Origin of the sequence: Delftia sp. WSY_12 (assembly GCF_043104645.1) — a bacterium.
Taxonomy (GTDB): Bacteria; Pseudomonadota; Gammaproteobacteria; order Burkholderiales; family Burkholderiaceae_C; genus Comamonas; species Comamonas tsuruhatensis.
In genome coordinates this window covers 1-57671 of sequence record NZ_JBICKW010000030.1, presented here as the reverse complement: position 1 = coordinate 57671, position 57671 = coordinate 1, and the positions used below count along the sequence as shown (strand labels likewise).

24 protein-coding genes (1 of these 24 running past the window's edge) are annotated in these 57671 nt (G+C 68.5%); 8 read left to right on the top strand and 16 right to left on the bottom strand.

The features are described from left to right. From ACF8LI_RS18455 to ACF8LI_RS18445, 3 genes are all read right to left on the bottom strand, one after another. Positions 1–436, bottom strand: partial view of a sodium:proton antiporter gene (locus ACF8LI_RS18455; protein ID WP_047218008.1) — the start only. It extends 992 nt beyond the left edge of the window; the window shows 436 of its 1428 coding nt (coding positions 1–436); it begins with the start codon at positions 434–436; its stop codon lies off the left edge, out of view. Positions 437–497: 61 nt separating this feature from the next. After that, on the bottom strand, positions 498–1718 hold the full coding sequence (gene pncB / locus ACF8LI_RS18450; RefSeq protein WP_074921446.1) for a nicotinate phosphoribosyltransferase: 1221 nt from the start codon (positions 1716–1718) through the stop codon (positions 498–500). Positions 1719–1833: 115 nt separating this feature from the next. Beyond that, entirely contained in the window at positions 1834–2295 is a 462-nt protein-coding gene (locus tag ACF8LI_RS18445; protein WP_016450489.1) for a thioesterase family protein, read from the bottom strand. A 323-nt stretch (positions 2296–2618) separates the two neighbouring features. Between ACF8LI_RS18445 and ACF8LI_RS18440 the strand changes: the two genes are divergently transcribed. The 3 genes from ACF8LI_RS18440 (at position 2619) to ACF8LI_RS18430 (ending at position 5405) form a co-directional block, all read left to right on the top strand. After that, positions 2619–3167, top strand: a complete 549-nt coding sequence (locus ACF8LI_RS18440) for a phasin family protein (RefSeq protein ID WP_016450488.1) — start codon at positions 2619–2621, stop codon at positions 3165–3167. A gap of 301 nt (positions 3168–3468) precedes the next feature. Next, positions 3469–4515 carry an extracellular solute-binding protein gene (locus ACF8LI_RS18435; protein ID WP_016450487.1) on the top strand — a complete coding sequence of 349 codons (1047 nt, stop codon included), beginning with the start codon at positions 3469–3471 and terminating at the stop codon, positions 4513–4515. A 131-nt stretch (positions 4516–4646) separates the two neighbouring features. Next, complete coding sequence (locus tag ACF8LI_RS18430) at positions 4647–5405, top strand: 3-hydroxyacyl-CoA dehydrogenase (protein WP_034363673.1); 759 nt, start codon at positions 4647–4649, stop codon at positions 5403–5405. Positions 5406–5558: 153 nt separating this feature from the next. Here ACF8LI_RS18430 and ACF8LI_RS18425 read toward each other — a convergent pair whose 3' ends face one another. Continuing rightward, positions 5559–6413 carry a N(5)-hydroxyornithine transformylase PvdF gene (locus ACF8LI_RS18425; RefSeq protein WP_288899185.1) on the bottom strand — a complete coding sequence of 285 codons (855 nt, stop codon included), beginning with the start codon at positions 6411–6413 and terminating at the stop codon, positions 5559–5561. Positions 6414–6434: 21 nt separating this feature from the next. Then, positions 6435–8150, bottom strand: coding sequence for a cyclic peptide export ABC transporter (locus ACF8LI_RS18420; RefSeq protein WP_392413717.1), 1716 nt, complete (start codon positions 8148–8150; stop codon positions 6435–6437). 245 nt (positions 8151–8395) lie between these two features. On the opposite strand from ACF8LI_RS18420, the gene ACF8LI_RS18415 reads away from it, so the two are divergent. From ACF8LI_RS18415 to ACF8LI_RS18395, 5 genes are all read left to right on the top strand, one after another. Continuing rightward, a complete protein-coding gene (locus tag ACF8LI_RS18415) occupies positions 8396–9361 on the top strand; it encodes an alpha/beta hydrolase (RefSeq protein WP_392413715.1) in 966 nt (321 codons plus the stop codon). A gap of 143 nt (positions 9362–9504) precedes the next feature. Then, entirely contained in the window at positions 9505–10617 is a 1113-nt protein-coding gene (locus ACF8LI_RS18410; RefSeq protein WP_392413713.1) for a GNAT family N-acetyltransferase, read from the top strand. Between the two features lie 11 nt (positions 10618–10628). Continuing rightward, the gene (locus ACF8LI_RS18405; RefSeq protein WP_392413711.1) at positions 10629–11927 is read left to right on the top strand and encodes a lysine N(6)-hydroxylase/L-ornithine N(5)-oxygenase family protein; all 1299 of its coding nucleotides are present in this window, start codon (positions 10629–10631) and stop codon (positions 11925–11927) included. Positions 11928–12141: 214 nt separating this feature from the next. Beyond that, complete coding sequence (locus ACF8LI_RS18400; protein ID WP_392413709.1) at positions 12142–12741, top strand: RNA polymerase sigma factor; 600 nt, start codon at positions 12142–12144, stop codon at positions 12739–12741. Between the two features lie 12 nt (positions 12742–12753). Then, positions 12754–13788 (top strand): FecR family protein, encoded by a 1035-nt coding sequence (locus ACF8LI_RS18395; protein WP_392413707.1) that lies wholly within the window; start codon positions 12754–12756, stop codon positions 13786–13788. Positions 13789–13864: 76 nt separating this feature from the next. Here the strand turns inward: ACF8LI_RS18395 and ACF8LI_RS18390 are convergent, their stop codons facing one another. The 11 genes from ACF8LI_RS18390 to ACF8LI_RS18340 all read right to left on the bottom strand — a co-directional run bounded on the left by ACF8LI_RS18390 (position 13865) and on the right by ACF8LI_RS18340 (position 57014). Continuing rightward, positions 13865–16270 carry a TonB-dependent siderophore receptor gene (locus ACF8LI_RS18390; protein WP_047217996.1) on the bottom strand — a complete coding sequence of 802 codons (2406 nt, stop codon included), beginning with the start codon at positions 16268–16270 and terminating at the stop codon, positions 13865–13867. 206 nt (positions 16271–16476) lie between these two features. Then, the gene (locus tag ACF8LI_RS18385) at positions 16477–26994 is read right to left on the bottom strand and encodes an amino acid adenylation domain-containing protein (RefSeq protein ID WP_392413705.1); all 10518 of its coding nucleotides are present in this window, start codon (positions 26992–26994) and stop codon (positions 16477–16479) included. After that, complete coding sequence (locus ACF8LI_RS18380; RefSeq protein ID WP_392413703.1) at positions 26991–33626, bottom strand: amino acid adenylation domain-containing protein; 6636 nt, start codon at positions 33624–33626, stop codon at positions 26991–26993. Before ACF8LI_RS18380 ends, ACF8LI_RS18385 begins: the two co-directional genes overlap by 4 nt. Then, a complete protein-coding gene (locus ACF8LI_RS18375) occupies positions 33626–43585 on the bottom strand; it encodes an amino acid adenylation domain-containing protein (protein WP_392413701.1) in 9960 nt (3319 codons plus the stop codon). The genes ACF8LI_RS18380 and ACF8LI_RS18375 overlap by 1 nt, the downstream gene beginning before the upstream one ends. A 10-nt stretch (positions 43586–43595) precedes the next feature. Next, the gene (locus ACF8LI_RS18370) at positions 43596–48290 is read right to left on the bottom strand and encodes an SDR family NAD(P)-dependent oxidoreductase (RefSeq protein WP_392413699.1); all 4695 of its coding nucleotides are present in this window, start codon (positions 48288–48290) and stop codon (positions 43596–43598) included. Further along, on the bottom strand, positions 48290–53635 hold the full coding sequence (locus tag ACF8LI_RS18365; protein ID WP_392413697.1) for an amino acid adenylation domain-containing protein: 5346 nt from the start codon (positions 53633–53635) through the stop codon (positions 48290–48292). The genes ACF8LI_RS18370 and ACF8LI_RS18365 overlap by 1 nt, the downstream gene beginning before the upstream one ends. Positions 53636–53655: 20 nt before the next feature. After that, a complete protein-coding gene (locus tag ACF8LI_RS18360; protein ID WP_374007423.1) occupies positions 53656–54645 on the bottom strand; it encodes a TauD/TfdA family dioxygenase in 990 nt (329 codons plus the stop codon). Further along, complete coding sequence (locus ACF8LI_RS18355; protein ID WP_016450665.1) at positions 54642–55331, bottom strand: 4'-phosphopantetheinyl transferase superfamily protein; 690 nt, start codon at positions 55329–55331, stop codon at positions 54642–54644. The genes ACF8LI_RS18360 and ACF8LI_RS18355 overlap by 4 nt, the downstream gene beginning before the upstream one ends. Further along, positions 55309–56052 (bottom strand): thioesterase II family protein, encoded by a 744-nt coding sequence (locus ACF8LI_RS18350; RefSeq protein WP_277848750.1) that lies wholly within the window; start codon positions 56050–56052, stop codon positions 55309–55311. The genes ACF8LI_RS18355 and ACF8LI_RS18350 overlap by 23 nt, the downstream gene beginning before the upstream one ends. Before the next feature lie 5 nt (positions 56053–56057). Then, complete coding sequence (locus ACF8LI_RS18345) at positions 56058–56339, bottom strand: MbtH family protein (RefSeq protein WP_392413694.1); 282 nt, start codon at positions 56337–56339, stop codon at positions 56058–56060. Positions 56340–56489: 150 nt separating this feature from the next. Next, complete coding sequence (locus ACF8LI_RS18340) at positions 56490–57014, bottom strand: sigma-70 family RNA polymerase sigma factor (protein WP_016450662.1); 525 nt, start codon at positions 57012–57014, stop codon at positions 56490–56492. Positions 57015–57671: the final 657 nt, after the last annotated feature.

Below are 57671 nucleotides of genomic sequence, written 5' to 3'. Positions count from 1 at the left end.
TCGAGGCGCCCGTGGTCCCCATGAAGCTGGCCAGCACGGCGCCGATCGCCAGAATGGCCGTGTTCAGCCCCGGCGATCCCTTGAGATTGCCGCGCACATAGATGCCGCCCGACACCGTGTACAGCGCCGTCAGCAGGATCACGAACGGCAGGTATTCGGCCAGCAGGGCATGCACCAGGTTGGCCATGGCCGCGCCCACGCCGAACACCGCCGCGAAGGGCAGCAGAAAGACCAGCGCCCAGGCGGCCGTCACCTTGCCGAAATGCCGGTGCCAGAAATGGGGCGCCGCCAGCGGCATCAGGGCGATGGACAACAGCATGCCCGCAAACGGCACGCCCCAAAGTACCGAAAGCTGGCCGCCGTCGATATCGGCGGCCAGGGCCCAGGATGGCGCGCAGGTGGCCAGCAGCGCCAGCAATCCGCGCAATGCCTTCATGGTCCCGTCTCCTCTTTGTTCTCTATTCACTGTCCCCTCCTGGCGGCAGGTGGTGCCGCAATCAAGCCTGCGCCGCAGGCGGCGCAATCTCGAACACCTGGCGCAGGTAGGCCAGGTACTTCTCGTCATCGCACATGCTTTTGCCCGGCGTGTCCGAGAGCTTGGCCACGGGCTGGCCGTTGCAGCGGGTCATCTTGATGACGATCTGCAGCGGCACATGGTCGGGCGCGTCGCCCAGGTCGTTGGTCAGGTTGGTGCCTATGCCGAAGGCCAGCTGGCAGCGGCCATGGAAGCGCTGGAACAGCTCGATGGTGCGCGGCACCGTCAGGCCGTCGCTGAAGATCAGCGTCTTGGTCAGCGGATCGATGCGGTTGGCACGGTAGTGGGCCAGCAGCCGCTCGCCCCACTCGAACGGGTCACCGCTGTCGTGGCGCGCACCGTCGAAGAGCTTGCAGAAGTACAGGTCGAAATCGCGCAGGAAGGCCGACATGCCGTAGACGTCCGACAGCGCAATGCCCAGGTCGCCCCGGTATTCGCGCGCCCAGGATTCGAAGCCGAAGATCTGGCTGTCGCGCAGGCGCGGGCCCAGGGACTGGCAGGCCTGCAGGTATTCATGCGCCAGCGTGCCCAGGGGCCGGACGCCCAGCTTCATGGCGTACAGCACATTGCTGGTGCCGGCGAACTGGCCTTCGGTCTCCGCGGATGTGCCGGGCCGGCCCAGGCGTGCGCACAGCACGCGCAGCACCTCTTCATGCCAGGCCCGCGAAAAGCGGCGGCGCGTGCCGTAGTCGGCAATCTTGAGCTGCTCCAGGCCGGGCTGCTGCAGCAGCGCGATCTTGGCATCCAGCCGGCGCCGGCCTTCCGGAAAATCGGGCACCGGCTGGGTGTTGCGGAAGTACACCTCGTTGACGATGGCCAGCACGGGAATCTCGAACAGGATGGTGTGCAGCCAGGGCCCGCGGATGGTGATGTCGATCTCGCCATTGGGCAGCGCCTGCACCGTGATGCATTTCTCGTTGAGGTGGAACAGGCCCAGGAAATCGACGAAGTCGCTCTTGATGAAGCGCAGCGAGCTCAGGTAGGCCAACTCCGCATCCTGGAAACGCAGGCTGCACAGCGAGCGGATCTCGGAGCGGATCTCGTTCACATAGGGTGCGAGCTGCACGCCGGGGTTGCGGCACTTGAAGCGGTACTCGACCTGTGCTCCGGGAAACTGGTGCAGCACCACCTGCATCATCGTGAATTTGTACAGGTCGGTATCGAGCAGGCTGGTGATGATCATGGACAGAGCCGGGCGGTAAGCGCCCCAGCGGTCAGATGGCAGACAGCTTTCGAGTGTAGGCCATCCACACGCTGCCGCGCTGCGAGCGCACGCCTTGCATGCGCCCCGGACGCCATCAGCGGCGCAGCAGCGGCTCCAGCACCTGTCGCAGCGCCTGCGGAATCTGGGCAGGCCGGCGCGTATGCCGGTCCACATAGACATGCACGAAATGCCCGGCTGCCGCCGTCAATGGCTCGCCCTGCGCGAACAGCCCCACCTCGTAGCGCACGCTGGAGCCACCGATGCGGGCCACCCGGATACCGGCCTCCACCTCCTGCGGGAAGGCCAGCGGCGCAAAGTAATTGCATTGCGTCTCTATGACCAGGCCTATCGTCTCGCCCGCGTGGATATCCAGCGCGCCCTGCTCGATCAGATGGGCATTCACCGCCGTATCGAACCAGCTGTAATACACGACGTTGTTGACGTGCCCGTAGACATCGTTGTCCGACCAGCGCGTGCTGATGCGTCGGAATGCCGCATAGGCCGAACGGGGCTGCGGCGCGGGGCGGCTCGGGGGCGATTCATTCATGGCGGCCATTGTGCCGCCGGCCGAATGCGCCCTGTCCCCAGCCCCTGTCGCCATCACGACGCGCACTGCTGCCAATCACTCGCCAAGCGAGTAAGCATGCCAACTGAAAAATGTCGTCAAACCGACATAAAACCAATTCAAAATCAAAGACTTACAAAAAACCCACAGCTTTGCCGATTTTTTTGCTGCACCGCAGCATCAGTTACTTGATTCCTTTTTTGCAATCCCTACAATAAGACCCATGCTGCACTGCAACATGACACTCAGTCAGGTCAGCGCAGGCAATTCCCCGTAACCCGAGACCCCTGTGGTCCGTTTTTCTGGAGACTGACATGAGCTTGACCCCTGACCAAATCCTGAGCGCACAAAAGGCCAACCTGGAAACCCTGTTCGGCCTGACGAGCAAGGCCTTCGAAGGCGTTGAAAAGCTGGTGGAACTGAATGTGACCGCCTCGCGCGCCGCACTGAACGAAGCCGCCCAGCACACCCAGGCCGTCCTGAGCGTGAAGGATGCGCAGGAGCTGCTGTCGCTGCAGGCCAACCTGTTCCAGCCCCTGGCTGAAAAGACCGCTGCCTACAGCCGCCACCTGTACGACATCGCCAGCGGCACCGGTGCCGAGCTGGCCAAGGCCTTCGAAAGCCAGGCGTCCGATCTGCAGAAGAACTTCAGCGCCCTGGTGGACACCACCGCCAAGAACGCACCCGCAGGTTCCGAAACCGCCGTGGCCGTGATGAAGAGCGCCGTGTCGGCTGCCAACAATGCCTTCGAGTCGGTGCAAAAGGCCGTCAAGCAGGCTTCGGACCTGGCGGAAGCCAACTTCACGGCCGTGACCAACACCGCCAGCGAAGCCGTCCAGTCGGCCCAGACCCGCAAGCGTTGATCACGCTGTCTTACAACAGGGCTGCGTGCAAGAATCAGTGATTACCCGCATAATTGCACGCATCCCGGGTCGAAAGACCTGACCAGTTGTCTCCTTGGATCCTCTTGAAACCCCCGTTTCTGGATCCTTTCAAACCCAGTCTTTGGACTGGGTTTTTTTTCGTGCGCTTTTTCGCGCGCCATGGCTCGCGGCCCACCAGGGACCACCGCGCACAAGCCCTTAGACGGGCCCCACCCTTTATTAAGAACAATTCGCGTTTGACCTATCATCGCGCTTTGCCAACAAAGAGAGGCCTGTCTTCATGTCGAAATCCCTGAAAGCCCTGTTTGCCGCTTGCGCCCTGGTGGCTGCCGGCACAGCCATTGCCGACTCCCAGGTCGTCAACCTCTACTCCGCGCGCCACTACTCCACGGACGAGGAGCTGTACAACGGCTTCACCAAGGCCACCGGCATCAAGATCAACCGCGTGGACGGCGACGACGCCGGCATCATTGCGCGCCTGAAGGCCGAGGGCCAGGCCTCGCCGGCCGACGTGATCCTGCTGGTCGATGCCGCGCGCCTGTACCGCGGCGAGGTGGATGGCCTGTTCCAGCCCATCCACTCCAAGCTGCTGGAAGACGCCATTCCCTCCAACCTGCGCGCCCAGCCCACGGCCGATGGCATCAGCTGGTTCGGCCTGTCCACACGTGCCCGCGTCATCGTCTACAACAAGGCCAAGGTCCAGCCTGCCGACGTGCAGAACTACGAATCGCTGGCCGACCCCAAGTTCAAGGGCCAGCTGTGCATCCGCTCGGGCTCGCACCCCTACAACCTGAGCCTGTTCGGCACCGTGGTCGAACACATGGGCGAGCAAAAGGCAGAGGGCTGGATCCAGGGCATGAAGGCCAACCTGGCCCGCCCGCCCAAGGGTGGCGACACCGACCAGATCAAGGCCGTGGCCTCGGGCGAATGCACCATCGGCGTCACCAACAGCTACTACCTGGCGCGCATGATGCGCTCGGGCAAGCCCGAGGACCAGGCCGTGGTCGGCAAGATCGGCGTGGTCTTCCCCAACCAGTCCAGCTGGGGCACGCACCTGAACATCGCGGGCGGCGCCGTGGCACGCCATGCCAAGAACAAGGACAACGCCGTCAAGTTCCTGGAGTACCTGGCCAGCCCCGCCGCCCAGAACTACTTTGCCAACGGCAACAACGAGTGGCCAGCAGCCAAGGGCGTGGAACTGGACAACCCTGCCCTCAAGGAAATGACCGGCGGCAAGCCCTTCAAGAGCGAGACCATCCCGATCACGGCCGTGGGCAAGAACATGACCAAGGTCCAGCAAATGCTGGACCGTGCCGGGTTCCAGTAATCCCCATCGCGCCCATCACCAGCCCGGCACTGCCGGGCTTTTTCTTGGGCGCGACATGGCTGCGGCCGGGGCTGCATGCATAATTTGAGAGTTACGTTTACGTCAACGTCAGATAACCAAGGAGACATTCCATGCAGATCAAGGACCGGGTATTCATCGTCACGGGCGGCGCCTCCGGGCTGGGCGAAGGCACGGCGCGCATGCTGGCGGCCGAGGGCGGCAAGGTGGTGATCGCCGACATGCAGGCGGACAAGGGCGAGGCCGTGGCGCGCGAGATCGGCGGCGTCTTCGTCAAATGCGACGTGAGCCAGGAGGCCGATGGCCAGGCTGTGGTGGACAAGGCCGTGAGCCTGGGCAAGCTGGCAGGCCTGGTCAACTGCGCAGGCATTGCGCCCGCCGAGAAGACCGTGGGCAAGAACGGCGCGCACAACCTGGCGCTGTTTTCCAAGACCATCACGGTCAACCTGATCGGCAGCTTCAACATGATCCGCCTGGCCGCCGCCGCCATGTCGGCCAACGAGCCCGAGAGCACGGGCGAGCGCGGCGTGCTGATCTCCACGGCCAGCGTGGCCGCCTACGACGGCCAGATCGGCCAGGCGGCCTATGCGGCGTCCAAGGGCGGCGTGGTCGGCATGACGCTGCCCATTGCGCGCGACCTGGCGCGCAACGGCATCCGCAACATGACGATTGCCCCCGGCATCTTCGGCACGCCCATGCTGTTCGGCATGCCGCAGGAAGTGCAGGACGCACTGGCCGCCGGCGTGCCCTTCCCCAGCCGCCTGGGCACGCCCCAGGACTATGCCAAGCTGGTGCGCCACATCCTGGACAACGACATGCTCAATGGCGAGGTGATCCGGCTGGACGGGGCCATTCGTCTGGCGCCGAAGTAAGCACCCCCTGAGCGGCTGCGCCGCTTCCCCCTCTCTTTCTCGCTTCGCGAGGGAGGGGGACGACACCCTCGCGGCGGGGCGGCGCGGCCGGCATAGGCCCTTGCTCGGTGTCCCTGGCTTTGGGCCGTGCCGGTTTTTGAGATGCGCGCGTTGTCACACCGTGGTGTCTGCAGGCGTGTCTGCAGGCGCTCTGGCCATCATCTCCAGCCCCTTGCGCAATGCAGGGAACAGGCTGTGCTGGAAGTTGTTCCAGCGCAGCTCAAGAATCGTGTCTTGGGGATCGATGTCGGTGCCCAGCACGTCGGCGATGACTTCGCCGGAGTCGATGCCGTTGTCCACGTAGTGAAAGGATGCGCCGGTCTTGAACAGGGGCGGGACCGGGCGCTGTTCCATGGTCTTCCAGTCCACGATCTTGTAGCCTTGTGCGCCATGCAGCGCGTCCAGCGTGGCGCAGGCGCCCCGGCGTTCATAGGGTGACTCCAGGCGCGTGATGCCGGGGTGGATGTTGGCGATCCTGCGGTGGAACAGGGCACCGGGCCGCACGAGCCGGTCCAGGATGACGAGCAGGCCATCCAGCACCACCCGCTCGGCACCCAGCTGTACCAGCCTGTCCTGCAACTGCGCCTCGAACATCTGCTTGCCCGCGGCGCGCTGCGGATCGTTCAGCGGCAGGCGCCGGTAGGAAGACGGCACGGCCATGAGCAGGTCATTGACCCTGCGCCCCTGGATGCGCAGGTCCGGCGGATAGAACCAGCGGCCGCCCGGCCGGTAGCTGAAGCCGTAGTCGCCGATCTTTTCGCGGTCGCGGGGCGAGGCCTCGTCGTCGTCGTGGATCACGGCCTCCAGGCTGTAGATATCGCCCAGCGGGCTGGTGTCCAGCAACTCGCCCAGGTATTCGAGCGGCGATTTCATGTAGCGCGTTGCGCCCTTGTAGGCGATGTGCTGGCCGGCCTGGTCGGCGGCGGCGTTTCTCAGGGACCAGATGTAGACGAGTTTTGTCTTTGCCATGTTCGTGGATTCAGCAGGAATTCAGATGTCGGCCAGCACGCCTTGACTGGCGGGACTGGCCGATGCAGCCGCCACCGGCTGCGCCCCGTCTTGCGGCAGGACCATGCGGCCGGCCTCCATGCGCACGATGCGGTCGGCCAGGTGGAAGTAGCGATCGTCATGGGAGATGACCACCAGCAGGTGGCCCCTGGCGCGCAGCTCGGGCAGCAGCTCGGTGTAGAACAGGTGGCGGAAGCTCGGGTCCTGGTCGGCCGCCCATTCGTCGAAGACCAGCACGGGCCGGCCCTCCAGATAGGCGTGGACCAGGGCCAGGCGCTTGCGCTGGCCGGTAGACAGGTCGATGGTGCTGAAGCTGCCGTTGCGCACACTGACCTTGTGGGCGATCTCCAGCCGCTGCAGGTAGGGCAGCGCGGCCTCAGGCAGCGCGGCGGCCTGGCCCTCTTCGCCGCCGGCCACCAGGTCCTCGAACAGGAAGAAGTCCGAGAACACCGTGGTGAACAGCTGGCGGTAGTCGTCGCGCGCCAGGGCCGTGACCGGCTGGCCGTCATGCAGGATCTCGCCCTGCTGGGGCGCATACAGGCCCAGCAGCAGCTTGATCAGCGTGGTCTTGCCCGAGCCGTTGTCACCCACCACAAAGACCAGTTCGCCCTTGCCCAGCTTCAGGTCGATGGGGCCGATCTCGAAGGCCTTGCCGCCTTCGGGCGCATCGAAGGCATAGCGCACGCCCCGCAGCTCCAGGCCGTGGTCCAAGCGGACCTCGCCGGGCGGGCTGTCCAGGTGCAGGTGCGGCTCGGGGCTGGCAAAGCGCGCCGACAGGTCGGCAATGCGCTGCAGCGCCACCTTGGCACGGCCCAGGTTGGGCAGCGCGCCTGCGATCTGGTCCATGGGGCCCTTGAGGAACAGCAGCACCAGCACGAAGCCGCTGAGAACCACGGGCTCGGTAGTGCGCAGCGCGGCCCAGCCCAGGATGAGGGCAATCAACAGAAAGAACAGCGCCGAACCGAAGGCCGTGGCCAGTACATAGGTGTTGATGGCGCGGCTGTTGATGCGGCGGATGGCATCCACGGTGGAGCCAATCTGCCCGTCGAAGATGCGGCCCCGGCGCGCGCGGTGCATGCGCAGCTCCTTGGCGCCTTCGCTGATGGCGCGGTAGGCCTTGTGCAGCACTTCCTCGTGATCGCGCGCCTTCCAGAATCCCGCCACGCCGCGTGACTGCGCCAGCGCCTGCAGGCTCACGCCCAGCACCAGCGCCACCACCAGCATGGCAAACAGCGGCGGCGACAGCAGGGCCAGATAGGCCAGGCAGCCCAGCGCAATGGCCAGGGCGATCACGTTGGAGGCCAGCACGAAGGCCACGTCGCTGATCATGTCCACGTCCTGCGTGAGCACGGGCATGAGGCGGTGCGTGCGGTAGCGCTCCAGCGCATCGATGGGCGCGGCCAGGATCTTGCCGGCCAGTTCCTTGCGCAGCTGCGCCACCAGGCGCTGCCCCACGAAATTGCCCGACATGTCGGACGTGGCCCGGCACACCAGCACGGTGGCGCACAGGGCGATGAAGGTCAGCAGCAGCCCGCCCGCCAGCCCACCGGGACGGTTGAGCACCTGGTTGATGGTCGCCAGCAGCGCCACCGTGGCCCCACCCGCGCAAATGCCCGTGACCACGGACAGCGCCATCCACGGCAGGAAGGGCCTGAGCAGGCGCAGTACCTCGGAGGGCGGTCGGCTGGCGTTTTCCATAAGGGATTCCTCTGGCGCCCGTGGGCGCATGACCTTGCAATGCCGGCGCGGCCCGGCGTTTCCTGGAGCGCGGCGCACGGCGAGCGCTCCCTACTCCCTGCAAGACGTGCGTGCGCCAAAAATGTTCACCGCCCAGGCGATGAACAAATTCCGCCGCCCTGCGTCATCACGAAGAAGGGGCAGCGCGGGCGCCCTGCCCTGCACCGGCCCGCTTTGCTTTGTCTGCCGCACACCCGAAGGACGCCATGGCTCTCCACCCCGACCTGCAAGCATTTCTTGAACTCGCCAACGCCCAGGCATCCAGCCGCCAGCGCATGAGCCAGATGACGGCAGCGCAGGCGCGCGCCGCCTACGACAACGCCACGCTGGCGCTGGACCTGCCGGGCGACGATCTGCCCACCGAGGACCTGGATCTGCCCACGCGCGACGGCGCGCGCATCCGTGCCCGGCTCTACCGCGCAGCCCCTGAACACACAGCCGCGCCCTGCCTGCTGTTCCTTCACGGCGGCGGCTACGTGCTGGGCGGGCTCGACTCGCATGACAGCCTGTGCCGCAGCCTGGCGCTGGGCACGCCCTGCAATGTGCTGGCCATCGACTACCGGCTGGCGCCAGAGCACCGCTTTCCCACAGCCTTCCTCGACGCAGAGGACGCCCTGGCCTGGCTGCTGGAGCACGGCGGCCGCCATGGCCTGGACGCGCAGCGCCTGGCCATTGGCGGCGACAGCGTCGGGGGCACGCTGGCCACGGCCCTGTGCATCGCCGCGCGCGACGCGGGCATGCCCCAGCCCTTGCTGCAGTTGCTGCTCTACCCCTGCACGGCAGCGCAGCAGGACAGTGACTCGCATGCGCGCCTGGCCACCGGCCATCTGCTGGAAGGTGACACCCTGGCCTGGATGTTCCGCCAATACCTGCGCAGCGATGCGGACCGGCAGGACTGGCGCTTTGCCCCCCTGCAGGCATCCGACCTGGGCCGGCTGGCCCCCACGCTGATGGTGCTGGCCGAGTACGACCCGCTGATCGACGAAGGAAAGCGCTATGCCGAGCGGCTGCAGGCCGCCGGCGTGGCCGTGGACCTGCAGATCTACGCCGGCATGGTCCATGACTTTGCGCGGCTGGGCGCCCTCACCGAAGAGACCGAGGTGCTGCGCGGCCGGATCTGCAAGGCACTGGCCCATTCCTTCCAGGCGGCCCGGATCCCGGCCCTGGCATGAACGGCCCTGGCATGAACATTTGCCGCGCCTGCACGTCATCCCGGTCATGAGGCTGCCTTGTGTCCCCTGCGTCCCCTGCGTCCCTTGTGCCCTTGCCCCCATCCGTGTCCCGCACGCGGGGCACTCCACCTGAAAGAGTCCACGTGCGTCCAGCCGAAGCCACCGCTACACCGTCACCGGACGCCTCCGGCGCCAGCTACCTCGCCCATGCCGGCGCCGAGACGATCAGCGTCTTCGGCGACGGACAGCGGCTGCGCCTGGAACGTTCGGGGTCCGTGGATGCCGGCAGGCCCGGCAAGCCCAGTCTCTGGAACCTGTCGCCCAGGACTGCGCCAGGCCTGCTGCAGCTGCAATGGATGGGGCCCTGCTCGGGCATGCCCGAAGCCGATGAACTGCTGGCCGCGCTGCAGGCCGGTTTCGGCCTGCGCCCGGATGCCCGGGAAATCGAGCTGTCCCTGCCCCGCCTGCCACCGGGCCTGCGCGACAGCATCGCCACGGTGCAGCCGGGCCAGACTGCGCGCGTAGCAAGAGACGTGCTCTGGCAGCAGCCCCTGTGGCTGCCCCGCCCGCGCCCACCCTATGCGCTGCACTACACGATCAGCGAAGGCCGGCGCCACCCCGTGCGCCTGCACAAGCCGCGCGGCGAGGTCTACCGCCGCTTCATCCCCTGGCTGGGCCGCACGCTGAGCTTTCGCACCGTGGAGCCCGAGGCAGACCTGCCCCTCATCCACCGCTGGATGAACGACCCGGTCGTCGCGCATTTCTGGGAGGAAAGCGGCGACCTTGCCCACCACCGCGCCTATCTGCAGCGCATGGCCGGCGACCCGCATGCGCTCGGCCTCATCGGCTGCTTCGACGGCGAGCCCTTCGGCTACTTCGAGGCCTACTGGGCCAAGGAAGACCGCATCGCCCCCTTCTATGACGCGGGCGACCATGACCGGGGCTGGCATGCGCTGGTGGGCGAGGCACGGTTTCGCGGCCAGCCCTACCTGACGGCCTGGCTGCCCTCGCTGTCGCACTACCTCTTTCTGGACGACTGCCGCACGCAGCGCATCGTCGTGGAGCCGCGCGCCGACAACCGCAAGATGCGCAAAAGCCTGCCGCGCTGCGGCTATGCGCTGGTCAAGGAATTCGACTTCCCGCACAAGCGCGCCGTGCTGGGAGTCCTGCTCAGGGAACGCTTTTTCGCAGACGCCTTGTGGATACCGCAGACCGACGCAGCCGCGCCGGACGCACTGGACGCATCGACCCAATGAAAGGACCTTCCATGCAAACCCACCCGCTGATCGGCATCGGCTTCGGCCCCTCCAACATTGCCCTGGCCATCGCCCTCAAGGAGCGCGAAACCACCGCGCGGGCCATGCACCCCGTCTTCATCGAAAAGCAGCCGCGCTTCGCCTGGCACCGGGACATGCTGCTCGAGCAGGCCCACATGCAGGTGTCCTTCCTCAAGGACCTGGCCACGCTGCGCAATCCCACCAGCCGCTTCACCTTCATCAACTACCTGCACGAGAAGGGCCGGCTGCAGGACTTCATCAACCTCAAGACCTTCTTTCCCAGCCGCCACGAGTTCAACGACTACCTGGCCTGGGCCGCCTCCAAGTTCGAGGACCGCTGCGTCTACGGCCAGGAAGTGATCGAGGTGCTGCCTGAAAAACGCGACGGCAAGGTGGAGCTGCTGCGCGTGCGCTCGCGCGATGCGGCCGGCAACGTGCATGAGCGCCTGGGACAGAACCTGGTCATGAGCATCGGCGGCACGCCCAGCATTCCCGAGCAGTTCAAGCCCCTGCGCGGCGACGCGCGCGTCTTCCACTCCAGCGCCTACCTGCGCAGCATTGCCGAGCATGCCAGGCCGCTGCGCATCGCCGTCGTGGGCGCGGGCCAAAGCGCAGCGGAAATCTTCATGGACCTGCATGGCCGCTACGCCACGGCCGAGATCGACCTGGTCATGCGCGCCCGCTCCATCCGCCCCTCCGACGACAGCCCCTTCGTCAACGAAATCTTCAACGCCGACTTCGTGGACTATGTCTACAGCCGCCCGCACGACGAGCGCGGCGCCCTGCTGCGCGAGTTCTGGCACACCAACTACGCCTGTCCCGACCTGGAGCTGATCGAGAGCATCTTCAAGGTGTTCTATGAACAGAAGGTCGTCGGCGATACGCGCCATCGCTTCCTGCGCCGCCACGAGGTGCAGGACGTGCGCGCCGCCAGCGACGGCATCCACCTGGGGCTGCGCGATCTCAACAGCGGCATCGACCATGCATCGCGCTACGACGTGGTGGTGCTGGCCACCGGCTATGCGCGCGAGCACCACAAGACCCTGCTGGACCCGCTGGCCCCCTACCTGGGCGACTTCTCCGTGAGCCGCGACTACCAGGTGCACACCACGCCGGACTTTCGCCCCGCCATCTTCCTGCAGGGCGCCTGCGAGGGCTCCCACGGCCTCAGCGACACCCTGCTGTCCGTCACTTCGGTGCGCACCGGCGAAATCGGTGAAGCCCTGCTGGCAGCGCAAGCCCAAAGACCCGATGTTGCGCGCACAGAACAGCTGGCGCTGCAGGACTGAAAGATCGCACAGGGCATGATGGCGCAGGGATCTCCCATGCCATAATTTGAATGCAAACCATTTGCATTTGAATTCGAATCACCTGCGCCGCTGAATCCCATACCCGATGCTGCACCGCCCCGGCCCTGGCCGGGGTTGCAGCATCCGGTAGGCCCTTCTCTGTACGGACCCAGGGGTTCCAACCCATCGCCCTTGCGGAAAGGCAGGTATCCGGATGCGTGACCTGATCCAGGAACTCGTGGCTCACTATGGCGATCTGCGCCGCCAGCTCACGCGCGATCTCCGAGATCCGCACTATGCGGCCGACATCGCGCAATCGAGCTTCGAGCGGGTCTATGTGCACGCCCTGGGCCTGCGCAGCGGCAAGAAGGCCGAAACCCTGCCCGACGCCGGCATCGAATCCCCACGCGCGCTGCTGTTTCGAGTGGCACGCAACCTGTGCATAGACGATGCGCGCAAGCGCAAGACCTCCCAGGACTGGACGCGCCAGCAAATGGCGGTGCAGCACAGCGCGCCCTCCAGCGAAACCCTGGCCGCCCAGCGCCAGATCCTGGACCGCGTCGTCCAGGCGCTGGAAAGCCTGCCGCCGCGCCGGCGCGAAGTCTTCATCCTCTTTCGCGCCCATGGCTACACGCGCGCGGAAATCGCCGATCAGCTCAACATCACCGAAATGGCCGTCGCCAAGCACATGGTGCGCGCCACGCTGGACTGCTCGCGCGTGCTGGCCCAGCTGCGCTCCGAACTGATCGAGGACCATGCGCTGGGCAGCGCCATGGATTTCGACAACAGTACACTGACCGACGACGCATCCTGACTCCCCCTTTCCATGGCAAGTGCACCTAGCGAGCGCATGGTCGAGCATGCGCTGACGCTGATCGTTCAAAGCGAAATCGCTCCCGACCCGGTGGCCGACCAGGCCCGCCTGACCCTGGGCGAATGGCGCGGGAAATCAGCCCGGCACGATGCCGCCGCACGCGAGGCGCACCTGCGCTGGAACCTGCTGGGCGGCATGTCCGGCGGCCTGCGCGAGCAGTTCCAGGAAACCGCCCTTCTGGCCGACAGGGCCTCGCGCTCCACCCAGGCCGTCCGGCGCCGCAAGCTGCTGCTGTCCTTCGCCGGGCTGCTGGGCACAGGCGCGCTGGCTGGCCGGGGTGCCTACTGGTACTGGCAGCAGCCCATACACACCTCGGCCTACGCCACGCGCAACTCGCAGATCCTCAAGATCACTCTGGCCGACGGCAAGCTGCCGCTGCAGGCCAGCCTGGTGGAACTGGCGCCCCAGAGCGCCATTGCCGTGACGCTCTACCGCCAGCGCCGCAGCGTGTCCATGGCCCGGGGCGAAGTGCGATTCGACGTGGCCCCCGATCCCGACCGGCCCTTCGAGGTCATCACGCGCGAGGCGCGCATCGAGGTCGTGGGCACGGTCTTCACCGTGCGCGACCGCGGCGGCCCCGTCACCGTGGGCGTGGAGCATGGCCATGTCAGGGTCCGGGTGCTGGGCAGGGATGCCCAGGATGCGATGGGCCCGGCGGCGGCAACGCTGGACCTGCTGCCTGGCCAGATCGTGGACATCCGCAACGGCCAGGCCGAGGCCGTGCGCCAGGCCGATGCCGCCACGCTGTCCGCCTGGCGCGAAGGCTGGCTGGTCTTCGAGAACACCCCGCTGGCCGAGGCCCTGGCCACCGTCAACGCCTACCGCACCCAGCCCATCGAAGCCGCCGATGCGCGCGTGGCCGCGCTGCGCCTGACCGGGCGCTTTCGCGCCAATGACTCGGCCGGCCTGCTGGCCGTGCTGCCGTCCATCCTGCCGCTGAGGGTGCGCCCGCAGGCCGGTGGCGGCGTGCAGTTGCAGGCGCTCTGAGCGGCGCCTTCGGCTCCCCGACAAAGAAAAGGCCACGGCCGGATCGCTCCAGCCGTGGCCCATGGCCCATGCCCGCTTACCAGCGATAGGTGGCCGTGCCGATCACCTTGCGGGGCTCGCCGTAGAAGCAGACGGTACTGCAGCTGCCGACATAGGTCTTGTCGGCCAGGTTGGTGGCGTTGAGGGCAAACCTCCATGGCCCCGTCGTGTAGCTGACCATGGCGTCCAGCAGCGTGAAGGAGGGCACCACGTTGTAATTCTGGCTTCTGGTGCTGCCAACGTAACGCATGCCCACACCTACCTTGAGACCGGGCAGGCCGAATTCGCCAAAGCTGTAGTCACCCCACAGCGACAGTTGGTTGCGGGGAACGCCATAAGTGCGACGGTCCTGCTGTTCCGGCTGCAGGGCGCTGGCGCGCGTGGTCCTGGCATCGGTATAGGCATAGGCGGCGATCACATTGGCATGGCGGCTGATGGAGGTTCTGGCTTCCAGCTCGAAGCCGCGCGAGCGGATCTCGCCAGCCTGAATGCTGCTGCTCAGCGTGGGGTCCTGGGGATCTGCCACCAGGACGTTCTGGCGGGTCAGCTGATACACGGCCGCAGAAATCAAGGTGTTGGAGCCCTTGGGCTGGAAACGGATGCCCGCTTCCACCTGTTCACCCGTGGTTGGCTTGAACCGGGACCCGAGACGGTCTCGGCCGGACGTAGGCTCGAAGGATTCGCTGTAGCTCAGGAAAGGCGCGAGGCCGTTGTCCGCCAGGTACACCAGGCCGGCGCGACCAGTGGAGGCGCTGCTTTTTTCGTTGTCCGCACTTTTCTCGCCAGTGAAGAAATTGCTTTCGTCGTACCGCACGGAGTCATGCCGCCCGCCCAGAAGCACGACCCACTTGTCGGAGATCTTCATCTGGTCCTGGAAATAGACGCCCAACTGCCTCGCCTTGCTCCTCCAGGAGAAAGGATTGGGAATATCCACGTTGCCGATGGGCTGGCCATACACGGGATTGAAGATGTCGATGCTCCCCAGGCTGCCCTCATAGCGTTCGCTGGAGTGGCGCGGTGCATAGTAGTCCACGCCCGCCAGCAGGGTGTGCTTGACCGGACCGGTGACCCCTTGATACTCCAGCGAGGTATCGCTGGTCAGGCCCGAAGAATCGTCCCAGCGCGACAAGGTGCCGCGGTAGCGGGATGTGCGCTGGTCGCTGGCAAGGCCGGAGACAAACACCGATCGGTACCGGATATCCGCATGGATGTACCTCAGGCCGTGACGCAGCTTGAGCTTGTCATTGAAGGCATGCTCGAACACATAGCCGACGGAATAGCGCTCGCCTTCGAAGGTGTCGAAGCCGGGCTCGCCGACGAAGCGGTTGCGCGGGATGCGGCCATTGATGTTCGGCAAGATGGTGCCGGATTCTGGCAGGCCCAGCACATAGCCGGTCCTGTCCTTCTGGTACTCCGTCAGCAGCGTCAGCGAGGTGTTTGCATTGGGCTGCCACTTCAGCGCAGGAGCGATATAGAACCGGTCATCGGGCACATGGTCGATGAAGGTATTGCTGTCGCGCTTGAGGAAAGTGAGCCGGTAGGACCACTCTCCATCCTTGTCCAGCGCGCCGCCGAAATCACCGGACACCTGCTTGCGGTTGAAACTGCCCAGTTCCATATTGAGTTCATGCAGCGGCGCGGTCGTGGGGCGCTTGCTCACCGTGTTGAGCACACCACCCGGCGACGCCGCGCCATACAGCACGGATGCCGCACCCTTGAGCAGCTCGATGCGATCCAGTCCATACGGTTCCTGCTGGCCGTTGTAGCGATTGACCGTGTACTTCAGTCCGTCGCGGTACTGATTGCCGTTGCCGTCGATCTGAAAGCCCCGCACGATCAACGTATCCGTGGTCCTGTCCAGTCCCTCGGAGCGGCTGACGCCAGCCACATAGCCCAGCGCGTCCTGGATGTTCTGCGACTTGAGAACGTCGATTTCCTCGGCGCCGACAACGCTGATGGATTGGGGAATTTCCACAATCGGCGTATCGGTCTTGGCGCCCGTCGCGCTTCGCTTGGCAGTATAGCCCTGGATGGGACCGTATGAATCCTCGCGGTCGGTGACCGTGACCACGGGCAGAGTCGTTGCAGAAGCGCCCGGCTCCGGCATGCGGCGGATGGCAAAACCGCCGTTGGCCGTCCTGGTGGCCTGCAGCGGGGAGCCGGTCAGCATTTCGCGCAGCGCCTGCTCGGAGGTCAGTTGCCCCGTCACGGCACGGGAACTGAGCCCCGACACCACATCCCCGGCAGCGAACACCTGCGACCCCGTCTGCCGGGACAGTTCATTGAGCGCCGATGCCAAGGCCTGCGCCGGAACATTGATGTCGAAGACCTGGCTGGTCTGCCCTGCCCCCTGTGCAGCGGCGAGAGGGCTCCAGATGGAGGCGGAACCAAAGACTGTAGCCAGAGTAAGGCTCAACAGATGTTGACGGGGCAAAGAACGCATGGCTAGAAAAATCCCAAAGGCTTTGAATGAAACTCGAAACTCATCTGGTGCAGCCGCTGGCGATGCCGAAGGAAAAGTCCCGCAAGCTGTGCACCTCCTGCCAAAGAGACGTTCAGCGCAAAAAAATGGAGACAATGTGTAAACACCTAGATGTGCCGGCCAGGCACAACGTGCCTGGCCGTTCATGACCCCGCCGGGCGGCGGCCTCAAACCGGCACAGGCTCCAGCGACAGGCATTGCAGCAACTGCGCCACCAGATCCTCATGCCTCATGAGCGAAAAATGGTCGGCCGCAATATCGGCAGCACTCGCGGGCTCCCGCCCCAGCTGACGTTCCAGCCGTGAACGGTCTGCAGCATCCCGGTCCTGGCTCCACCACAGGTCAACCTCCGCCTCCAAGGCAGGAAGCCTGTCCATCTGCAGAGACAGGCGCTTCAGGTGCCGTGCCGTCATGAAAGCCTGTGCCAGCCCGGTTCCATCCATGGATGCATGACCCGCAGGATGGTCAGTCTCTGCCCGACCCAGAAGGCGGTCGATGGGACCCGCCAGCAGGTCGATGCTGGGCTCCTGCGCAGCACCGAGTTCGGCCAGATCTTCGATGCGGACCTGCGGCATCAGATAGGCTGCAAAGCGTACAAAGTCGGGCCACCATGCGTCTGCCACCTGCCCCGATGCAGGCGGCACAAAGGGATCGACCAGGCCCACGAAACCCGTGCCCGGCTCCCGTGATTGCAGCCGCTGCGCCATCAGCACCGCCAGCGTACCTCCCAGTGACCAGCCCAGCAGATGGCAGGGACCCGTCGGTTGTACGGCACGCACCATGCGGCAGTAGTCATCGGCCATCTGCTCCAGACAAGCATCCAGATGCGCGGGATCGGCCAGGCTGCGGCACGGTATGGCGTAGACGGTGCGGACACCATTCAAAGCCCGCGCCAGAGGCTGGTAGTCGAACACGGTGCCAAAGCCAGCATGCACGCAAAACAGTGGCGGCGCGGCATCGCACACGGCATTCAAGGCCACCAGGCCGCAAGGCAGCTGCGCCGCTGCAGCGCCCAACCCCAGCAGCCCGGCGATGGTGGGCCGCTGCAAAAGATCACGCAGCTTGAAGTCCAGCCGGCTGTTGCCGAGCTTGCGGACCTTGGCATGCATCCTGAGGCTCAGAAGCGAGTCCCCGCCCAGCTCGAAGAAATTGTCCGTTTCGCCCACGGGCTGCACTCCCAGCACTTCCTCCCAGATCTGCGCCAGTGCACGCGCCTCGGCGGTCGATGGCGGAGCATGGTGGCGCTGCGCATCCGCTTGCGGCGCGGGCAGGGCATGCCGGTCCAGCTTTCCGCTGACCAGGCGCGGCAGGGCGGGCAGCAGCAGCACATGCGCGGGCACCATGTAGTCCGGCAATCGTTCGCCCAGTTGCTGGCGCACGCTCCGCGCCAGGACCTGGCCGGCGCTGGCGGCATTCGCCACGACGTAGGCCGTCAGCTGCTTGCCCCCCGGCGCGTCATGGACCAGGACGGCGGCATCCATCACGCCCGCCACGCTGCGTACTGCCTTCTCGACCTCGCCCAGCTCGATGCGGAAGCCGCGGATCTTGACCTGGTGATCGGCCCGGCCGATGTACTCGATGTTGCCGCCGCTCAACCAGCGCACCAGATCGCCCGTGCGGTACAGCCTGCCTCCACGGTCGTCGAAAGGATCAGCGACGAAGCGCTCGGCCGTCAGCGCGCGCCGATCCAGATAGCCACGCGCCAGGCCATAGCCACCGATGTACAGCTCGCCGATCATGCCCTCGGGCAGCAGCTGCATATCGTCGTCCAGCACATAGGCGCAGCGCTCACCCACAGGTCGGCCTATGGGCGCGTAGGCACAATCGAAGCTGCCTTCTGACGACGTGCGCCAGATCAGCGGCGTCACCACCGTTTCCGTCGGGCCATAGCCGTTGATGAGCCAGCGCGGCTTCAACCGTGCACGGACCTTGTCATAGGCAGCCTTGGGCATCGCTTCCCCCCCGAACACGTACAGCTCCACCGCAGGCACATCGTCGCGCTGCGCCGCCCATTCGGCGATCTCGCCGAGGTAGGCAGGGGGAAACGCCGCCGTCGTCACGCCGTGGCGGTGCAAGGCCTGGTAGGTCTGCTCGGCAGTCCACAGCTCGTTGTCGCGCACGGCCAGGCTGGCGCCCACGCACAGCGGCGTGAGCCAGCGTTCATGCGCTCCGTCGAACGAGAACGACATGAAATGCAGTTCGCAGGAGTCCGCCGTCATGCCGTAGATCTCCGCCGTGGCAAGGCAGTGCATGGCCAAGGGTCCATGGGACACCGTCACACCCTTGGGCATGCCGGTGGAGCCGGAGGTGTAGATCACATAGGCCAGGTTGTCCGGGCTCAGCGAGACAAGAGGGCGCGCCTCGCTCGTGCCTTGAAGATCGATTTCGTCCAGCAGCAGCGTCGCGACCTGGGTGCCCGCCAGGTGTGGCCAGGCGCAGCGCTGGCTCAGCAGAAGCACGGCGCCGCTGTCCTTCAGCATGAAGGCCAGCCGGTCGGCGGGATAGGCGATATCCAGCGGCAGATAGGCGCCTCCGGCCTTGAGCACGGCCAGCAGGGTGACGATGGTGTCCAGCGAACGCTCCAGCGCCACAGCCACCACCTTGTCGGGCCCTACACCCTGCGCGATCAGATGGTGCGCGAGTCGGTTGGCCTGCGCATCGAGCTGCCCATAGCGCATCTGCGCCTCGCCCATCTTCAGCGCGACGGCCTGCGGCCGGGATTGCGCCTGGTGCTCGATCAGGGCATGGACCGTCGATCGCGGAGCAGGCTGCGCCCCCCCCTGGCCCAGCGACAGCACGGCCGTCCTGACCGACGGGTCCAGCCAGCCCAGCGATCCCACCGGCTGTGCCGCACCCACCAGCATCTGGTCCAGAAGATGCTCGACCATGCGCTGCATGGTAAGCGCCTGGCCTTCGTCGAAGCTGCTGCGTGCATAGCAGTACTCGATCTCCAGCGTCTCGCCCACGGTGACCTGCAGGTCCATCGCGTAGCCCGTCAGACCACTGCCTGCCACGCTGCCGAATTCCAGGCCGAAGCGGTCCAGTTGCCTCAGCGTCCGGTCCACCGGATGGTTCTCGAACACGATGATGCTGTCGAACAGCGGCCTGCCGGAGCAGCCGGCCCAGCGCTGGATATCTGCCAGCGCCGCATACTCGAATTCCCTGGCGCGCAGGTTGCGTGCCTGCATGCCGCGCAGGAACTCGCCCGACGACAGCCCGGGCCGCACGTTCACGGCAATCGGAATGGTGTTGATGAACAGGCCCAGCATCTCCTGCGCGCCCTCCACCTGTGCAGGCCGCCCCGCCACCGTGGCGCCGAAGATCACCCGGGAACTGCCGGTGTGGCGCTGCAGCACCAGCGCCCAAGCAGCCTGGACCAGTGTGTTCATGGTCACCCGCTCGCGCTGGGCATGGCGCTGGAGCTCCTGCGTCCGAGTGGCGCCCAGGCGCGTGTAGACCTTGCCGTAGCCAGGAGAGGGCTCGTCCGAGGCAGCCCCCGCAAGCAGGCAGGCGCCATCCAGAGCGCGAAGCTCTTCTGTCCAGAATGCCTGCGCCGCCCGGGCATCCTGCCGATGCAGCCAGCGCACATAGTCGCCGTAGGCAGGGGGCCGTGCGGGCAGATCCTCGCCTGCATAGCACTGCAGCCATTCCCCCAGCAGGCGGGAGTCGCTCCACCCGTCGGAGACGATGTGCTGCTGGGTCCAGATCAGCTGATAGCGCGTCTCGGTGAGCCGGATCAGGCACACCCGCACCAGCGGCGGCGCAAGCCAGTCGGGCACCTGCAGCAGCTCCTGCCTTGCAAATGGCTCCAGCCGCAGGCCCGCATCGGGGTCCGCACGCCAGTCGCTGACGGCAAATTGCGCCGTTGCCTCACGCATCACCAATTGCAGGGGCCGCTGCATGCCCTCCTGCCAAAGAAATGCCGTGCGCAGATGGGCATGGCGCTGCACCATGGACGACCACGCCTGCGCCAGGCGCGCGGCATCGACATGGGACAGCTGCACGCTCAGCTGGTTGACATACAGCCCCGAGCCTGGCGCCTCCATGGCGTGAAAGAGCATGCCCTCCTGTGTGGGGGTGAGCGGGTAGACATCCTCGATGGCTGACGGATCCAGGGCCAGCGCAGCCAGTGCATCGGCATCCAGAAAATCGGCCAGTTGCCCGGGCTTTGCGGACACCGGCGGCTCGCAGGCCATGCCCTGCAGCGGCAGCATGACCGTCGCCAACTGGGCAATGGTCTGCTGCTCGAACAATTGCCGGGGCGTGAGCTTCCAGCCCGCACGGTGTGCACGGCTGACGATCTGCAGACTCAGGATGGAGTCGCCACCGCGCGCAAAGAAATTGTCGTGCCGACCGACCTGCTCCACCTCCAGCACCTGAGCCCAGATGCCCGCCAGCAGTTGTTCGGCCTCGCCCTGCGCCGTCTCATAGCCGCCGTCATGGTCCTGGCCGGGCTCGGGCAACTGCTTTCTGTCCACCTTGCCGTTGGAATTCAGCGGAAGGGAAGGCAGCACCACGATGGCCGTCGGCACCATGTAGTCCGGCAGTAGCGTCAGCAGGCGCTGCCTGAGCAGCGGCCAGTCGATGTGCCTGCCCGCACGGGCCGAGACATGGCCCACCAGTCGCCCCCCGCCCGGGCCACCCGCGACCACCACGACCGCTTCGCGCACTTCGGGCTGGGCCAGCAGTTGTGCCTCGACCTCGCCCAGCTCGATGCGCAGTCCCCGGATCTTGACCTGGTGGTCCATGCGGCCCAAGTATTCGAGCTGGCCCCGTGCGCTCCAGCGCACCAGATCGCCTGTGCGGTAGAGCCGGCCAGCGCCATCGGCGTCGAAGGGGTCGGCGACAAAGCGATCGGCCGTCAGGCCCGGCCGGTTCAGATAGCCGCGTCCAAGCCCCGTGCCACCCAGGAAAAGCTCGCCAGCCACGCCCTGCGGCAAAGGCTGCATGCAGGCATCGAGCACATAGGTCCTGATGCCACTGATGGGCTGGCCTATGGGCACCTGGCTTCCGCCGTCATCGCGGCAGCTCCAGTGCGTGACGTCGATGGCTGCCTCGGTGGGGCCGTACAGGTTGTACAGGCGCGCCTGGGGCAGATGCCGCAAGACGGCATTCTGCGCTTCGGCAGGCAGTGCCTCGCCGCTGCAGAAAATGCGCCTGAGGCCGGTGCAGGCCTGCATGCCCTCATGGGCCAGAAAGGCCTGCAGCATGGACGGCACAAAGTGCAGGCTGGTGACCCGCTGTCCCCGGATCAACTCCACCAGCCGGGCGGGATCGCGGTGATCGCCAGGCGCGGCAATCACCAGCCTTGCGCCTGCCATCAACGGCCAGAAGAACTCCCAGACCGATACATCGAAGCCAAAGGGCGTCTTTTGCAGGACCGCGTCCGAGGCGTCCAGCGCATAGGCGCTCTGCATCCAGGCCAGGCGATTGTGCAGCGCTGCATGCCGGTTGGCAGCCCCCTTGGGCCGCCCCGTGGAGCCCGAGGTGAAGATCACATAGGCCAGGTTCTCGCCGTGCACAGGTACCTGCGGGTCGTGGCCAGGCTGGCTGTCAAGATCCAGCCCGTCCAGCGCCAGAACCTGCAGGCCATCGCCCGCCGCAATGCCATGGCGCAGCGCACCGTGCGTGAGCAGCCATTCAATGCCACTGTCCTCCACCATGGATGACAGTCGCTGGGCAGGCTGCTCCGGGTCCAGCGGAACATAGGCACCGCCCGCCTTCATGACGGCCAGCAGCGCCACGACCATGTCGAAGCTGCGCTCCAGCGCAATGCCCACGCGTCTCTCAGGCCCCACACCGGCCGCGATCAACCAGTGCGCCAACTGGTTGGCGCGTTGGTTCAATTTCCCGTAACTCAGCGACAGACTCCCAAAGACCAGCGCCACGGCGCCGGGCGTGGCGCGGACCTGGCGTTCGATGGCACGGTGCACAGGCGCTTGCCATGGGTCGGCTACGGCCTGGACACCCCATCGCTGCTGCAATGCCCACTCCTGCGCCGACAGCAGCTGCAGCTCGCCCGCGCTTTGCGCCGGACTGCGCTCCAGCGCTTCGACCAGAACGCCGGTGGCCGCTTCCAGGGCATCGCACAGGCATTGCGCTCCTACGGCCGCGCTGGTCTGAGCCACCAAGGCAAAGCCGTCTCCCAGATCGTCGATGGACATGGCTACCGGGTAATTGGTGCGTTCGCGCCCGCCCAGCAGGGTCACGCCCTCCCAGCCCCCCTCGGCTCCCTGCCCCGGCCCCTGGTGTTGCGGCTGCACGCCATAGCGGTAGTTCAGCAGGGCCGAGAACAAGGGCGTGCCGCCCGGCACCGCACTGCAGCGCTGGGCCAGCGACAGACTGGCATGCTCATGGTGCATCAGCTGTGTCAGCAGGGAATGTGTCTGGCGCAGACAGTCCTGCACGGTCTGCGCTCCCAGCTTCACCCGCAGCGGCAGCGTGTTGATGAACATGCCCAATGCGTTGTGCGCACCCTCGCCGCCCTGCATGCGCCCGAACAGCACGGTCCCAAACACCACGTCGTCACGGCCCGTGCTCCTGCCCATCACAAGCGCCCAGGCCAGGTGCAGCAGGCTGGCTGCGCTGACGCCGTTGCGCTGTGCCGTCTTGCGCACGCGCTGCGCCAGGCTGGCCTGCAGCGGCAGGCGCGCTTCCTGCACAGCGGCACCATTGCCCTGGACATCAAGCAGCCCGAACGGCGCCGTCGGCTCATCGACATCGCCGAGCATGGCACCAAAGAAAGCCTCGTGCTCGGCGACGCTCACGCCCAGCCTGGCCCGGGCCACGAAGCGCCTGAACGGCAGGGGCTGCGGCAGTGCACCATGGCGGCCCTGCTGGATCAGCGCGATCTCCTCGACCACGCGTTCCAGCGTCGTGTGGTCCAGCACCAGATGGTGAGTGAGCAACTGCAACAGCCAGCGCTGCTGCGCGGCATCGTGCGAGGCCACGGCACGGATCATCGGGGCACGGCGCACATCGATGCGATGCACCCTGGGATCAATCCGGGCATACAGCCGCCCGGCAACATCTGCTTCAGCGGCCTCGTCCTGCAACCATTCGATCCGTACATCGGCACGACGGCAGACCACCTGCACGGGCTCGCTCAGGCCTTCCCACAGCACGGCCGTGCGCAGGATGTCATGGCGCGCAATCACCTGATTGAGGCTGTCCACAAAGTCCTGCATTCGCTGGCTGCTGTCGAAGGCCAGCAGATTCGGCGTGGCGTAGGCATCGCCCTGCTGGTGCAGCGTGTGGTGGAACAGAATGCCTTCCTGCAGCGGCGCCAGCGGATAGATGTCCTGGATGTTGGCCGATCCGCCCGGAACGGCGGCCTCCACCAGCGCAATCTCCTGCGCGTCCAGCCGCACCAGGGTCAGCATGGCGGGCGTGATCGCCGTGCAGTCATCGGGGATACCGTTGGGCGGTACCTCGACCTCGGCGCTGTCATCGGCCCGCGTGACCTGCGCGGCGAAATCCGCCAGCTGCGGATGCTGGAACAGGCTTCGCACGGAGGCCGTCAGGCCATGCGCCCGCATGCGCTCCAGCATGCCCAGTGCGAGCAGGGAGTGCCCACCCAGCTCGAAGAAGTGGTCATGGCGCCCCACCAGCTCGCGGCCGAGCAGCTCAGCCCAGATGGCCGCCAACTGCGTCTCGGTCGCCGTGAGCGGCTGCGCGTACTCGCGCTCCAACCACTGCGGCGCCGGCAGCGCCTTGCGGTCCACCTTGCCGTTCGCATTCAGTGGAAGGCCTTGCAGCACGACGATGGATGAAGGCACCATGTAGTCCGGCAGCACACCAGCCAGCGCCTGCCTGAGCCTGGCGGCCAGGCGTTCATCTTCACCGGGGGCCGCCACATAGCCCACCAGGCATTCGCCGCCGGGACCGTGCGCGGCGACCACCACGGCTTCGCGCACTTCGGGCCGGGCCAGCAGATGTGCCTCGATCTCGCCCAGTTCGATGCGCAGTCCCCGGATTTTGACCTGATGGTCCATGCGGCCCAGATACTCAAGCTGGCCTTGCGCATTCCATCGCACCAGGTCACCTGTGCGGTAGAGACGCCCCTTGCCGCTGCTGTCGAAGGGATCGGCCACAAACCGCTCCGCCGTCAGGCCGGGACGGTTCAGATAGCCGCGTGCCAGGGCCATGCCGCCCAGATACAGCTCGCCTGCCACGCCCTGGGGCACAGGCGCCATGTCGGCGTCCAGCACCCAGGTGCCGGTGGCGCTGATGGGGCGACCAATAGGCACCTGGTGGCTGCCGTCGTCCTGGCAGGTCCACTGCGTGACGTGGATGGCCGCCTCGGTGGGCCCGTAAAGATTCTGCAGGCTGACGCCGGCCAGCCGCTGCAATGCCTCGCGCTGGGTAGCGGCCGGCATGGCCTCGCCACCGCAGATAACGTAGCGCAGGCGCGTCTGCGCCTCGATACCCTCATGCGCCAGAAAGGCCTGCAGCATGGAGGGCACGAAATTCAGCGTGGTGATCTGATGGCGCCGGATCAGCTCCACGATGCGCGCTGGCTCGCGCTGGTCACCGGGCTGGGCGAGCACCAGCTTCACGCCCGTGGTCAGGGGCCAGAACATCTCCCAGACCGACACGTCGAAACCGAAGGGCGCCTTGTGCAGCACCGCGTCCTGGGCCGTGAGCCCATAGCGTTCCTGCATCCATGCCATGCAATTGCTCAGTGCGTCATGGCGGTTGGCAGCCCCCTTGGGCCGGCCCGTCGATCCCGAGGTGTAGATCACATAGACCAGGTTCTGGCCATCGACTTCGACCTGTGGATCATGGTCCGGCCAGACGCCAGGCTCGGATGCGTCGAGATCGACCACCTGCAGGCCGTGCTGGTCGGGAAGCAGCGACTGACCGGGCCCCTGGCACAGCACCAGGCGCACGCCGCTGTCCTGCAGCATGTAGGCCAGGCGCTCGCGCGGATAGTCAAGGTCCAGCGGCACGTAGGCGCCACCCGCCTTGAGGATGGCCAGCAGCCCGACCATCATCTCCACGGAGCGCTGGGCTGCAACGGCCACGCGCGTCTCCAGCCCCACTCCCAGCGACATCAGACGGTGCGCAAGAAGGTTGGCACGGCGGTTGAGTTCGCCGTAGCTCAGCGCTGCATCGCCAAATGCCAAGGCCACGGCATCCGGAGTGCGCCGGGCCCATGCTTCGAACGAGCGATGCACGGGCTGCCCCTGCCCCGCAGGCATGCGATTGAGCCCCCAGGCGGCCAACTGGCGCTGCTCTTGCGGCTGCAACAGAGGCACATCGCCCAGCGCCTGTTGGGGATGCTCCGCCAGCGCCTGCAGCAACGCCTGGCAATGGCCTGCCATGCGGGCAATGGTTTCGCTCTCGAACAACGGCGCTGCATAGCTGAAGGCCAGCCGCACCTCGCCGTCGGCGCTTTCGCTGCTGTTGAGCACCAACTCGAACTGCGCGGCACGCTCGTCCTGCGGGCAGGGCTCCAGCAGCAGCCCTGCCATCTGCCGCGGCAATGCAGCGGCCGTGCGCTGGTGGTTGTGCATGACCTGGAACAGGGCCTGGACCCCCAGGTTGCGCTCGGGCTGCAGGGCTTCCACCAGTTGATCGAACGGCAAATCCTGATGTGCCTGCGCACCCAGCGCCGCCTCCCTGGCCTGTCGCAGCACCTGCACCATGGGCATGCGCATGTCGATGCGGTTGCGCAGCACCTGCGTGTTGACGAACAGGCCGACCAGTCCCTGCGTCTCTGCCCGCTGCCGGTTGGCCAGAGGCACGCCCACCCGGATATCGCCTTGGCCGCTGTAGCGTGCCAGCAGGGCTTGCCATCCGGCCAGGAGCGCCATGAACAGCGTGGCCCCCTCGGCGCGCGCCCGCGCCTTCAAGGCCTGTACCAGCGGCCTGGGAAGCAGCAATACGTGCTCGGCGGCGGGGTAACGGCCATCGGCGCGGCGCGGGTGGTCGGCCTGCAGTTGCAGCACAGGCTGGTCCTGGCCCTGGCCCAATTGCTGCGTCCAGTACGCAAGCTGCCTATCGCGCTCGCCCGCCTCCATCCAGTTTCTCTGCCACAGCGCATAGTCGGCGTACTGCACCGGCAGGGAGGGCAGCCCGGCCGCCAGCGACTGCACATGTGCAGCGTATTGCGCGGCAAACTCCTCCACCAGGATCTGCATGGACCGCCCATCGGAGACGATGTGGTGCATGACGACCACCAGCAGGTGCCGGTCCTGCGCCTCGCGTATCAGCGCCACCCGCAGCAGCGGGCCTGTTTCAAGATCAAAGGTGCGATTGCACAGGGCCTGCATCTGCACTGCCGGCTGCGAGGCTTCGACAACAGGGATGTCAATCTCCACGTGCTCCAGCACGCACTGCAGCGGCAGCCCCTCAGGCCCGGCCTTGAACACGGTGCGCAGCGTGGCATGGCGCGCCACCAGGGCCCCAAAGCCGGTGCGCAGGGCGTCAAGGTCCAGCGCCCCGTGCAGCCGCCATGCTCCGCTGATGTGGTAGGCCGCGCTTTGCGGCTCCAGCTTCCAGAGAAACCACATCCGGGCCTGGGCATAGGAGGCCGGTGTGACGGCCCCATCCTGCGCCGGGACAATCGGCAAGCCTGAGAAATCAATGCCCTGGGCCGCCAGGGCATCAAGGAACTGGCGCCGCTTTCCCGGGACGAGCACGTTGAAGCGATGGGCGATGTCGAATTCCGTGTTTTTCATTCCAGGTCCAGCTCTGCGAGTAGGGATGCCATCTTTTCCAGATCGGCGGTTTTCTTGATGTGGGCGGGCGCGGCATGGGCCTGCACGAGCCGGGCCAGCGCCGCCAGCGATGGGCTTTCAAAACAGGCCTTGAGCGGCAGTTGCACCGACAGCTGCCGGCCTATCTGCAATTGCATTTCGAGCAGGGTCATGGAATGTCCGCCCAGCTCGAAGAAGTTGTCCTTCCGGCCCGCGCGCTCCACGCCCAGCACCTCGGCCCAGATCTGCGCCAGCGTTTCTTCCAACTCGCCCTGCGGTGCCTCGTATTCCTGCGCGCTGACCATCTCCGGCTCGGGCAGCGACTTGCGGTCCACCTTGCCGTTGGCCGTCAAAGGCAGGGCTTCGAGCACGACGATGGCCGAAGGCACCATGTAGTCGGGCAGCACCTGGCCCAGGCGCTGCTTGAGCTGGCTTTCGTCCACCGCGTCACGCAGGGAGACATAGGCGATCAGCCTTGCACCATCCTTGGCCAAAACCACGGCCTCGCGCACCTCGGGCTGGGCCAGCAGTTGCGACTGCACCTCGCCCAGCTCGATGCGAAAGCCCCGGATCTTGACCTGCTGGTCGGCACGGCCCAGGTATTCAAGTTCGCCCTGGGCGCTCCAGCGCACCAGATCGCCTGTGCGGTACAGGCGCTCGCCGGACTCCGCGAAGGGGTTGGCGATGAAGCGCTCTGCCGTCAGTCCTTGCCTGTTGAGATAGCCGCGTGCCAAGCCCTCGCCTGCCACGTACAGCTCCCCGGCCACGCCCTGCGGCAGCAGGTTCAGGCTGCCATCGAGCACATACAGGCCCAGGTCCGGAATCGCCACGCCCACGGGGCTGCGTCCGCCGTCCAGATCCTTCCGGGTGATCTCCCGGTACGTCACATGCACCGTGGTCTCGGTGATGCCGTACATGTTGACGAGTTGGGGGCTCTGGTCACCGAAGCGGTCAAACCAGGGCCGCAGGCTCTCGGGCTCCAGCGCCTCGCCGCCAAAGATCACCTGGCGCAGCGCCAAGCCAGCGCCGCCCTGCTCGTTCCCATCTTCCTGCTCCACCGCATGCACCAGCTGTCCAAAGGCCGAAGGTGTTTGATTGAGAACCGTTACGCGCTCCGCACGCAGCAAAGCCAGGAAGTCCTGGGGCGAGCGGCTGATCCAGTACGGCACCACCACCAGCCGACCGCCCGTGCACAGGGCGCCGAAGATCTCCCATACCGAGAAGTCGAAGGCGTAGGAATGGAACAGGGTCCAGACATCGTCAGGCCCGAAGCCGAACCAGGCATCGGTGGCATCCAGCAGCCGTGCCACGTTGCGGTGGCTCAGTTGCGCGCCTTTGGGTTTGCCTGTCGAGCCCGAGGTGTAGATCACATAGGCCAGGCTGTCCGGGTTCACATCGACCTGCGGATCGGTATCGGGTTCGCCCGACAGGTCCAGCATGTCGATCTCCAGCACCTGCAGCGCAGCAGCGCCGGGAATGCGCTCGTGCAGCGCCGCTTGCGTCAGCACCAGGGAGATCCCGCTGTCGGCCACCATGTGCGCCAGCCGGTCGGCCGGGTAGTCCGGGTCCAGCGGCACATAGGCGCCACCGGCCTTGAGGATGGCCAGCAGTCCCACCACCATCTCCACCGAGCGCTGCATGGCAATGCCCACGCGCGTCTCCGGGCGCACGCCCAGGGCGATCAGACGACGGGCCAGGCGGTTGGCCTGGGCGTCGAGTTCGGCGTAGGTCAGCGTTCTGGCCTCGCAGCTCAAGGCCGGGGCGCGGGGATGGCTCCGTGCCTGGGCCTGGAAGCGGCCGTGCAGCGCCATGGCTCCCCCATGACCACCATGCGCCTGTGAGCCCAGGTATTGGCCATGGGCCAGCAAGCGGCTGCGCTCCTCCGGATCCAGCAGGTCGATATCGCCCAGTGCCTTGGCACCTCCACGGGCCAGCCCCATCACCAATTGATCCATCGCGCCATGCAGGCGGCCACAGAGCACGGCGGGCTCCACAGCGCCGGCGACCTGGGCGACCAGACCAAAGCCCTCTCCCTGATCGTCCACGGACATGCACAACGGATAGTTCGTCCGCTCCATGCTGTCCACGATCTCCATGCCTTCCAGCGCCTGCGACGATGTGCGCGCCTGCGGCCGGCTGTAGCGAAAATTCAGCAGCGCGGTAAACAGGGGCGCGCCTGCGGGCAGGCCGCTGCAGCGCTGGGCCAGCGTCAGGCCGGCATGCTCGTGCTGCAACAGCGTGGACAGCGTGGCGTGGGTGTCCAACAGCGCATCGCGCAAGCCAAGGCGGCCCAGCCGGATGCGCAGCGGCAAGGTGTTGACAAACAGTCCCAGCGAGCGGCCCGCCTCTTCGCCAGCCTGCATGCGGCCCAGCAGCACTGTGCCGAACACCACATCCTCACGGCCCGTGGCACCGGACAGCACCAGGGCCCATGCCAGATGGAAAACCGATGCCGGGCTCACACCGTACAGCCGGGCCTGGCGGCGGACGGCCTTTGCCAGATCGGCATCCAGGGCCAGACGCGCCTCCCTCACATTGCGGCCATCGCCCTGTACATTCAGCAGCCCATAGGGCACGGTGGGCTCCTGCACATCGGCCAGCATGCTGCGAAAGAACTGCTCATGGGCGGTGGATGACACGCCCCTGCGCGCCTGCGCCACAAAGCGCCTGAAGGGAACCGGCACAGGCAGCGCATGCACGCGACCCTGCTGCACCAGGGCGATTTCCTCCACCAGCAAATCCACGGTGGCATGGTCCAGCACCAGATGGTGGCAGGCCACCCGCAGCAACCAACGGCCGCCCTCGGGAGACTGCAGGGCCAGCGCTTCGATCATGGGCGCCTTGCGTACATCCAGGCGCTGCGGCTGTGCTGCCCCGGCTTCAAGCCAGCGAGTCTGCAAGCGGGCCTGGCGCAACACCACCTGCACGGGCTCGGCCAGCCCTTCCCAGAGCACGGCCGTGCGCAGGATTTCATGGCGCGCAATCACCTGGTTGAAGCTGTCCATGAAACGCTGCAACCGCTCGCGGCTGTCGAAGGACAGCGTGTGCCATGTCAGATAGGCATCGTTCTTCGTATGCAGCAGGTGGTGGAACAGAATTCCCTCCTGCAACGGCGCCAGCGGGTAGATGTCCTGGATGTTGGCCGCCCCACCGGGCACCGCAGCGGCAATGCGTGCAATCTCATCCTCATCCAGCGCCACCAGGGTCAGCATGTCCGGCGTGATCGCCGTGCAGCCTTCGGGGATGCCGTTGGGTGGCACATCGATCTCGCCGGCCACCTGCTCCCCTTGCTCACCCTGCTGCTCCTGCTGTTCCTCCAGTACCGCCTGCGCAAACTCCGCCAGCCTCGGGTGCTGGAACAGCGTGCGCACCTGCACGCGCAGGCCCTGGGCGCGCACGCGCTCCAGCAGGCCCAGGGCGAGCAGCGAATGCCCGCCCAGCTCGAAGAAGCCGTCCTGCCGGCCCACGCGCTCCACGCCCAGCACCTCGGCCCAGATCTGCGCCAGCGTTTCCTCCAACTCGCCCTGCGGTGCCTCATATTGCTGGGCGCTGACCATCTCCGGCTCGGGCAGCGCCTTGCAGTCCACCTTGCCGTTGGCCGTCAAAGGCAGGGCATCGAGCACGACGATGGCCGAGGGCACCATGTAGTCGGGCAGTACCTGGCCCAGTCGTCCCTTGAGCAGACCCTCTGCGATTTCTGCATTCAGCGACACATAGGCGATCAGTCTGGCACCGCCCGCCCCCTCCTTGGCCAGCACCACCGCCTCACGCACTTCAGGCTGGGCCAGCAGTTGCGACTGCACCTCGCCCAGCTCGATGCGGAAGCCCCGGATCTTGACCTGCTGGTCGGCACGGCCCAGGTATTCGAGTTCGCCCTGAGCGTTCCAGCGCACCAGATCGCCCGTGCGGTACAGGTGCTCGCCTGTCTCGCTGAACGGGTTGGCAATGAAGCGCTCTGCCGTCAGTCCTTGCCTGTTGAGATAGCCGCGTGCCAAGCCCTCACCCGCCACATACAACTCTCCCGCCACGCCCTGCGGCAGCAGGTTCAGGCTGCCGTCGAGCACGTACAGGCCCAGGTCCGGAATCGCCACGCCCACGGGGCTGCGTCCGCCCTCCAGATCCTTCCGCGTGATCTCCCGGTACGTCACATGCACCGTGGTCTCGGTGATGCCGTACATGTTGATGAGTTGGGGGCCCTGGTCACCGAAGCGGTCAAACCAGGGCCGCAGGGTCTCGGGCTCCAGCGCCTCGCCGCCAAAGACCGCATGGCGCAGCGCCAGGCCAGCGCCGCCTTCTTCATCCTGCTCCACCGCATGGACCAGCTGCCCGAAGGCCGAAGGTGTTTGATTGAGAACCGTTACGCGCTCGGCACGCAGCAAAGCCAGGAAGTCCTGGGGCGAGCGGCTGACCCAGTACGGCACCACCACCAGCCTGCCGCCCGTGCACAGGGCGCCGAAGATCTCCCAGACCGAGAAGTCGAAGGCGTAGGAGTGGAACAGGGTCCAGACATCGTCAGGCCCGAAGCCGAACCAGGCATCGGTGGCATCCAGCAGCCGTGCCACGTTGCGGTGGCTCAGTTGCGCGCCCTTGGGGCGGCCCGTGGAGCCCGAGGTGTAGATCACATAGGCCAGGCTGTCGGCCGAGACTTCAACCTGCGGATCGGTATCGGGTTCGCCCGACAGGTCCAGCATGTCGATCTCCAGCACCTGCAGCGCAGCAGCGCCGGGAATGCGCTCGCGCACCGCAGCCTGCGTCAGCACCAGGGCAATGCCGCTGTCCTCGACCATATGTGCCAGACGATCGGCAGGGTAATCCGGGTCCAGCGGCACATAGGCGCCACCGGCCTTGAGGATGGCCAGCAGTCCCACCACCATCTCCACCGAGCGCTGCATGGCAATGCCCACGCGCGTCTCCGGGCGCACGCCCAGGGCGATCAGACGGCGGGCCAGGCGGTTGGCCTGGGCGTCGAGTTCGGCGTAGGTCAGCTGTGCGGACTCGCAGGTCAGCGCCACCGCATTTGGCCGCTGCTGCGCGCTTGTGGCAAAGCGCTGGTGCAGGCAGGCGGGCTGCGCAGGGTTGAGGGCCGGTCCATTGCGGGTACTGCGGCGCGCACTGCGGTCCAGAAGCTGCGCCTGCTCATCGCCGGGCAGCAGCTGCACCTGGTCCAGCGCGCACTGCGGCGCATGCGCCAGCGCCTGCAGCAGCAGCGACAGATGCGCGCCCATGCGCCGCACCGTGGCCGGCTCGAAGCGCTCGCGCGCATAGGCAAAGCCCAGTTGCAGGCTGCCGTCGGCGCGGCGGCTGGCGTGCAGGGTCAGCTCGAACTGGGCGGCCAGGCCGTCCAGCTCCAGCTTCTGGATCTCCAGGCCCGCCAGGCCGGCCGCCTCTTCGTGCTGGTAGTTCAGCATCACCTGGAACAGCGAGCTGCCGTCCAGGCTGCGGCGCGGCTGCAGCGCCTCGACCAGTTGCTCGTAGGGCAGGTCCTGGTGGGCCAGGCCCAGGCGGACCCGCTCGGCCAGCTGGGCCAGCAGCTCCTGCAGGCGCATGCGGGGATCGAGCCGGCCACGCATCACCAGCGTGTTGACGAAGAAGCCGACCAGCAGCTGGGCCTCGGGCTGGTTGCGGTTGGCCACGGGCACGCCCACGCGGATATCGGTCTCGGCGGTATAGCGGTGCAGCAGGGCCTGGAAACCGGCCAGCAGCGCCACGAAGAGGGAGGTGCCCTGCTCGCGGGCGCGCTGCTCCAGTCCGGCCACCAGGCTGGCGGGCAGCTCCAGCCGGTGCCAGGCGGCATGCCAGCGGTTCTCGGCGCCCGGCGCGCGGGCATGGTCAGCGGGCAGCTCCAGATGCAGGTCCTGCCCCCCGGCCAGCTCGGGCAGCCAGTAGTCCAGCAGGCGCTGCCTTTCCCCGGCCTCCAGCCAGTCGCGCTGCCAGGCGGCGTAGTCGGTGTAGGCAATGGGCAGCGGCGGCAGGCGGGTCGGGCGCTGCTGCACCAGTGCCGCGTACAGGCCGGCGAACTCCTCCAGCAGGATCTGCATGGAGCGGCCGTCGGAGATGATGTGGTGCATCACCACCACCAGCAGGTGCTGGCGGCTGTCCAGGCGGACGGCGGCCACGCGCAGCAGCGGTCCGCGCGTCAGGTCAAAGGGCGTGAGGCACAGGCGCTCGGCTTCGGCCAGGGCCCGTTCGCGCCGCTGTGCGGCAGGCAAGGGGGTCAGGTCGATCAGCGGCAGCTCCAGGGCCAGCTGCGGCACGATGCGCTGCCGCGCCAGGCCGTCTGGGCTTTCCTCGAACACCGTGCGCAGTCCGCCGTGGCGCTCCAGCAGCACGCCGAACGCCTGCCGCAAGGCCGCCAGATCCAGCTCGCCATGCATCCACGAGGCCTGGGCGATGTGGTAGGCCGAGCTTTGCGGGTCCAGCTTCCACAGGAACCACTGGCGCAGCTGCGCATGGGACAGGGCTTCGGTCTGGTCGGGCGATGGTGCGCGCACCGGGATGGGGAAATGCGAGAGATCCAGTCCCTCGGCCCGGATCTTTTGCAATGCCAGCGTGCGCTGGGCAGGGCTCAGGCTTGCAAAGCGCTCGGCGATTTGGCGCAGGCGGCCACGGTCCATCAGATATCTCCCAGAGTTTCGAGAAAGGAATCCAGCGCATCGAGCGCCTGCGCATCCGCGCCTGTCGTGCCTGTCGTGCCTGTTGCACCCGCAGCACCCGCAGCATCCGCGCCGCCATGGGCCGGCAGGCGCACCAGGCCCGCCATGTCCTGCAGCACCGGGGTGCGGAAAATGTCCTGGGCGGTCAGCCCCGCAGCGCCTGCCCCCTGCAGTCGCGCCAGCAGTTGCACCACCTTGAGCGAGTGCCCGCCGCGCTCGAAGAAGCTGTCGCGGCGGTCCACGCGGCCACCGCCCAGCAGCTCGGACCAGAGCCCGGCCAGCATTTCCTCGGCCTGCCCCGAAGGCGCCTCGTAGGACGGGCCGGACGATGCCTGCGCCGCAGGCAGCGCGGCACGGTCCACCTTGCCGCTGTTGTTCAGCGGCAGCGTGTCCAGCACCACGATGGCGGATGGCAGCATGTAGTCGGGCAGGCCGCTGGCCAGTCTTGCGCGCAGTGCCGCAGCGTCCAGGGGCGGGCCTGCATGCAGCGATGCATGTAGCGGCGCATGCAGAGATACATGCGCCACAAGGCGCGTATCGCTGCCGGACCCCGCTGCCGTGACCACGGCCTCGCGCACCTCGGGCTGGGCCAGCAGCGCGGCCTCCACCTCGCCCAGCTCGATGCGGTGGCCGCGGATCTTGACCTGGTGGTCCAGCCGGCCCAGGTATTCGAGCGCGCCATCGGCATTGCGGCGCACCAGGTCGCCCGTGCGGTACAGGCGTTCGCCAGCCTCACCCGGTCCCGCGAAAGGATCGGCCACAAAACGCTCTGCGCTCAGGCCCGGCCGCTGCCAGTAGCCGCGCGCCAGGCCCTGGCCGCCAATGAACAGCTCACCGGCCACGCCTTGCGGCACGCAGCGCAGTCCTTCGTCAAGCACCAGCAGCCGGGTGGCCACGATGGCCTGGCCCAGGGTGGCGGCATCGCCCTGTACCTGCTGCAGGCTGGACCAGATCGTGGTCTCGGTCGGGCCGTAGAGGTTCCAGAGGTCCACGCCCGCCGCGCGCAGCAGGGCGATCAGGTCCGGTGCAAGCGCCTCGCCGCCGCACAGCGCCTTCAGCGGCCGTGCCGCCTTCCAGCCACCGGCCAGCAGCAGGCGCCAGCCCGAGGGCGTGGCCTGCATCACGCTGGCGCGGCTGCGCTCCAGCAGCGCCGCCAGCGCGGCCGCGTCGCGCACCTGTTCGCGCCCGGCCACCACCAGCTGCGCGCCCACGGCCAGGGGCAGGAAGATCTCCAGGCCCGCAATGTCGAAGGACACGGAGGTCGTGGCCAGCACCACGTCCTGCGCCTGCAGGCCCGGCTGTGCCGCCATGGACTGCAGGAAGTTGGAGAAGGCCGCATGCCGCACCACCACGCCCTTGGGCCGGCCGGTAGAGCCCGAGGTGTAGATCACATAGGCGGCCTGGTCGCCATGCACCTCGACGCGGGGCGCGCGTTCCGTGCCTGCCTGCGGCCCTGGCTCCCTTGCCTCCACTGCCTCCGGTACCTCCAGTGCCTCCAGTTCCAGCACCTTCGGCACGCTGGCGGCGAGCACGGCCAGCCGGCCCGGCGCCAAGCCCGAGGCCAGCGCCAGGCAGGCTCCGCTGTCCTGCAGCATGTACTGCATGCGCTCATCGGGCAGGGCTGGATCGACGGGCACGTAGGCAGCGCCCGCCTTGAGGATGGCCAGCAGGCCGGCCACCATGGCGGCCCCGCGCTCGGCCACCAGGCCCACGCGCTGCCCGGGCCGCAGCCCCTGGGCGATCAGGGCCTGCGCCAGGCGGCTGGCCCGCCGATCCAGATCGCCGTAGCTGAACACCTGCCCGTCCGCGGCCAGGGCCGGGGCCTGGGGCCGCTGCCTTGCCTGCGCCTCGAACATGCGGTGCACCGGCAAGGCCTGGGGCCAAGACCGGGGGTTGCCGGCCTGCGCCAGCAGCGCCTGGCGCTCGGCCGGGGGCACCACGTCCAGCGTGCGCAGGTCGCGGCCGGGCTGCTGCTGCAGCGCCTGCACCAGCGCCTGCAGGGCCTGCTGCATGTAGGCGCAGACACGCCCGGCCCCTACGCTGCGCACCACCTGGGCGACGAGCACAAAGCCCTGGCCGTCGTCATCCACGGCCATGCCCACGGGATAGTTGCTGCGCTCGGGGCGGCCCAGCACCTGCACGCCGGCCCGGGCCAGCTCTTGCGCAGCGCCCTCGGCCGCGCCATGCCGGTAGTTCAGCAATGCGCTGAACAGCGGCGTTCCCGCAGGCAGGCCGCTGCAGCGCTGGGCCAGCGACAGGCTGGCATGCTCGTGCTGCAGCAGCGCCGCAAGCGCCGCTGCCGTGCTGCGCAGGCCCTGGAGCACGCTGCCTTCGCCCAGCGGCAGGCGCAGCGGCAAGGTGTTGATGAACATGCCCAGCGCCTGCTGCGCACCGGCGCCGCCGTCCATGCGGCCCATCAGCACGGTGCCGAAGACCGGCTCCTGCCTGCCGCTGGTGCGGGCCAGCACCAGCGCCCAGGCCAGGTGGCAGAGCGCGGCGGGGCTGACCCCGTGCGCACGCGCCTGGCGGCGCATGCCCTGGGCCAGTGGGGCGTCCAACCGCAGGCGGGCCTCCTCCATGCCACGGCCATCGCCTTGCACGTCCAGCAGGCCGAAGGCGGCCGTGGGCTCCTGCACATCGGCCAGCATGCGGCGGAAGAACCGCTCGTGCGCCTCGGCCGCCACGCCCTGGCGCGCCTGCGCCACAAAGCGCCGGAAGGGCACGGGCACCGGCAGCTCGGCCGTACGGCCCTGCTGAAGCCGCAGCACTTCCTGCAGCAGCAGGTCCAGCGTGATGCGGTCCATCACCAGGTGGTGACTCAGCAGTTGCAGCAGCCAGCGGCCTTGCCCGGCATCGTGCGCGGCCCGCGCCCCTATCATCGGCGCCTGCCGCACGTCCAGGCGCAGGTCGTGGCTGCGCAGTTGCTCCAGCATCTGCGGCACCAGTGCCTCATGTGCCTCATCCGCATCAGGCCACTGCAGCTGCAGAGGTGCCTGGCGCAGCACCACCTGCACCGGCTCGGACAGCCCTTCCCAGAGCACGGCCGTGCGCAGGATGTCATGGCGCGCAATCACCTGGTTGAGGCTATGCACGAAGGATTGCAGCTGCTCGCGCGCCCCGAAGCTCAGCAGGTTGGGCGAGACGAACACATCGCCCCCGGACTGCAGCAGGTGGTGGAACAAAATCCCCTCCTGCAGCGGCGCCAGCGGGTAGATGTCCTGGATGTTGGCCGCCCCACCGGGCACCGCAGCGGCGATGCGTGCAATCTCATCGTCATCCAGCGCCACCAGGGTCAGCATGTCCGGCGTGATCGCCGTGCAGCCTTCGGGGATGCCGTTGGGTGGCACATCGATCTCGCCGGCTACCCGCTCCCCCCGCTCACCCTGCTGCTCCTGCAGCACCGCCTGCGCAAACTCCGCCAGCCTCGGGTGCTGGAACAGCGTGCGCACCTGCACGCGCAGGCCCTGGGCGCGTACGCGCTCCAGCAGGCCCAGGGCGAGCAGCGAATGCCCGCCCAGTTCAAAGAAGCCGTCCTGCCGGCCCACTCGCTCCACGCCCAGCACCTCGGCCCAGATCTGCGCCAGCGTTTCTTCGAGTTCACCTTGCGGTGCCTCATATTGCTGGGCGCTGACCATCTCCGGCTCGGGCAGCGCCTTGCGGTCCACCTTGCCGTTGGCGGTCAAAGGCAGGGCATCGAGCACGACGATGGCCGAGGGCACCATGTAGTCGGGCAGTACCTCGCCCAGCCGGTCCTTGAGCAGACCCTCTGCGATTTCTGCATTCAGCGACACATAGGCGATCAGTCTGGCACCGCCCGCCCCCTCCTTGGCCAGCACCACGGCCTCGCGCACCTCGGGCTGGGCCAGCAGTTGCGACTGCACCTCGCCCAGCTCGATGCGGAAGCCCCGGATCTTGACCTGCTGGTCGGCACGGCCCAGGTATTCGAGTTCGCCCTGAGCGTTCCAGCGCACCAGATCGCCCGTGCGGTACAGGCGCTCGCCCGTCTCGCTGAACGGGTTGGCAACGAAGCGCTCTGCCGTCAGTCCTTGCCTGTTGAGATAGCCGCGTGCCAAGCCCTCGCCTGCCACGTACAACTCTCCTGCCACGCCCTGCGGCAGCAGGTTCAGGCTGCCGTCGAGCACATACAGGCCCAGGTCCGGAATCGCCACGCCCACGGGGCTGCGTCCGCCCTCCAGATCCTTCCGCGTGATCTCCCGGTACGTCACATGCACCGTGGTCTCGGTGATGCCGTACATGTTGATGAGTTGGGGGCTCTGGTCACCGAAGCGCTCGAACCAGGGCCGCAGGCTCTCGGGCTCCAGCGCCTCGCCGCCGAAGATCACCTGGCGCAGCGCCAGGCCAGCGCCGCCCTGCTCGTTCCCATCTTCCTGCTCCACCGCATGCACCAGCTGCCCAAAGGCCGAAGGTGTTTGATTGAGAACCGTTACGCGCTCCGCACGCAGCAAAGCCAGGAAGTCCTGGGGCGAGCGGCTGACCCAGTACGGCACCACCACCAGCCTGCCCCCCGTGCACAGGGCGCCAAAGATCTCCCAGACCGAGAAGTCGAAGGCGTAGGAGTGGAACAGGGTCCAGACATCGTCAGGCCCGAAGCCGAACCAGGCCTCGGTGGCGTCCAGCAGCCGTGCCACGTTGCGGTGGCTCAGTTGCGCGCCCTTGGGACGGCCCGTGGAGCCGGAGGTGTAGATCACATAGGCCAGGCTGTCCGGGCTCACATCGACCTGCGGATCGGTATCGGGTTCGCCCGACAGGTCCAGTAGCTCGATCTCCAGCACCTGCAGCGCAGCAGCGCCGGGAATGCGCTTGCGCACCGCCGCCTGCGTCAGCACCAGAGAGATCCCGCTGTCGGCCACCATGTGCGCCAGCCGGTCGGCCGGGTAATCCGGGTCCAGCGGCACATAGGCGCCGCCGGCCTTGAGGATGGCCAGCAGGCCGACCACCATCTCCACCGAGCGCTGCATGGCGATGCCCACGCGGGTCTCCGGCCGCACGCCCAGGGCGATGAGGCGGTGGGCCAGGCGGTTGGCCCGGGCGTCGAGTTCGGCGTAGCCGAGAACGTGGTGCTCGAAGGACAGCGCCTGCGCCCCGGCTCGCGCCAATGCCTGGCTGGCGAAGCGGCCGTGCAGCGTCTGCGCTGCGGCCGGCCGGCCGGCAGGCAGGCCGGCGGCGCGGCCCCATGCCTGCTGCCTGTGCAGCTCGGCCGCGCCCAGCAAGGCGACCTCGCCCACCTTGCGGGCCGGATCATCGGCCAGCGCCTGCAGCATGGCCACATAGTGGCCGGCCAGCGCGCCGATGGTGGCGGCCTCGAACAATTCGCGGGCATAGGTCAGGCGCAGGTGCAGGCGGCCCTGCGCATCCTCGGTGGTGTCCACCGTCAGCTCGAACTGGGCACCCTGGCCCTGCAGCGCATATTCCTGCAGCTCCAGCCCAGGCAGTTGCTGCAGCGCGCTGCGGTCCTGGCGCTGGTGGTTGAACAGCACCTGGAACAGCGGCTGGGTGCCGGCGTTGCGTTCGGGCTGCAGCGCCTCGACCAGTTGCTCGAAGGGCAGGTCCTGGTGGGCCTGCGCGCCCTGGGCGGCCTGCCGGGCCTGGTCCAGCAGCTGCGCCAGGCCCAGGCGCCCGTCCAGCGTGGCGCGCAGAACCTGGGTGTTCACGAAAAAGCCCACCGTGCCCTGTGTTTCCACCCGGTGGCGGTTGGCAATGGGCACGCCCACGCGAATGTCTTCCTGGCCCGTGTAGCGGTGCAGCACGGCCTGCAGGCCCGCCAGCAGCAGCACGAACAGCGTTGCGTCCTGCGCCTGGGCGCGGCGGCGCAGGCTGCCGACCAGTTCGGCCGGCAGCTGCAGGCCATGGCTGGCGGCCACATGGTCCGCGCCGGGCCGGCGCGGGTGGTCGGTGGGCAGTTGCAGCACGGGGTGCGTGTCACCCAGCTGGGTGCGCCAGTAGGCCAGTTGCCGCTGCCGCTCGCCGGCCTCCAGCCACTGGCGCTGCCAGGCCGCGTAGTCGGCGTACTGCAGCGGCAGGGGTGCGGCCTGCGGCACCTGTCCCTGGCACCGTGCGCGGTACTGCTGCACGAATTCATCCACGATGATCTGCATGGACCAGCCGTCGGAGACGATGTGGTGCATGGCCACGACCAGCAGATGCGCCTCGGCCGACTCCCGGATCAGGCCCACGCGCAACAGCGGCCCGGCCTGCAGGTCGAAGGGCTGGCGGTGCACGGCAGCCGCCGCTTGGTGCAGTTGTTCCTGACGCTGCGCAGCGGGGAGTTCGGACAGATCCGTTTGCTCGACCCGCACACTGCCCTGTGCGGCAATCACCTGCACCACCTGCCCGCCCCCGCCCATGCGGAACACCGTGCGCAGCGACTCGTGGCGCGCCACCAGCGCGTCGAAGCTTTGCTGCAGCGCCAGCACATCGAGCGTGCCCAGCAGACGCAGCGCGCCGCTGATGTGATAGGCCGTACCGGCCGGCTCCAGCTGCCACAGGAACCATTGGCGCAATTGCGCAAAGGACAGCGGCAGCGGGCCACTGCGGTCGGCCCTGGGCAGGGGCGCCGTGCCTTCGGTCTGCTCGGCGCCGGCGACCGGCCCCTCCACCAGCCGTGCCACACCCGCTGGCGTCTTGCCCGTGAACAGCTGCTTGGGCGTGAGCTTGACGCCGCGCTTGCGGGCGCGCGCCACCAGCTTGAGCGCGAGGATGGAGTCCCCGCCCAGCGCGAAGAAGTCGTCATGCCGGCCCGCGCGCTCCAGGCCGAAGAGGTCGACCCAGACGGCGGCCAGCGCCTGCTCGGCCTCGCCTTGGGGCGCCTCGAACAGATCGGCGGCCGCCTGCTCCGGCACGGGCAGGGCCTTGCGGTCGATCTTGCCGTTGGCCGTCAGGGGCATGCCCTCCAGCACGGTGATGCTGGCGGGCACCATGTATTCGGGCAGCGCCTGCGCCAGCGCGGCGGCCCACCCCTGCCTGTCGGCGGGCACGCCCGCCTGGGACACGGCATAGGCATGCAGCTGCATGCGCCCGTCCCCGCCGCCCTCCCCGTCCAGCCGCGCCACGACTTCGGCCTGGGCCACGCCGGGCACGGCCTGCAGCGCCAGCGCCACCTCGCGCAGTTCCACGCGGTAGCCGCGCACCTTCACCTGGTCGTCCATGCGGCCCAGGAACTGCAGGCTGCCATCGGCCAGCATGGTCACGCGGTCGCCCGTGCGGTACAGGCGCTCGCCCGGCTGGAACGGGCTGGCCACGAATCGCTCTGCCGTCTGCCCGGGCCGGGCCTGGTAGCCGCGCGCCAGGCCCGGCCCGCCCAGGTACAGCTCGCCGCTGGCGCCCAGGGGCACGGACTGCAGGTCGGTATCCAGCACCAGGGCGCGGCTATTGGCCAGCGGCCTGCCCACGGGCAGGCTTTCGCCGCCGCGCAGCGCCTCGCCCGCCTCCTGGGTGAGGATGCCCACCGTGGTTTCGGTGGGGCCGTAATGGTTGAGCACGCGGCAGCCGGGCCTGAGCGCGGCGATGCGGTCCACCAGCGGCCAGCGCGTAGCCTCGCCGCCCAGTACCAGGCGGCTGGCAGGCAGCACGTCAGCGGGCATGCCGGCATTCAGCAGCCCCTGCAGATGGCTGGGCACGATCTTGAGCACGTCCACCCGGTGCTCTGCCATGTAGCGCGCGAAGCCGTCGGGGTCGAAGGCCAGTTCGGGCGCCATCAGATGCAGCGCGCGCCCCGAGCACAGCGCGCCGAACAGCACGGTGTGCCCCAGGTCCGCCGCCACGGTCGAGACCATGGCCATGCTGCGCGCCGCCTCGGGCAGGTCCAGCCGCTGCAGCACGGCCTGCACATAGTGGGCCAGCGCCCCGTGGCTGACGACCACGCCCTTGGGCTGCCCGGTCGAGCCCGAGGTGTAGATCACATAGGCGCCCTGTGCGGAATGCGGCGGCGCGGCCGGCGGCGCCTGCCCCGCAATGCACGGCTCCTGGCAGGCATTCAGGTCCAGGCTCAGCAGGGGAACGCCCGCGTCCCAGGCAGGCGCCTGCTGGCAGAGCATCAGCACCGCACCGCTGTCGCGCAGCTGCCAGGCCAGCCGCTGCGCCGGCAGGCCGGGGTCCAGGGGCACATAGGTGCCACCGGCCTTGAGCACGGCAAGCAGGCCCAGCACAAAGGCGCAGCTGCGCTCGGCATGCAGGGCCACGCGCACATCGGCCCCCACGCCGCGCGCCACCAGGGTCCGGGCCAGCTGGTCGGACTGCCAGTCCAGCTGCGCGTAGTCCAGGGCCGAGCCCGCGTCCCTGACCGCCGTGCCATCGGGATGGGCCTGCACGGCGCGCGACCAGAGCTCCAGCACGCTGTCGGCGCCAAAGGCCTGCACCGGGCCTGCAGACTCCGACACGCGGCCTGGCAGCGACAGCTCGCACAGCCTGGGCTGCCTGTCGCTGATTGCGCCGGTGACCTGCCGCGCAAGGTCCTGGAACGCGGCGGCCATGTCACGCACCACGGCTTGGTCGAACAGTTCATCGGCGTAGATCAGCACGCAGTCGATGCCGTCCTGCCGGTCGGTGAAGTCCAGGCTCAGGTCGAAATGCGCCTGGCCGCTGGAGACGGCCTGCATGGCGATCTCCAGGCCGGCGATGTGGCGCGCGGCCGAGGCATCTTCCTGCTGGGTGCACTTGACCTGGAACAGCGGGTGAACGCCCGGCTGGCGGGCCGGCTGCAGCGCCTCGACCAGCAGGTGGAACGGCAGGTCCTGGTGGGCCTGCGCGCCCAGCACCGCCTCGCGCACCTGCGCCAGCAGCGCGCCGAAGTCCTGCGCGGGATCGATGTGCGTGCGCAGCACCAGCAGGTTCAGGAAGTAGCCGATCAGCCCATGCGTCTCGGCCTTCTGGCGGTTGGCCACGGGCGTGCCCACGCGCAGCTCGCGCGTGCCGCTGAAGCGGTACAGCACCAGCTTGAGCAGGGTCAGCATCACCATGAACAGCGAGGCGCCATGCGCGCGGCCCAGGGCGCGCACGCGGGTGGCCAGCGCGGCGGGCAGCGTGAACTCCAGGCGCTGCTCCTGTGCCTCCTGCGCGGCCGACCTGGCCTGCTTCATCGGCAGGGCCAGGGCCTCGTGCTCGGTGCCCAGCCGGGCGCGCCAGTAGTCCAGCTGCCGCTCGCGCTCACCGGCATCGAACCAGCGGCGCTGCCAGACGGCGTAGTCGGCGAACTGCAGGGCCATGGCCGGCAGGCGCGATGGCTGCTGCGTGCGCAGGGCCTCGTACAGGTGGAACAGCTCCTGGATCACGATGCCGTTGGACCAGCCATCGCCCGCAATGTGGTGCAGCGACAGGCCCAGCACATGCTCCTGCGCGCCCAGCCGGCACAGGACGGCGCGCAATGGCGTTTCCGTATCCAGCGCAAAGGGCTGGCGGGCCAGCAGCAGCACCTGGCGCTGGGCCTCGGCCTGCGGATCGCCGTCCGTCCATGCGCCCAGATCGACGTGGCGCAGGGGCACGGGCGCGGCGGGCTGGATGGACTGCCGGGGCTCGCCGTCCTCGTCGGCCGGATAGCAGGTGCGCAGGATCTCGTGGCGCTCGGCCAGGGCCTGCAGCGCCTGCTCCAGCGCCAGCGCATCCAGCGGCCCCGTGAGCGACAGCGATCCCACCATGTTGTAGGCGGGGCTGGCGGGCTCCAGCCGCCAGGTGAGCCAGAGGCTGCGCTGCGCGGGGGACAGGGCAATGGCCAGCGTGCGGTCGCAGCGGGTGATGGTGTGGGCCGTGTTGCGGGTGTCGCCGTTCGGCAGGCCACCTGCGCCACCTGCGCCACCTGCGTCGGATGCAGCGGGTGCACCGGATGCACCCCGGACCCTCAGGGCCAGTGCGGCACGCTGCGCATCGGACAGGCGGGACTTGCGGGAATCGAGATCGTTCAGGGACATGGTGGTCTTCTCACGCAGATGCGAAGGCGGCAAGGGCATCGCCTTCATCGGTAACGGTGGCCTCGATCTCCTCGATCAGCCGGGTCTCCACCAGCACGGCCAGCTCGCCGACGGTGGGGGCCTTGAAGAAGGCGGCAGGGTGCAGCTCGACACCAAAGCGCTTTTTCACGCGGCCCAGGATCTGCAGGGCCAGCAGCGAGTCGCCGCCCAGCTCGAACAGGTTGTCGTCCACGCCCACCGGGGCAATGCCCAGCATGTCGGTCCACAGCGCGGCCAGTGCCTGCTGCAGCTCGCCTTCGGCCGCGACGTAGGCGGTCTGCAGCGCCGGGCGCGGATGGCCGCCACGGGCCTGCGATCCGTTGGCAGGTTCGGCGACGGCTTCGGCGGCAGGTTCTGCCAGCGCATCCACCAGCCCGGCATCGATCTCGCCCAGGCGCTGCCGCAGGTCGGTGGTGGAGATGACCACCTGGTGCGGCACATCGCCGTTGACGATGCGCTCGAACACCGCTGCCGCTTCTGCGCCGCTCCAGCCTATGCCCTCGGGAATACGCATGCCGGCGGCCATGCCCAGGTCACGCCAGGCGTCCCAGTCCACGGAGATGACGGGCCAGGCGCGCTGGCGGCTGGCCAGTGCCGCCAATGCATCCATGCAGGCATTGGCGGCGGCGTAGTCGCTCTTGCCCAGGCCTGCGGTGAGGCTGGAGATGGACGAGCACAGCAGCACGAAGTCCGGCGCCTGCATGTCCTGCATGTCCTGCATGTCCTGCGTGCCCAGCAGATCCAGCAGCAGCCGGGTGCCGCGCAGCTTGGGGGCGAACGTGCGCTCCACGCCGTCCCGCGTGCGGGTGGCCAGCATGCCGCTGTCGGCATGGCCTGCGGCATGGACCACGCCATGCAGCGCGCCAAAGCGCTGGTGCGCCTGCGCCAGCGCCGCCTGCATCTGCGCGGCGTCGGCCACATCGGCCGCCAGGGTCAGCACCTGGGCGCCCTCGGCCTCCAGGGCCAGCAATTGCAGCAGTTGCTGGCGCAGGGTGCTCGGCTGCCCGTCATCGGCGGCCAGCGCCTCCCATTGGCTGCGCGCAGGCAGCGCCGTGCGGCCCACCAGCACCAGGCGGGCCTGCCAGTGCGCGGCCAGATGCCGGGCCAGCGCCAGGCCCACGCCGCCCAGGCCGCCCGTGATCAGGTACACGCCCTGCCTGCGCAGGCGCGGCGCCGCGGCGTCCTGCCACTGCAGGGGCTCGTAGGTCTTGCGCCAGCGGTGGGCACCGCGCAGGGCGATGGCCGTGTCGGCCGCGCGCAGCCCATGCGGCGCGCGGGCTTCGTCCAGCAGCTGGCGCGCCAGCCGGGCCTGCATTGCGGGCGAGCCCGCCTGCACCACATCGACGAAACGGCAGTCGATGGACGGGCATTCCTGCCCTATCGCCTTGCACAGCGGAAAGACGGCGGCCATCTCGGGGTTCAGCGCTTCCGCTCCGGTCACATCTTCCGAACCGCCTGCGGCCACCAGCAGCAGCCGCCGTGTGCGCGGGCCTCCAGCTCCGTGCGCACGGGCCTCCAGCGCCTGCGCCAGGGCCAGCACGCTGTGAAAGCCGCGCTCCAGCGGCGCAGGGGCGGCCGCGTCCATGGCCCACAGGTGGTAGATGGCGCCCACGGGGCCGAACTGCGCCTGCACCGCATCGAGCAAGTCCTCACAATCGCGGCGCTCGCCGGGGCGCACGGCATGCCGGCCCGGGGCCAGGCAGGCGGGGGCGGCGCCCGTTTCCACGCAGACCACATCGGCGCCCTGCGCGCGCAATGCGTGCACCAGGGCCTCGGCCGTGGCACTGCCGTCGCCAAACACCAGGGCCACCTGGGCTGCGGCTGCGGCGGTGCCTGCCTCCCACCGCAAGGGACTGCGCTGCCAGGCGGCGGCGTAGAACGGACCCGCGGTCGCCGAGGGGCCTGCCGTGCCTGCCGCTTTCGGTGCATCGCCACCCTGCCCCGCAGCCTGCACCCAGAAAGAGCGGCGCTGGAAGGCATAGGTCGGCAGCGGCACGCGCCGGCCTGGCCGCCCGCCCCGGCAGGCAGTCCAGTCGATGTCCACGCCCGCGCACCACAGTCCGGCTACGGCCTGCGCCAGCAGCTGCGCGCTGCGTGCGGTCTGCTGGGGATGGGCCTGGCTGGGCCAGATGCCGGCCGCCGTGGCGGCGCGCGCATGCTGGCGAGCCAGGGCGGCAAGGGCCTGGCCGGGGCCCACCTCCAGCAGCACGCGGCCCGGCTTTCGCACAAGCTCGTCCAGCCCGTCCGCAAAGCGCACGGTATGGCGCAGGTGGCCGGCCCAGTAGGCGGGGTTCATGGCCTGCTCGGCCGTGATGGGCTTGCCGGTCACGCTGGAGATGAAGGCCAGGCGCGGCGCATGCCGGGGCACGCTGGCCACCACCCGCTCCAGCTGCGCCAGCAGGGGCTCGGTCATGGCCGAGTGCGAGGCCACGGCAATGTGCAGCCGGCGGGCGGTGATGTCGCGCGCGCGCAGCGCCTCTTCGGCCGCCTCGATGGCGGCCAGCGGGCCGGACAGCACGCACAGGCGTTCGCCGTTGACGGCACCCAGGTCGCAGCCCGCATCCAGCAGCGATTGCAGCGCGGCCTCGGCCAGGGGCACCGAGGTCATGGCGCCCTGCGGCAGCGACTGCAGCAGGCGGCCGCGCGCCGCGACGATGCGCAGGGCATGCGGCAGCTCGAACACGCCGGCCAGGCAGGCCGCCACATACTCGCCCAGGCTGTGGCCCAGCATGGACACGGGCTGCACGCCGCGCGCCATCCACATCCGGGCCAGCGCATAGCCGATCACGAACAGCGCCGGCTGGGCCTTGTCCATGGCGGACAGCGCCGCGTCGGCCTCCACCTCTTCACCCGGGGCGGGGAACAGCCACTGGCGCAGGTCCCAGCCTGTTTCGGCCTGCAGCAGCTCGCAGCAGCGGTCCACCTCCTGCCGGAACACACCGCCGTCGCGGTACAGGTCCAGGCCCATGTTGGCGTGCTGCACGCCCCCGCCCGGGAAAAGAAAGACCACGCCGGGCGGCTGTGCCGGCACCTCGGTGGCCTGGCCTGGCGGCGCAGCAGCAGCAGCAGCAGCAGCAGCAGAGAGGTGCAGGCCCTCCACCGCCATGCCCATACCGTCTGCCACCACGGCACGGCGATGGCCGAAGGCGCGGCGGCCCTGCTGCAGGGTGTGGGCCACATCGTCCAGCGACAGGCCGCTGCCGGCCTGCTGCAGATGGGCGGCCAGGCGGCGCGCCGCTTCATCCAGCGCACGGGGGCTGCGAGCGGACAGCGGCAGCACCTGCCAGCCCCGGGCTGCATCCGCCTGTGTAAGGGAAGGGGCGGCAGAGGTGGCAGGGGCGGCAGCAGCCTCCTGCAGCACCACATGGACATTGGTGCCGCCAATGCCGAAGGCGCTCACACCCGCGCGGCGCGGTGTGGCCGCCTGGGGCCAGGGCCTGGCCGCGGTGTTGACATGGAAGGGACTGCGCTCGAAGTCGATCTGCGGGTGCGGCCGCTCGAAATGCAGGCTGGGCGGCAAGGTGGCATGCCGCAGCGAGAGCACCGTCTTGATCAGGCCCGTGACACCGGCGGCCGCATCGAGATGGCCGATATTGGTCTTCACCGAGCCGATGGCGCAGTAGCCCCTGCGCTGCGTGCTGGCGCGAAAGGCCTGGGTCAGCGCCGCGATCTCGATGGGGTCGCCCAGCGCCGTGCCCGTGCCATGGGCTTCCACATAGCCGATGGTGTCGGCCGGCACGCCCGCCAGGGCCTGCGCCGCGCGCACCACGGCGGCCTGGCCGTTGACGCCGGGCGCCGTGAAGCCCACCTTGTCTGCGCCATCGTTGTTGGCGGCGCTGGCCAGGATGACGGCGTGGATGGTGTCGCCGTCGCGCAGCGCATCGTCCAGGCGCTTGAGCACCACAATGCCCGCGCCGCTGCCCTGCAGCGTGCCTGCGGCCTGGGCATCGAAGGCGCGGCAATGCCCGTCCGGCGAGAAGATGGCGCCGGCCTGGTAGCGGTAGCCGCCGTTTTGCAGCAGGTTGAGCGAGACGCCGCCGGCCAGCGCCATGGCGCATTCATGGCCCAGCAGCGCCTGGCAGGCGGTGTGCACGGCCATCAGCGAGGTCGAGCAGGCCGTCTGCACGGTGACGGCCGGGCCGCGCAGGTCCAGCTTGTAGGCCACGCGCGTGGCCAGGGCATCGGCGATGTTGCCGCTCATCAGGCCCAGCAGGTCGGCGACCTGGGCGCCAGGGCTCGGCGCATGGCGGGGCAGCAGATGGCGCATCAGGTAGACGCTGGCGCCCGTGCCCGCATACACGCCGATGGCGCCGGGGTAGCGCCGGCCCTCGTAGCCCGCATGCTCCATCGCCTGCCACGCGCATTCCAGGAAAAGGCGGTGCTGCGGGTCCAGCTGCTCGGCATCGCGCGGGGTGTAGCCGAAGAAGTCGGCATCGAAGAGGTCCATGCCGGCCAGCGGCATGCCGGCCTTCACGTAGCCGGCATCGTCCAGCAGGGCCTGGGGCACGCCCAGGGCGCGCAGCTCATCGTCGCTGTAGCGCTTCACGGATTCGACGCCGTCACGGATGTTGGCCCAGAAGCGGTCGATGTCGTCGGCGCCCGGAAAGCGCCCGGCCATGCCGATGACGGCGATCTCCAGGCCGGTGGTTTCGGAGGAAGAAGACATCAGAGGGTCCTTTCGATGTGGCGCTTGCGCTGCAGCAGCGCCTCGCGGCGGCGCTGGGCCGCGTCCATGCCGTCCCGGGCGGCGGCCGCCTGCGCGGCGCCGTCGCCCTCGCCCTCGCTATCTGCGCCCTGCTCGATGCGCCGCGCCAGGGCCGACACCGTGGGGTGCTTGAAGAGATCGACCAGGGACAGCTCCCGGCCCAGCCGCGCCTCCAGCAGGCCATGCACGCGGATGAGCTGCAGCGAATGCCCGCCCAGGTCGAAGAAGTTGTCGCCGGCGCCTATGCGCTCCACGCCCAGCACCTGGGCCCAGAGGGCGGCAATGGTCGCGGCCACACCGCCCTCGGGCGGCTCGTAGGCCTGGCGCTCCAGGGCCGGCAGGGCGGGCGCCTCGGGCAGCGCCTTGCGGTCCACCTTGCCATTGGCGTTCAGGGGCAAGGCATCCAGCACGGTGATGGACGAGGGCAGCATGTAGTCGGGCAGGGCCGCGGCCAGCGCGCTGCGCAGCGCGGCCATGTCCAGGCACTGTCCCTGCTGCACCGAGACAAAGGCGGCCAGCCGCGCGCCGTCGGCCGCCTGGCGGGCGACCACCACGGCCTCGCGCACGGCGGGGTGGGCCAGCAGTTGCGCCTCCACCTCGGCCAGCTCGATGCGAAAGCCGCGGATCTTCACCTGGTGGTCCACGCGGCCCAGGTAGTCGATCTGGCCGTCGCCGCGCCAGCGCACCAGGTCGCCCGTGCGGTACAGGCGCTCGCCCGTGCGGCTGGCGGGGTCGGCGACAAAGCGCTCGGCGCTCAGGCCCGGCCGCCGCCAGTAGCCGCGCGCCAGGCCCATACCGCCCAGATACAGCTCGCCGGCCACGCCGCGCGGCACCTCGTTGAGCGCGGCATCCAGCACATGGGTGCGCAGCCCGGCCACGGGGCGGCCTATGGGCACGGACAGCGCGCCCTCGTCCCGGCAGTCCCACCAGGTGACCTCGATGGCCGCCTCCGTGGGGCCGTAGAGATTGAGCAGGCGGGTGCCGGGGAAGGCCTGCAGCACGGCCGCCTGCAATCCGGCGGACAGGGCCTCGCCGCTGCAGATGATGCGCTGCAGCCCCTGGCAGGTGGTGGCCGCCGGGTGCGCCATGAAGGCCTGCAGCATGGACGGCACGAAGTGGATGGTGCTGACCTGGTGGCGCGCTATCAGCTCGGCCAGGCGCCGGGGATCGCGGTGGTCGCCGGGGGCGGCCAGCGCCAGGCGTGCGCCGGTGGTCAGCGGCCAGAAGAACTCCCAGAAGGAGATGTCGAAGCCGAAGGGCGTTTTCTGCAGCACCGTGTCGCCCGGGCCCAGCGGCTGGTGCATCTGCCCCCAGGCCAGGCGGTTGCACAGCGAACGGTGGCGGTTGGCCGCGCCCTTGGGCCGGCCCGTGGAGCCCGAGGTGTAGATCACATAGACCAGGCTGTCGCCATGCAGGGCAACGGCCGGGTTGTGCGCAGGCAGGTCCTGCAGCCGGGACGCCAGGCCCGGCACATCGACCAGTCGGGCCCTGCAGCTGGCTGGCAGGCGGTCCCGCACCTGCGGCTGCACCAGCACCAGGGACACGCCGCTGTCCTCCAGCATGTAGGCGATGCGGTCGGCCGGATGCTCGGGGTCGATGGGCACATAGGCCGCGCCGGCCTTCATGATGGCCAGCAGCCCCACGACCATCTCGATGGAGCGCTCCATGGCAATGCCCACCGGCACGCCGGGCCGCACGCCCGATGCGATCAGGTGATGCGCCAGCCGGTTGGCGCGCGCATTGAGCTCGGCGTAGCCCAGCGTGGCCTCGCCCAGGCACAGGGCCGGGGCATCGGGGCTGCGCGCCACCTGCTGCTCGAAGCGGCGGTGCACGATGTCGCCGCCGTGCAGGACCTGGTCATTGCAGCTCCAGGCCGCCAGTTGCTGGCGTTCTTCGGGACCCAGCAGCGGCACCTCGTCCACGGCACATTGGGGCTGCCGGGCCAGGGCGTCCAGCATGGCCTCGTAGTGGGCGGCCAGGCGCTGCATGCTGCCCGGCTCGAACAGCTCGCGGGCATAGACCAGGCTGATGCCCAGGCTGCCATCGGAGCGCTCGCGCACTTCCACGGTCAGCTCGAACTGCGCATCTGCGGCCGCCAGCGGCTGGCCGGCCACCGTCCAGCCCGGCACCTGCTGCAGCGCGTGCCAGTCCTCCACCAGATGATTGAACAGCACCTGGAACAAGGGGCTGTGCGCCAGGCTGCGCTGCGGCTGCAGCGCCTCCACCAGCTGCTCGAACGGCAGCGCGTGGTGGGCCTGCGCGCCCTGCGCCGCCTCGCGGGCCTGCTGCAGCACGTCGGCCAGGCGCATGCGCCCGTCGATGCGGTTGCGCAGCACCAGGGTGTTGACGAAAAAGCCGACCACGCCCTGCAGGTCGGCATGCGCGCGGTTGGCCACGGGCACGCCGACGCGGATGTCCTCCTGGCCCGTGTAGCGGTACAGCAGTGCCTGCCATCCTGCCAGCAGCAGCGTGAAGAGCGTGTCTGCCTGCTGGCGGGCCTGCGCGCGCAGTGCCTGCAAGGTCGCGCCGGGCAGCTCGAAGCTGTGCCGCCCCGCACGATAGCGTGCCAGCGCCTGGCGCGGATGGTCGGTAGGCAGGGCCAGCACAGGCTGGGCCTCGCCTGGGGGCACCTGCAACCGTTCCAGCCAGTAGGCCAGCGAGGCCTGCTGGCCTTGCTGGGCCTGCTGAGCCTGCTCCCGCTGCCAGACGGCGTAGTCCACGTACTGCAGCGCCGGGCCGCTGTCCGGAGCGCCGGAATACAGCGCCGCCAGATCGTCCAGCAGGATCTGCATGGAGGCGCCGTCGGAGACGATGTGGTGCATCACCAGCGCCAGGATGTGCTCATGGGCCTGCAGCCGCACCAGGGCAGCCCTGGCCAGCGGCCCCTGCTGCAGATCAAAGGGCTGGGCGCACAGCGCCTGCAGCCATTGGGCGGCGTGCTCCTGGCGCTGCGCGGAGTCGCCCTGCGCGGCATCCAGCCACTGCAGCTCCAGCCTGCCCTGGGGGTCCAGGCGCTGCTCGACCTCCCCATCGGGCCGGGCGTTGAATACCGTGCGCAGCGAACCATGCCGTTCGGCCAGGCCCTGCACGGCTGCACGCAGGGCGCCTGCATCCAGCGGCCCGGTGATGCGCAGGGCGCCCTGCACGTGGTAGGCCGTGCTGCGCGTATCCATCTTCCAGAGAAACCATTGGCGCTGCTGGGCCGGCGTCAGCGGCAGGGGCATGGCGCGACGAGCCTCGGCCAGCGGGGCAATGCGCTGCAGCGCCGTGCCCGGCTGGCGCTGTTGGCACAGCCGGTCGATGTCGTGCGCCTGGTCGCGCAGCCGCGGGTGCTCGAAGACCCGCCCGGCCGGATACTCCAGGGACCATTGCCGGCAGATGCGCGCGGCCAGCCGCACGGCGGCCAGGGAGTTGCCGCCTTGCGCGAAGAAGTTGGCCTCGCCGGCCGGCTTGTGCAGGGCATCGCCACCGAGCACCTCGCGCCACAGGCCGGCCAGCGTGCTTGTGGTGGGATCTGCCGCGCCCGCCTCCTGCGGTGCGGGGCTGCCGCCGCCCGCGAAGCGGCCCGACTCGAACACTGCCCAGGCATCCAGCGTGCGCGCGGACCAGCCCTGGCGGCAGGCTGCGCGCTGCAGCTTGCCGCTGGAGGTGCGGGGCAAGGCGCCGGGGTTGAGCAGCACGATCACCGTGGGTGCCTCGCCGCACTGCGCGCCCACGGCGGTGCTCAGTGCATCGACCAGGGCCTGGGCCGGCACCAGCTTTTGCATGCCGAACGAGACTTCGGCAGCAATGCCTATGCCTTCCCGGCCATCGATGTCCACCGCAAACGCGGCCACGCGCCCCTTGCGCACGGCTTCGACCGCGGCCTCGACCACGCGCTCGATGTCCTGCGGGTAGAGGTTGTGCCCGCGCACGATGATCAGGTCCTTGATGCGGCCCGCCACATGGACCTGGCCAGCATGCACGAAGCCCAGGTCGCCCGTGCGCAGCCAGCGCCGGCCTGCATGCTCGACAAAGGCCTGCTGCGTTTGCTGCGGCTTGCCCCAGTAGCCCTGGCTGATGCTGGGGCCGTGCGCCCAGATCTCGCCCACGCGGCCGGGCTCCAGCACCTGCAGGCTGTGCGGATCGACGATGTTCACCGCATGGCCGGGAACGGCAGGGCCGCAGCCCACCAGCGCGGTGGTCTGCGAGGCGCCGGGGCTTTCCTCGGCCCGGCCCTGGCCCAGGGCCTCGGTATCGAAGGACGTGATCGTGGCGCCTGCGCCGCAACTGCCGCCGGTGATGAACAGGGTGGCTTCGGCCAGGCCGTAGCAGGCATAGGCCGCGTCGGGCCGCAGCCCGCAGGCGGCAAAGCGCTGCGCGAAGGCCGTGACGGTGTCGGCACGCACGGGCTCGGCACCGGTATAGGCCAGCCGCCAGCTCGACAGGTCCAGCTGCGCCAGCTGCGACGGCTTGATGCGCTCCAGGCACATGCGGTAGGCGAAGTCGGGGCCGCCGCTGATGGTGGCGCGGTGGCGCGAGATCAGTTCCAGCCAGCGCACAGGGCTTTCCAGAAAGAGGCGCGGCGAGGTCAGCACCAGCGGCAGCCCGCTGTACAGCGGCTGCAGCAGTCCGCCGATCAGGCCCATGTCGTGGTACAGCGGCGCCCAGGACATGAAGCGGTCGCCCGCGCCGATGTCCATGCGCTGCTGGATGGCGGCCTCGTTGGCGATGAGGTTGCCGTGGCTGACCATCACGCCCTTGGGCGCCGAGGTGGAGCCCGAGGTGTATTGCAGGAAGGCGATGTGGTCGGCAGCCGGGGCGTGGGGCCGCCAGGCGTCGGCATCGGCCAGGTCCACCTGGTCGGCGGCCACGGCGGCAATGCCGGCAAAGCGCGCATCGGCGCCGGGCAGGGCCTGCATCACTTCGGCCGTGCTGATCACGCAGGCCGCGTCCGCGTCGCCCACGATGCCCAGCAGCCGCTCCAGATGCTGCACGCGCAGCGATTCCAGCGGCGGCACCGGCACGGCGATCACGCCCGCGTAGAAGCAGGCCAGCATGCTGGCGGCGTAGTGCTCGTCGTTGTCCATCATCACCAGGGCGCGCGCGCCCACGGGGCACAGCTGCTGCAGCCGGGCGGCCAGCGCGCGCACGCGGCGGTCGAACTCGCCGTAGCTGTGGCTGCGCTCCACCACGCGGCCGTCCTGCACGGCGGCCACGGTGAGCCAGATGTCGTCGGGCCGCTGCTGCGCCAGGCCCCTCAGATGCTCGACCAGGCTGGCAGGCGCCTGGCCTGCTGCCGCGATTGCACTTTGTCCACTCAGCATGTCAGCTGCCTCCCGGGTTCTCAGAAACGGTCCAGATTGCTGCGCGGCTCGGCCATGGCGACGATGACCTTGCGCGGCCCCTTGAAGGGCGAGCGGGCATGGGCCACGAGCATGTTGTCCAGCATCAGCACGTCGCCCTGCTCCCAGGGGAAGCTGACGGTCTCGGCATCCAGCGCGGCGCGCACCTCGGCAAAGATGTCGTCGCCGATGGTGGAGCCGTCGGCGAAGAAGGTGTTGCGCGGCAGGTTCTCGATGCCGTAGACCTCCTCCAGCACCTCGCGCTCCTCGGGCTCGCGCGCCGAGATGTGGAACAGGTGGGCCTGGTTGAACCAGACCATTTCGCCCGTGACGGGGTGGCTTTCCATGGCCTGGCAGAGCTGGCGCGTGCGCAGGCCGTCGTCTTCCTTCCACTCCCAGTCCATGCGCGCATGGCGGCAGAAGGCCTCGACCTCGGCGCGGCATTCGGTGTTGAAGACCTTCTGCCAGGGCACGTCCATCTCGCCGAAGTTGCGCACGTACAGGATGCCGGGCTCGAACATCTCGCGGATGCGCGCCGGAATGCGGCGGTAGACCGCACGGCTGTCGGCAATCGGCGTCTCGCCGCCCTCGGGCGATGCGGTGACGCAGTGGAACCAGATCTTCATGGGCCACTCGCGCGTGTAGGCCTGCTCGTTGTGCAGCGGAATGCTCTGGTGGGCCGGGTACTCGGTGGAGGTGTAGACGCCCGCGCCGCTGGAGGCCTCGACCGCGCTGCGCGGCGTGGAGGCAAATTCGTACTTGAGCAGCGGATGGCCGAAGGCCGAGGCGAAGCGCTGGAAGGTCTCCACATCAGGCACGCCAAAGCCGCGCAGCAGCACGCCGCCCGTGGTCAGCAGCGCCTCGTCGATGTCGCGACGCAGCGGCGGCAGCGCAGCCAGCAGGTCCTGGCCCGGCTGGGCGGGCGTGATGAGCTGGGGAAGCAGCGAGCCCGCGGGGGCCTTGCGCTCGAAGCGCTGGAGGGTTTCGTTCATGTCGATTCCTTGGTGCGCCACGCAAGAGCTGCCGCGTAGCCCGGCGGCGCTGGAAGCGCCATCGCTTGAAAACCATTCCAGTCGGGGACCGCGCAGGCGATGGCCAGCCGTCCGTCCCCTCCCGGGCTGATGCCAATGGAGCGCAGGTGCTCGGCCACGCCAATGCCGATGGCCTTGAGCACGGCCTCCTTGCCCACCCAGCGCTGGTAGAAGGCCGCCAGCCGATCAGGCGCACGGCGCACGCTGGCGCGTTCCTGGTCGGTGCAGACGGCGTCGAGCATGACCTCGGCATCGAGGTCGGGCTTGTGCTGCTCGATGTCCACGCCCAGGTGCAGCACGCCACCGGGGTCGGCCAGCGCGATCAGCGCATGGCCGCCCGAATGCGAGACGTTGAACACAGGCGCCCTGTGCGGCTCGTCATCCACGAAGGGCTTGCCGTGCGTGCCGATGGCCAGGGGCACATCGGCCGGGCAGCAGCCCAGCCTGCGCCCCAGCAGCCGCCGCGTGGCAGCGCGCGTCTGTGCGAAGCGCAGCCGGTCGGCGGCCCGCACGAAGCGCGCGGCGCGACCGCGCTCCTCGGGGGTCAGGTGCGGCAGGCTGTCGCTCAGCTCGGCCGACAGGTCCAGGTCCAGCCTGAAGACCTCGATGCCCTGGCTCATGGCCTCACGCACGGACACGAGCTGCATGGATTTCCCCCTGGAGTGACTGGGACCCGGCCAGGCGCTGCGCCAGCACGGCCAGCACATCGCCTTCGCGCTGCCTGATGAAGAAATGCCCGCCCTCGAACCAGTCCAGCGTGAAGGCCCCGGCGGCCTCCTGCGACCAGGCCTGGACGCGGGGCGCCTCGATGTCGTCCTGCCGCCCCGCAAAGACGTGCACCGGCAGCGGCAGGCCCGCAGCGGGCACATGGCCGAAGCTCTCGCAGACGCGGTAGTCGGACCCCAGCACATCCAGCGTGATACGCATGAGCTCGGGGCTGGCAAACACCTCTTCGGGCGTGCCGCCCTGCCTGCGCAGATCGGCAATCAGCGCCGCATCGTCGCCCTTGCCCGCAAAGCGCTCGGGATCGCGGCAGGCCGGTGCCGGGCTGCCCGAGGCAACCAGAGCCAGCGGCAGCTCCCTGCCCTCCTCGCGCAACTGCCGCGCCATGCCGAAGGCCAGCAGCGCGCCCATGCTGTGGCCCAGCAGCGCAAAGCGGCCGCGCATGGCCTGGCGCTGCTCGGCGCACAGCAGCGATACCAGCTGCCCGAAGTCCTCGACCGCAGGCTCGCCCAGCCGGCTGCCCCGCCCCGGCAGCTCCACCGGCGCAATGCGGATCCAGTGGGGCAGCAGCCTGCGCCAGCGCAGGTACATGGTGGCGCTGGCGCCTGCGCACGGCAGGCACAGCAGGGTCAGCGGCGCGTGCATGCGCGTCAGCCCGCTGCGGTTTCGGTATCGGTATCGGCCTTGTGCCGCGCGGCGCCGGCACCCGCCTGGTCCTGCTGCTGCATCCACACGCGCAGCGACTTGGGCCGCATGTCGGTCCAGGTGGCGTCCACGTAGTCGAGCACGGTTTTCTTGTCGCCCTTCACGCCCTCCACGGCGGTCCAGCCGCCGGGTACGGCCTTCCAGTGCGGCCAGATGGAATACTGTTCCTCGTGGTTGACCAGAACGATGAAGGTTTCGTCTTCGCGGTCGAAGCAGCTTGTAGACATGCAGGCGTCCTTGTGCAGTTGAACATCGGCGAAGCCAGTTCCGGATCGCGGCGATCCGGTACTGCGCCTCTGTTGAACATGACGTTCCGAACCCGAAACTGTTCACGCCGCGTGCGCGCCGGTTCCGGGTCGTGCGCGGGGCTGCACCGTTCAATGGTGGTCCAGCAGCGAGCGGTGGACATGGATGGCCTTGCAGGCATCGGCAATCCTGGCATTCACCAGGCCCAGCGCGCACTCCATGTGCTCGGCGATCTGGCGCTGGGTGAGGCCTTTGATGCGGTACAGCTCGAAGGTCTCGCGGGTCTTGGGCGGCACCTCGTCCAGGGCCTGGTCGATCAGGCGTATGGCCTGGGACTCGAACAGGCTGCGCTCGGGCGAGCGGCCGTCCGGTATCTCCAGCGTCTCCACATCCACGCCGTGGGTGCGGTAGCTGTTCTCGCGCTCCTGGCGGCGCAGGTAGTCCAGCGCCATGTTGCAGACGGCGCGCGTCCAGTAGGCGGCGGGCTTGGCGATCTCGGCATCGCTGCGCATCTCGGCAACGCGCAGATAGGTGTCCTGCACGGCCTCGTCGGCCAGTTCGGGATTCCTGAGAATTCTTCGCGCGACCCTCACCAACTGTCCACGCGAAGCAATGAAGACCTCTTCCAGCGAAGAATGTGTGTGATTCAAGGACACGATGCAGTTCCTCTCGCAAGCTAGGCAAGAACATCAAGGGGAAATGTCGACCGCAGGTCGATGGGCGGCCGGCGTGCCGCCCGTGCAATAGGGCGGAGCGGGACTCGGCACAGGCGGCAAGCGGCGGCACAACCGCTGACCGCAGGGCATCAGTGCGCGCCGATGCGCATCGGCGTGACTTGGGAGGCAGGCCTAGATCGGCCTCATGACGGCCTCAGGGCGGCGGCCGCCCTCGCCGGATCCATGCGTCCTGCAACAGGATCGGCAAGGGCTGTGCAGCCTTGCAGACGTGCTGAAACTTGAACCGGGACCATGGCATGCAGTGGCGCTCCTTTGACGTTTTCCAACATTGAAATGAGAAGCATTACCAGCTCCAGCGACAGGACCGGGCCTGGAATGGCTGCTCACACCTGCCTGGAAGACGTCCCGCCAGTGCAAACGGAGACACGGCTATCGGCTGTGGAAAATCGGCAGGCATCGCCTATGGCGCATCGCATCACCATGGCTTTCCCTCGCCGTGGATGATGGGCCTGGATCATGACGGACTGGTGATGCCCGATACATCGGGATGGAAGCAGGAACTGCCTGCAGCGCAGGCCCCTGCCATCGCACTGGGCAGGCCCCATCGAGACGCGGCGCGCAGCGAAACTGCAGACG

Bases quoted from the DNA above. Each gene is read 5' to 3' on its own strand.
- ACF8LI_RS18430 (WP_034363673.1), top strand. From the start codon at position 4,647: ATGCAGATCAAGGACCGGGTATTCATCGTCACGGGCGGCGCCTCCGGG.
- ACF8LI_RS18395 (WP_392413707.1), top strand. From the start codon at position 12,754: ATGGCAAGTGCACCTAGCGAGCGCATGGTCGAGCATGCGCTGACGCTG.
- ACF8LI_RS18405 (WP_392413711.1), top strand. From the start codon at position 10,629: ATGCAAACCCACCCGCTGATCGGCATCGGCTTCGGCCCCTCCAACATT.
- ACF8LI_RS18380 (WP_392413703.1), bottom strand. From the start codon at position 33,626: ATGGACCGTGGCCGCCTGCGCCAAATCGCCGAGCGCTTTGCAAGCCTG.
- ACF8LI_RS18385 (WP_392413705.1), bottom strand. From the start codon at position 26,994: ATGAAAAACACGGAATTCGACATCGCCCATCGCTTCAACGTGCTCGTC.
- ACF8LI_RS18440 (WP_016450488.1), top strand. From the start codon at position 2,619: ATGAGCTTGACCCCTGACCAAATCCTGAGCGCACAAAAGGCCAACCTG.
- ACF8LI_RS18425 (WP_288899185.1), bottom strand. From the start codon at position 6,413: ATGGCAAAGACAAAACTCGTCTACATCTGGTCCCTGAGAAACGCCGCC.
- ACF8LI_RS18375 (WP_392413701.1), bottom strand. From the start codon at position 43,585: ATGTCCCTGAACGATCTCGATTCCCGCAAGTCCCGCCTGTCCGATGCG.
- ACF8LI_RS18350 (WP_277848750.1), bottom strand. From the start codon at position 56,052: ATGCACGCGCCGCTGACCCTGCTGTGCCTGCCGTGCGCAGGCGCCAGC.
- ACF8LI_RS18370 (WP_392413699.1), bottom strand. From the start codon at position 48,290: ATGTCTTCTTCCTCCGAAACCACCGGCCTGGAGATCGCCGTCATCGGC.
- ACF8LI_RS18360 (WP_374007423.1), bottom strand. From the start codon at position 54,645: ATGAACGAAACCCTCCAGCGCTTCGAGCGCAAGGCCCCCGCGGGCTCG.
- ACF8LI_RS18355 (WP_016450665.1), bottom strand. From the start codon at position 55,331: ATGCAGCTCGTGTCCGTGCGTGAGGCCATGAGCCAGGGCATCGAGGTC.
- ACF8LI_RS18420 (WP_392413717.1), bottom strand. From the start codon at position 8,150: ATGGAAAACGCCAGCCGACCGCCCTCCGAGGTACTGCGCCTGCTCAGG.
- ACF8LI_RS18435 (WP_016450487.1), top strand. From the start codon at position 3,469: ATGTCGAAATCCCTGAAAGCCCTGTTTGCCGCTTGCGCCCTGGTGGCT.
- ACF8LI_RS18445 (WP_016450489.1), bottom strand. From the start codon at position 2,295: ATGGCCGCCATGAATGAATCGCCCCCGAGCCGCCCCGCGCCGCAGCCC.
- ACF8LI_RS18365 (WP_392413697.1), bottom strand. From the start codon at position 53,635: ATGCTGAGTGGACAAAGTGCAATCGCGGCAGCAGGCCAGGCGCCTGCC.
- ACF8LI_RS18400 (WP_392413709.1), top strand. From the start codon at position 12,142: ATGCGTGACCTGATCCAGGAACTCGTGGCTCACTATGGCGATCTGCGC.
- ACF8LI_RS18390 (WP_047217996.1), bottom strand. From the start codon at position 16,270: ATGCGTTCTTTGCCCCGTCAACATCTGTTGAGCCTTACTCTGGCTACA.
- ACF8LI_RS18415 (WP_392413715.1), top strand. From the start codon at position 8,396: ATGGCTCTCCACCCCGACCTGCAAGCATTTCTTGAACTCGCCAACGCC.
- pncB (WP_074921446.1), bottom strand. From the start codon at position 1,718: ATGATCATCACCAGCCTGCTCGATACCGACCTGTACAAATTCACGATG.
- ACF8LI_RS18345 (WP_392413694.1), bottom strand. From the start codon at position 56,339: ATGTCTACAAGCTGCTTCGACCGCGAAGACGAAACCTTCATCGTTCTG.